The following is a 57,671-nucleotide window of genomic DNA, read 5'->3' on the forward strand; positions in this document are numbered from 1 at the left end:
CCGCCCGACGCATTCCAGGGCGGTTTTCACTGTAATTCGGGGTGGCTTGGCGTCGTTTTGCTCGGCTCGTCGCCGCTTGCCAAAGAAATGCCTTTCGCTTTGTTCCGCTGGATCTACTGCTGCTTTGTTTCTGCTGCTTCCGTAGCCGCTTCCGCCGCTTCTGCCGCTTCTGCCTTTTCCACTGCTTCCGCAGCTACTTCTGCCGCTTCCGCAGACATTTCCGCCTCCTTGGCACCTTCCGGCTGCACCGCTTCTGTTTCCGCGTCTTCCGCTTCTTCTTTCTCTACCAGCTTCAGATTCCAATCCAGCTTGCGCCACAAGCTTTCCTTATTCAAAATAAGGTTGCGGAGATGCTCCGTATGCTGCTTGGCCTTCTCCTCGCTGACGGTACCCAACCAGAACTGGCGGCCAGCCACGTAGCTGATGCCGTACTCCAGCCAGCCCGTATACGATTCCTGAGCCACGACCGCCACTTTCCGGATCAGCTCCCGCGACTCTTCTTTGGAAATATATCCGACAAAAGCTCCCGTCCGGCACAAGTCCACATACCTGCCGAAATCCCACGCCGCAATCCCGGACAGAGGCAGCTTGTGCATGTACGCTTTTACCAGCATGTACTGCATGTGCCTTTCCGTGTTTTTCGGAAGCGTCTCAAGAAATGCGTCCTGATCCGCAAAAGAGAGAGTGGACAGAAACGAGCGCATCTCGAAAAAAGAGGTGCGGTGCCCTTCTTCCTGCAGCCATTGCAGGTTGCTCATCAAATCCTCCGTGCTCTCGATTCTCCAGCCTCGCTTGAGAGACCGCCGACTAGCTTCCACATTCTCTTCTGTTTTCTCTATTTCGTAGTTGTTCGCGGCATCGTAGCCGTTCATCTCAAATAAAACCGCGCCCAGCGCTATGCCCCACAAGTCGGCTGGCTCCAGCGTCGTCTGCATGCTGCTCATCGGCTATTCCTCCCCCTGCCAATAATGTACGTCGGGAACCTCTTCAAGCTCCTGGTGCCGGATCGGGGAAGGCGATGGCCACAAGGCCAGGGACGATTGTTTCTTGCGGAGAAGACCGAAAAGGCCTTTCTTGCCCTGCTCGTTGATGATGCCCTCGCAGCGGCGCTTGTACTCTGTATTTTCAGGGACGGCCTCCCACGCTTTTTTGGCAAATGCCGCAGCTTCTTCCAGCCTGCCCAGATCAAAATAAACCATACTCAAGTAACTGCAGGTGTCGCTGTCGGCTTCGAGCCGGTAAGCATGCTCCAGATAGAGCGCCGCTGCCTGGTACCGCTCCAGGCGGTAATGAATGCAGCCGGCATAGAACAGAAATGTCGGCTCCCACTCCTCTTTGGGCACTAGATTGCGGAAGTGGTCCACGACCCCGACCGCCTCTTCCCACTCCGCGCGCTGAATCAAGATGCTTAGCAAGGAATTGACTGCCCATTCGCGATACGGCTCGCACAGCAAAAGCTGCTTGAGATAAGGAATCGCTCTTGTCTGCGCGTTTTCCTTCAGCAGGCTGTAAACGGCCATTTTGACCAGATCGTGATTTTCGGGGAACTGAGTGGCCCCGTTGCAGTACACTTCCCTGGCCTGTTCATCGTCTTCCATCGCCCGGTACACGTCGCCCAGCACCAGATGAGCGTCAGGGTCCGTTTCGTGATCTTCCTTGTAATACTGAATGGCTCCCAGCGCATTCTCGTAATCTCCCAATTTAAAATGGCAGATCGCGATAAAGTAAAAGGACAGCTCGTTGTCCCCCCAGCGGTCCGACTCGTGGAAGGCTTCGATGGCCTTGTCGTATTCGCCCAGGCGAAAATGGCTGTAAGCCTTGCGATGCCAAGCCCCGGAGAAGTTGTACTCGTGGTTGATCACGACCTGATGGTCGTCTCTTGATTCCTTGTACTGATTGAGCCAATAGTGGGCGAGGCCCCTGGTCGAATAGTAAATCCAGCGCGTGGGGTTCAACGCGATGGCCTGATCGGACAGCTCCACGCAGCGTTTGTATTCCTTCTGGCAGCGATACGCTTCCGCCAGCTGGTGAAGAACCTCGGGATGGTTTGGCTGCAGCTCCAAGGCAGCGGTCAGATCGCCAATGGCCGCGTCATAGTCGTTGTTCTCCACGTACGCGATGCCCCGCTCCAGGAGGAACGGAAATTCGCTTGCTCCTGCCCGCCGGGTAAGCTCCAGCGCTTTATCCAGGTGAGCGATTCCTTCCTCTTTTTGCTCCAGCCTGATCAGCGCCCGCCCCCAGAGAAGCTCCATGTCTCCCGTAAGCGGCAGGGCGCTCTGCAGGCTTTCGAGCGTTTGCGCGCACTCTTCGTACCTGTCCAGATCAAAATAAACGCCGGCCAGGCAAAACACGCGCTCGTGATCGTCCGGCGCCTCCTGCAGCTTCTCCTGCAATTGATCAGCGAGCTTGCCGTTTAGCGCAAGCAAGCGGACCTGTATGTCGATGTCGTATGGCGATTGAACGAGAATCTGCTTGAGCACCGATCTTGCCTCGTCCAGCTTTCCATCCGAGACAAGGCAGTGGGCAAGCCCTCTCAGAGCCAGCTCATGGTCAGGGAAAAGCGAGAGAACATGCTGATAGTCCGCAAGCGCCTCTTCGATCTTGCCAATCATCAGGAAGATATTCGCCCGATGAATGTAGGCGTCGATTTCCCCGGGATAAACCTCGATCAGCCGGCAAAAGGCGTGAAAAGCGTCTTCCAGATTGTTCGTCCGCCAATAGTACATGCCAATCATCCGCAACAGATCGGGGTCTTCCGTAAACATGTGGGAAGCGATCGCGAGGTACTTCTCCGCATCCTCCAGCTCGTTGTCCAGCAGCGCCCGAAACGCGTGCTCCCGGCAGTCGACAAAATCGTCGTACTCGTACTCGCTGTCCTCGTCTTTTCTCAAAAATTCGTAGCGCAGCTCCCACGGCTTGTTGATTTGATTGACGACAAAGCGCACGAAGTTTTCCGGAAACTCCTCGCAAAGCTCCCTCTCCTGATCGGTCCAGAAAAAGAAGTCGTTTAAAAGCCTCCAGATCTGGCGAGGCAAATGGTACTTTTCCATCAGGAAGGTCAGCATTTCCTTATTCGTCCGCTGCTTGACGTCGAGCTGCCAATACTCTTCCTTTTCCAGCAGAGCTCTCCATTTTTCCGGATCAATGCGGGAATGGAAATCGTCGTAGAGAGCAGCCACTTGAGTAATAAAATGCTGGACAAGCTCTTCGGGTGTCGTCGGCTCTTGTTTCGCCAAACGGCTTTGAGCTGCATGGCTATCTCCTGTTTGGCCAAGAAGCCCTGATTCACGGGCTTCCCTCTCATCGGGCTCGGGCTCCGCGACTGCAGCCGATACCGAATCGCCGGTCTCATCAAACGGATTCTCTGCTGCCTCAGAACTCGCCGCATCGCTTGATGCAGCCGTTTCCTTCAGAGCTTTCGCTTCACGGAGCGCATGCTCGTACGCCTCCCGGAGCCGCTGAAACCCTTCCGGATCGTCCTCCGGGTGATAGGATTTCAGCAGCTTGGCATAGGCTCGCTTGATTGCCGTCTGGTCGGACGTAGGTTCGATTTCCAACAGATTCCAGTAGTCCATATTAATAGTCCTGACACCTCTCAATCCGGTCCAGCACAGCTTTCAACAGCTCCGCTTCCTTCTTGATTTCCGCGTCATTCTGACGCTTGAGAACATTTTCGAAGCGCTGCAAGGCTTGGGCGATTTCGAAGCGCTTTTCCGCCAGCGACTCTTCGTACATCCGCTCGCCGCGAGCGAGAAGCAGCCTGTTTTCCATCCTGTCCCGGGGGTGGATTTTGATCGCTTCCAGCTCCTTCAGCCGCTTTTCTATTTCCTTGCGGGAAACGGCACCGGGGTTCTCTTCGATAATCATCCGCTTTTTCACACCCGTCTCGACGACCGTGACCTCAACCTCCAGAATACCGTTTATATCGTAGGTGTAGCGGACGTCGACAGCCTGCTCGCCGGCAGTGGCGGAAGGAATCGGGATTTCCAGCTGTCCGAGCTTGATGTTGTTTTTCGTCAGGCGGCTTTCCCCCTGGTAAATCTCCACCTTGATCACTTTTTGATTCTCGTGCACAGGGTAAAGCCGCTCTACCTTGCTGACCGGGATGATGCTGTTGCGCTCAATGATCGGATAAAAATGCCCCGACTCATAGCTTCCCGAGTCCGTCTCGACCGCGACCATCGTACCGAGCGTGTACGGGCAGACGTCAGTCAATACCACTTCGCGCAGCGCTTCATTGCGTTCCTTCATCGCAGCCTGAATCCCCACTCCAAGCGCTACGGCTTCGTCCGGATGGATATGGGAAGCAGGCAGACGCCCAAACAGTTTGCCGACAAACGAATAGATCAGCGGCATGCGCGTAGCGCCGCCGATCAGCACGATGGCGTCTAGCTCGCGCGGTGTAATCGAAGAATCCCGCAGGGCCCGCTCGATCGGCGCCCGAAGCTGGGCGAGAAGCGGCTTTGCAATGACTTCAAATTCATCGCGGCTGATCTGCAATTCGTAGGTCTTGGCGTCGATCATGCAGCTCATCGTGCCGTATTTTTCCGTACCAAGCTGCCGCTTGCACAGCTCCGCTTGCTTGCGCAAGGCGTTCATCGCTTTTTCGTTCACGTCGCTCGCCGTCAGCAGATGATGCTGGAGAAAATGCGAGCAAAGAAGCTCGGTAAAGTCTTCGCCACCGAGGTAGTTGTCGCCGGCGATCGCTTTTACCTCCATGACCTGGTCAAACAGTTCGAGGACGGAGACGTCAAAAGTCCCGCCCCCCAGGTCAAAGACAAGGAACTTGGTTTCCGGGTCCTGGAGATGCAGTCCGTAGGCGATCGCTGCCGCCGTCGGCTCATTGAGCAGCCGCTCCACTTTCAAGCCGGCCAATTCTCCTGCCCGCTGCGTGGCTTTTCGCTGCGCGTCATTAAAATAAGCCGGTACGCTGACCACTGCCTCTGTCACGGGCTCTCCCAGGAATGCCTCTGCATCTTCCTTTAGCGAACGAATGACAAATGCAGACAGTTCTTCCGGCGAAAATGTATACGATCCAAGCTGAAAGGTTTTGTTGCTGCCCATATACCGCTTGAAAGTCTCTACGGTCACGTGGGGATGCGTGATCAGACGTTCCTTCGCCACTTGTCCGACGAGGATCTCCCCATTTTCATCGACGCTCACAACAGATGGCGTCAAATTGCTCCCCAAGGCGTTGGGGATGATCACTGAGCCCCCCTCTGTCCAACAAGAAACCAGGCTGTTAGTCGTACCTAAATCAATGCCAATAATCGGCATAATACGATCACTTCCTACAAAAAATTCTTGAAAGTAATCATAGCATTTGCCAATATATTGAATCAACTTTCACTTTTGGAAAAATCATGAACCTTTTTACCTATGCTAAACAGATAATTCAATAAAGCAGGACTTTAAGATTACTTTCGATTTGTTGAGCAGACATCTGTTTTCCAGTCATCTTCCTTTCCGCGCATCTACTGTGTTCCCGGCAAAAAAGCGCAAGTCCGCATGCGATTCGGACCTGCGCTTCTTTCTTTACACCTGTCGGCGTTTTAGTGAAACGATTGCCAAAACTCCCCGTTCTCGTCGATGATGTCCCCGATCTGCGAAAATGGAACGCGGAACGTCGGGAAGCCCGCTGCGTAGGGAGCAATCTCATACGGAGCAAAATAAAGATAAAGGGCGTTTTCTTTTACGTAGAAAGGCTGGTCAGGGCTGATTCCCTTGTAGGAGTCAGGGAAAACGTACGAGTATTCGGGATTGTTTTTGATTTGATTTCCGACAATGTCGCTCAGGACCTTGACGTAATCGCTGCCTGGTTTAAACAGGTCTTTTAGCGCATAAATTCGCCCGCTGACCAAATCAATCGGGACATAAGTCATGGTCGGCATGCCGTGTGCAGCGCCAAACGGGTAATGGTAGCCGGTCAGCTCCAATTCCGCCAGCCGATTTTTGAAAAAGGCCACAGCGAAATCGCCAAAATAGTTGTAATCGAGCTGCGTATTCGGATCGATCGGTTTGATCTGGGACAGCTCCCGCAAGCGTTGGTTGACCGCCTCCTGCGCCTGTCGGTTCGCCATGCCCTTGATCTGGGGGTAGTAGACGAGGTAATCCTTGTTCGGGGCATACTTGTGCTCGACAACGCGGTATTGGCCAGACAGTGGAATGATCGTATTTTGACTCCAGATCAATTTCCCGCTGCGGTCATAATAGGATACGCGCTGGTCCACATTCGCCTTGACCAGCTCTCCCTGCAGCGTCAAGGTTCCGCTGCCCGGTACGACCGGCAAATTTCTCGCTGCCTGTCCCGCCCTGTCGATGAAAAAAGTGTTTTTGCCATCCGTCGCGGAAGCTACTCCCTCTCTGTAGCCGGACACTTGCTCGTAAATGAAGTCGGTCAAAATACGGCCATCCGTGTCCGCAATCGCATAGACCGAACCGATGTAGGGCTGAGCCTGATTGATGGCCCGGCCGACGGCGAGACGCCCTGCCCCGAGCGGCTCAATGTCGTTGTACTCCGGCTTGATCAAGTATGCGCCTGTCTTGTCGATCAGGCCGTACAGATTTTCGGAAAAATCCTTGGAAGCATTGACGACGGCTCTTCCCGCTTCAAACGGCATGGCCACCGAAAACTGCGGCTGGATCACCACGTCCCCGGATTCATTGATATACCCCTTTGGACCGCTCTCCGTCTCCGCGAATGCCAGCAGGCCGTCGCCCGGAGGTCCCACATAAGGGTGCAGGTATGAATGCAGCGCCTTCCCGCTCCGGTCGATCAGGGCAAATTCCCCTTCCTTGACTTGTACCAGCGCTTTTCCGTCCTGAAAGTCGGCTGCCGCCAAATACGTCGGCGGAATGATTTCCTCTCCCGAAAGATTCAGGTAGCCGTAATGCGACCTGCCTTGCGCATCGACCTTCGTGAAAACGGCCCGCCCCTCTTTAAATGTCCCGATATACGAGTAAGGCGTAGGGGTTAAAACCTTTCCTTTCTCATCGATGACCCGAAAGCCGCGGTCATCGATAACGGCCGCCCGTCCTTCGGAAAATGGCGCGATCGACTGGTAGACAGGCGTCACGACAAACATCCCCAGCTGGTTGATCAGCCCGCTCCGGTTGTTTGCCTGCACGACTGCCAATTCGTTTTTCTGAAAATCCTCCGCATAGTCAAAGCGCGGTGAAATGATGAAACGCCCGTTTCTGTCGATGTACCCCCACTTTACCCCTTCGGCCGTTTTCACGGATGCGGGGTACAAGGCAGCCGCCCTTGTTTGGAGCTCGCTGCGGATCAACCGGATGAGCGGTTGCCATATTGCGGCTGAAGACGGGCGAAGCTTCACAGCAGTGGCAAGCGAGTGAACCGCCCGGGCGGGCAGCCCGGCCTTTTGCTCGGCGCAAGCGAGCTGATACCAGAGGTTCGCATCCTCCGGCCGTTCTTTTGCCTTGTCCCGGAAGGTATCGGCGATCCGCTGAAAATAGCGAGAATAGCGCTCATTTGCTTGCTGCAAGCACTCCCCGTTCCATTTGTAAACATCTGCGGTGTACGCTTCTCCCGCCTCCCGCTGCCAGAGGATAATCTCGGAAATGCCGTCTACTCCCTCAGCCGCTTCCAGGTCGGCCGCTTCCATCATGTGGTAGGACAACGGAGGCATTATTCTGTTCACCAAGCCGCTGCCCGTCCATTCGTAGACAGCCAGCTCTGCCGGTGCGGAGGCATCTCTGGTCGTCAGCACAAACGGCCATTCATGCCTTACCTGAGGCAAAGCAGCCTCCCCAATAGCTTGCCAACCGATAATCACGTCACACTTTTCGCCGCTCGTGACCGGGACCGCGTGTAGATCGCAGATGACCGCCCTTCTGTTGGCAAGTGTCTGGACGGCATACCAGCCGTCTTCGCCCCTCTTCCATACCGTGAAGAAGGTTTCTCCTGCCCACCTGTACGCGGCAGCCAATTCTGCCTCTCCATCGCCGTCCAGATCGCGCAAGCAAAAAAATGGTGCGGGAGTCTCGTCCACAGCCGCCTTTCCTGCTGCGGCGAGGATTCTGGCTCCGCAAGGCAAGAGCTTTTGTACCGCAAGTTCCAGCTTTTTGTCCCACATTGAATGACTCTCCCATGTAAATGTTTTGAGATATCATATGTGGGCGAATACAGGTGGTGACCCGAATTGCTTTGACGGCGATCACACCGGGGCAGCTTCCGTTTCTGTCCCGGTCGCCATATACTCGACCAACGCCTGTTGCAGCGTGCCCTTCATAATGGCCTTGCTGTCAAACGAAACTCCATTTTTGATCATGACCTTTACGATTTCCGGGCGCATACCGGTGATGACAGCCTTGCATCCCATCATCGCAATTCCATCGAGCAGGTGCAGGAAGCGTTCTGTCACGGCGATTTCCATTTCGGCAACGCCGGAGAGGTCCAAAATCAAAACCTCCATTTTATTCAAACCGATTTGTGTTATGACTTTATCTTCTATTAAAGAAAAACGATGGCTGTCTATCGATCCTACCAACGGCAAAATGCACATGGCAGTTTTTAGCGGAATGAACTGGACAGATAAATGGTCGACGAGCTCCCTTTGCTTCTGAATAAACTGCTCCTTGAAATCGGAGTAGCTGATAAAAAAATAGTTGAGGAACCGATCGACCAGCTCATTGATTTGCTTTTCCAGCGAGTAAAAGTTTTCTCGGCTGTTCTCGATGTTATGCAGTCTGTCGTAATTGTAAAGAAAATCCCAAAGAACCCGGCGGATTGCTTGCACCCATTCGAGCTTGAACGCCAATGTCAGCGAATGCTTGGCCCAGACGATCCCTTCCTCTCGCGCAAAGGAGATCACATCATGCTCGCGGCCATCGACGATAAACAGGACCAGCTTATGCGCGTTCGCCAGCAAATTGACATTTCCCACCTGCTGAATTTCGTTAATTTTCTCTTTGACGTTGACAGCCTCGGCCAGCAAGCACTGTTCGAATTCGTTACGGTTTTGCAAAAAGAAGTCTCGCAGCTCCTGATCTGCTGTTGCGTTCAATTTCAAATCGATCACTCCACGAATCAACCTTTTCGATTCCTTGGGAATACTCAACGTGAATCGAGTCCCCTTGCCTTCGGTGCTATACACCTGAATCGTTCCTCCATGCTGATAAATGACCGAAAACACCTGTGTCAGACCCATTCCGGTTCCATCCACCTTTGTCGAAAAGAAAGGGGTACCGAGCATCGACAGCTTTTCCTGCGGAATGCCTGTCCCGGTATCCTCGATAGAGATGACCACCTTTTCCTCCTCCACCTTGTGCTCGATGATGATGACTCCCTTGTCGGGAATCGCTTCAAACGCGTTTTTCAGCAGGTTGAAAAACGCTTTTTTGAGCTGATTTTTCCGTCCATACACGCAGGCGTCCGTATTGTGAATATTCTTTCTTATCTCTACGCGATACATTTGGTCCTGAAAAAGATGTACCAGCGCCTCCAGCTCAACAGAGAGATTTACGGACTGAATCGGCTCCTCCTCCAGATCGGGCTTGGCTACGTGCAAAAGGTTTTCAAGCGTAGCCAAAGCATTTTGCAGTTCCGATTGGGCAATGTCTACGTATGTTTCGTTTGGCTCCTCCTTGAGAAGCTGTAAAAAACCCTTTACGGCTGTCAGTGGGTTCTTTACCTCATGTGCAATGCCTGCGGCGATTTGCCCTACTGAGGCGAGTTGACTGATGTGCACATCATTTTTCACACGATGCGTATCCATGAAGTTCACTTCTTGCTCCTTTCCCCAGCTGTGTAAGAGAACTGTTTGCTCCCTTTCTTTCGTTGGATATTTTTTCATGGGTAGTACTCTTCTTTCTTTTAAAGCTACGTAATCTCCTTTAAAATTGTTGAATTTATCTTTTACAGAATGATTCAGACCCTACAGTGGTTACACTCTTCTGCACGGAAAAAAGACCGGAGAAAATTCCCGGTCGTGATTTCCCCAAAAGAGCCTTCTTTTGAGTCTCTTTTGGACAGGCTTATTCAATTGCAACGTATATGCGAACCACCGCATCTTGCGGGTCAAAATCACGGGCGTCGTACAATTCAAAATCCCCGGTAAAGATGCGCCGCTCCAAAGAGGTGGAGGACCATTCCCAGATGCGCTTCCACGCTTCGGTCACGACCGTACCGACCGGTCCTCTCTCCGAGGTAAAGACGGCGTATTTCCCCGCCGGCACCAAAATGACCTCCATCCCCTCTTCCGCTTGTTCGCCAGCTTCCGTCTCATGGCCGATCAGCACAGTATATTCGCCATTCGCTCCGTTTTCGTACTCTGTGTACAGCGTGTAGGTAAGGTGGGGGTTCTTGACCGCTTTCGCCCGGCCGGATACATCCGTGGCGAAAAATCGCTCCCACAAGCCGGGAATTTTTCCCTCTCCGCTCACTTCCCGCTCATTCGTCGTACGGGCGGCGATCCCCTTCATGTACAAAGCTTCCTGAAACACAATTGTCGGTTCCAATCCCAATTGCTCCTTTCAATGTATCTCTTTGCAAGTCTCATTGTACGCGGAGAAAGTTGACAACTGGGTGTCATGTTTGACCAGCCATCATTTATTTTCAGCTGAATGTGAATGAAGTGCGACTGACTCACTTCGTCTCTTCGCCTTTTTTTCCTTGATAACAAATGCATGTCACAAGATGGTCGTTTACCATTCCGACCGCCTGCATGAACGCGTAGCAAATCGTCGTGCCCACGAACTTAAAGCCGCGCCGCTTCAGATCCTTGCTCAGCCTGTCGCTTGCCTCGGTGGAGGCCGGCACCTCGCTCAGTTCTTTGAAATGGTTTTGGATCGGTTTCCCGTCTACGAATGACCAGATGTACGCGCTGAATGAGCCGAATTCCTCGACAACCCGGAAGTACGCCCTGGCGTTTGTGATGACAGCGTTGATCTTCAGCTTGTTTCGGACGATGCCTTCGTTGTTCAGCAGCTCGTCAATCTTCCGCTCGTCATACGCGATGATTTTTTCAGGCTCAAAATTGTCAAAAGCCTGCCGGTAATTCTCCCTCTTTTTGAGGATCGTGTACCAGCTCAGCCCTGCTTGCGCGCCTTCCAGGTTCAAATATTCGAAGAGCAGACGGTCGTCATAAACCGGAACGCCCCACTCCTTGTCGTGGTATTCGAGGTAAAGCGGATCTTGCGTGACCCACCCGCATCTGTTCATATGCCTGGCCTCCTGCTCGCAACGAACCGAACTAGTGTTCGCCGCCCTTTTCTTCCATCATATAACACTGCCGTTTGTTTCGCAATCTCTCCGTTTTGCGCTTTCTATTATTTGCGTTATACTGGTGTAAGCCAAAAAGATCCCCGCGTTGTTGACCAGCCCGTTTAGCGGGAATCTATTTGGCCCAGGAGAAAAAGCTTGCAACCTCCTCGTATATCGTCACGTCCAAAGAGTATGCGTCGAGGACATTTGCATTGATATAGAAACGGACTTCAGAATATTCATGAATATTAATTTTGTGTATATAGATACGCTGCTCGATACCAGACTTCAACCAATCCGTCTGCCATCGGATGGAATTGCCAGTCCGTATTCTAATATAATTCAAAGAATAGTCGACTATCATGAAAATTGATTCTTTTTCACTTTTTGCTTAAGTGAAAATGATGACGTGTCATGAAAAAAACGATTGGAGAATACTTGCTTATGACCACCGACTCGAAGATCCTGAAAGCCTTGTTTTTGATTCAACTGCTTTCGTCTTTCCTGGTCGTCGCCGGTCATTTTACCGCTTCCGTACTGGACTTTACCGACCCGCTCTGGGTCCTAGCCTTAAACCAGATCAGCCGTTACGGCACGGTGCTTTTAGCCATCGTGAGCGGGTACATGACCGCCTATACGCTTGAAAAGAAAAATCCGACCTTTTTGCAGTTCTTTTCGGGCAAATTCACCTACATTTACGTTCCGTTCCTCGTGTGCGGCGTCCTGTATCACTACTTGCTGACTGACGTATGGCCTCGCACTTCCGCAGATTTTTTGAATATCCTTTTGGGGAAGACTGGCGGCCATCTCTATTTTGTGTTCATGATTTGCCAGTACTATCTGTTTGCGTACCTGTTCCGCAATCTGATTACCAAAAAAAATATCCTTTATCTCATTTGGGTATTCATGGCCATTCAGTACGTGTACATTAATTACCTCCACCAGGGATGGCTTGGATTGACGACCCGCCACCTGTTCCCGACGTGGATCTTCACGTTTTATGTCGGCCATCTGGTGTACGGGTACCGGGAGACTATCTTTGCTTACCTGCAGAGAAAGCAGTCGTACCTGATTCTGTTTACGAGCATCTCCGTCATCAGTGCCGTCTTTTTCGTGTTGTCCAGCAAGATGTATGTAGCGGTTCATCTGTCGTTTGTCCTTGCTACGCTGATTACATTCCTGGTCATGGTCGTCTTCTTTTTGGAGTTCGTCGAGAAAGTACAGCTCAAGTTTCGCAAAGGACTTACCTACTTTATCTACCTGTTTCACTCCGCCTTCCTCATCCTCTACAAGGAGTGGCTGAAATACTTTTTCGGAGACGATGTCTCGTGGCTGTTCAACAATACGTGGTATTCGCTGATCTATTTGCTGGTCGTCTACGCGAGCACGGGACTTGCATCCATCCTGCTGGTGCAGATCACGAAAGGCATTGAGACCCTCATCAAAACGAGGTGGCGGGTCATTCGGGAGAGATACGAATAGGAGGAGAGCGAAAAAGGCATCCAAGGTGATTGGGTGCCTTTTTATTTCGCGGTGGTATCTCGCTGCCAGAAAGGCGATTGGCTATCCGGGTGCATGTCGGGGTGAAATTGAAAGATTTTCAGATTGATGGATCTCCCGCCGGTCACCTCGACCCCTTCCCCTTGGAGCAGAAGCATTTGCATGGTGCGGGATTCCTCTTCCTGCAAGCTGATCTGACCTTCCGCGTTTATGACGCGATGCCAGGGAAGGCGATGCTTTTTGCTCATGGAGTGGAGGATTCTGACGACCTGTCTTGCCCCCCTCGGGCTTCCGGCTAACGCAGCGATTTGCCCATAGGTCATCACTTTTCCCGGAGGAATATTGCGAATGATTTCAACCGCTCTTTCCGTAAAAGGCCTCATGCTTTTCCCCTCTTTCGCAGCGTCGTCTTGCGAACCGTTCCTTATGAGCGGCTGCGTCGCAGAAGAGCGGCCACTCTAGCGGTTACTCGGGTGAAGTTTCTCTTCTGTACTCTGATCTTGTGGCAAACTGAACGTATCCGGCCTTCCGAAAGGCATTGGCCATCGGCTGGTTATGTACGTCTGTATCCGCCCGAATCAGAGTGGCTCCCGCCTTCAGCAGGATGTCCGTTCCCCGGCCAAGGAGTTGATGAATATATCCGCGTCCCCTGTGCTCCGGCATTACACCGATGTAGCCGATAGTAGCAAAGGTAGGGCTTTTCGCAGGCATCACCAGTCCGATACATTCATCGTCCCGTGTATAAGCAAGCTGCCACCAATGAGGATCATACACCATCTGTTGCAGGTCCTGAAACATGTCCATCGCTTGTCCCCGGGCCCCCAGACGTTCGCTGTCATGTAAAATTCGGCGGTCCAAAGCTCCTTCAGATACCCGCATGACAGCTTCGACAAAGACCTCATTCCCCACTTCGGCAAGCGAGCGAAAATGCAAATCTTGCGGCGTCGGAATGTCCGCATGCCCCGGCTTCCACTCAAACCGATAGGTCTCCCTCTCCAATTGGAACCCCATCTGTTCCAGCAATTCCCTGCGCTCTGCCGGAAACGTCTGCCACTGGGGGGCCGAAGGAGGCGTATCCAGTACATGCCCTACCTCCTTGACTCCCATGCCTCGCAGGGTTTCCAGCGCTGTTTGCAGCAGTTTTTTTCCGAGAGAATGGGAATCCGTACTGTCCCAGGGTATATCGAGCAATACCAAATCAAGCGGCTTGTCCAGCTTCGGGAGCGTCCAAAATGCTACACGTCCCCGCAATCGGTTCGCTTCCTCAGCTACAAAGCACCATTCCGTACGAATCGAACCGGCCGCGATCATCTGTTCTACGTAGCGCTTGACCTCTTGCACACGAGCCGGGTCACTACTGCCTACTCTTGCGAAATCGTCAATCTCTTCCGGTCTGATCGGGCGAACCGTTGCCACCGTCATCCGCTTCCCTCATTTCTCGTGATATCGAATCGGGTTTTGAATCTCCCCTTGTTTTGTAACATCCAAAATCTTATTTGCAAGTTACAAACCAAGCATATCACAACCCTTTTCAGCTCGCCATCACATTTTCCAGGTCATTCCCTCTCCTCCGGATCAACGCCGAACAGATGCTGCCCTTCCTTTTACTCTACCGGTGTTTCATTCCTCCCTCTTGCCCCTTATGTCGGTCTCCGGTCATGCAGCCACTCCTTGCCTTCCACCTTGCCTACGGATGCCATCAAAACGGAAAGATGCTCCCGGCCGTCAATCCCCAGATATTCATTCATCTCCTTGTCAAACCAGTGCCCGATCGTGGCGACTCCCAATCCCAGACCATTTGCCGCAATATGCAGATTCTGGGCAACATGACCGGCGTCCCACCAAATGTATCGGTACGCCCGCTCCTTGTACTTGTGCCGGGTGCGCTCAACCACTGCCGTCCATACGAAGTTTACGGCCGCACGGCGTGTCATCTCTTGATTCTCGGTCAGGGCGTAGGCCGTCTCCGAGACGTCCTCCAGCTTTAATCCTTCCAGGCACCACTTTTCCACGTCCAGATGATACAGCCCTTTTTCCAGCCCCTCGACGTTGTTCACCAGCAAATACGTCTCGATCGGGTACAGCGCTCCCGCAGACGGTGTGGCGCGTATCTGGTAATCGCCCATGTCAGCGGTTATGCCCTGTGTGCCCCACAGCAAAATATTCAATTCATTGAGTGTCAGCGGTTCACTCAAGAAATTCCGTCTGGACCGCCGATTTTGCAGCAGCTCCCACAGATCGGGGGACGGCGGAAGCTCTCTTGGTCCCAAAGGTATGCGCACAACCGCATTGTCGTACCGCATGTACGTAGGCGGTCTTTTGGAAAAGTCGTACTTGGCGGCCCAGCCTTTCTCCAGGTCGCCCATCGCATATGAGGTCGCCTGTAAAAATTCGTTGCATATTCTCTGCCATTCCGGATGCATGGTCTCTCCTCCTCTTGTGCTTGCATGAGTATCTCGCTACAATCGAGTATACGAACAGCAATATCATTAGTAAAACAATGTTTATTAATACAACTCATTAGATTTCACTTATGATTAGGAGGATCTGCATGACACTCGCCCAATTGCAAGTGTTCATCGCCGTGGCCGAAGCCAAAAATTTCACCAAAGCGGCAGACTCTTTGGGCTTTACCCAGTCGGCTGTCTCTCAGATGATTCAAAGTCTGGAAAAGGAACTGGGGGTTCCCTTGTTTCACCGCAGCCGCAAAGGCGTCGCCACGACCAACATCGGCGAGAGAATGCTGCAGCATGCGCGGGAAATGCTGCGGATCAACTCCCGCATGGTGCAAGAGGCAAAGGCGGCGCAAGGAATCGAGACGGGGACGCTGCGCATCGGTTCCATCCACAGCGTGTCCAATAAAATTCTCCCCGGCTTGATCGGCTCGTTCCGGAAGCTGTTTCCCCAAGTCGAGATCGTCCTGTTTGAGGGCGAGTACGAAGAGGTAAACAGCTGGATTGCCAGCTCTGTCGTAGATGTCGGCTTCACCACCGTGCCGGGAAAGGAGATGGAGTCCTATACGCTTGCCACCGACAGAATGGTCGTGGTTGTCCCCGATGACCACCCATTGCGCACCGAGCCGTTTCTTACCTTCTCCCACATCAAAGACAAATGCTTTATCATGCCAAAGGACGACTGCATTAAAAAGCTGCTTCACGCCAACGGTCTTGCTTCAACCATTACCTTCGAAGTAAGGGACGTGACGACGATTCTGGCCATGGTCCAGGAATGGGTCGGGGTCACGATCGTTCCCGAGCTGTATTTGCCGGAAACGCTGCCGAAGGTCGTGCCGGTTCCCTTGTCTCCCACGATTACGCGGGAACTCGTCATCAGTGCGCGAAGCTTCGATTCGGTCTCTCCGATGACAGCGGAGTTTATTTTGCACACCCAGCATTACATTAGGCAACGAATCGCCGTGTGATAAAAAAAAGATCTTGCTCCCGGTGTCAAGGAAGCAAGATCTTTTTCCGTATTAGATTTCGACTCCGTCGAATTCGATATCGTGATTGGAGCCATCACCGGTGAACTCGTATTCAGTGTCATCGTCGTAGCTGTCGATAATTTCGCCGTCAATATCCGCGTCTTCAAATTCTTCCCATATATCGTTGCAGATATCTTTTACCAATTTTCTCAAATCGCTCTTGGTCAAATCGTCAAATTCATCCTGGTATTTGTCGAGGTCGATCTCGATCTCCACAGAGATATCATCCTCATCGCCGCTCAGCGTGATGTTCCAGTCAATGTCTTCGTAATCGCCGTAGTCGTAATTCAGGTCATTCTCCAGATCGTCCATGCGATCATCGACATCGTCTTTTTTGCTGCTCTTTTTATCTTTGAGGTCGCTGATATCATCCTGCAGATCGGCTATTTTCGCTTCCAGATCTTTGATTTTGGCGTCCTTCGTGGCGACTTCCGCCTGCAGTGCGGCCACGCGCGTATCCGCACGGTCTTTGACATCAATCGTATAAGTCGTTCCGTTCCAAACGACGTCCTTGTTAAAGACGTTGGCCATCATCCGCACAGGGATGTAGGCGCTCCCGTTTACGATAAACGGCTCGATGGTTGTCGGCACCGTTACACCGTTATACATGACTTTGATATTATTGTAGCTGGCTTGCACATTCTTTTTCCCGACGGCAGCATCCGTACTGACCGGCAGGAAAGTCGCGCCTGCGAGCACTACAGACGATATAATCGGCACCCATTTTTTCTTCCACATACTTACCTCTCCCATCTTGCGTATATTTTTCCATGTATTCCCAATATTCAGTTGATTTTTCGTTTTACAAATGCCTGTCGTTACCCCGTTGATGTTCTTGCCGGTATGTACAGTATCTCCGCAGTGCTTCCAGCACGTCATGCCCTCATCGTTCACTGGCCGGAACATCATCTATTACTGTACATGTGAACGGTGAAAAAACGGTGAAATTCTGCGGTCTCTTCCAGCTTTTTTTCATTCATTTTTCACGAAAATGCTGTAACATGATCGCATAATAGGTAAAATTCTTCTGCGTGTGAAAAAGGGGTGGAAAGCCGTGCACATACTGGTGGCAGAGGATGATCTGATGCTGGGTCAGCTGATTGCCCATCTCTTGAAGAAAAAAGGAGGGTATCAGGTCGAGTGGCTGACAACAGGTGACGATGTCTACGAGTACGCTTTGAATTCGCACTACGACGTCCTGATCCTGGACTGGATGCTGCCGGGGGAGGAAGGCGTGAGCATCTGCAGCCGATTGCGGAAGCAAGGCTATTCGGGGGCCATTATCATGCTCACCGCCAAGGATGCGCTTGAGGACAAGATTAACGGATTGGACGCCGGAGCAGACGATTATTTGATTAAGCCTTTCGAAATTGATGAGCTGCTCGCCAGAATTCGTGCTGTCAGCCGGCGAAACTTCGCCCCGATCCAGGAACAGCTGGTCGAGCTGCAAAATATTCGCGTGAATCTGACAAAACGCACCGTTTTCGACGGAGAAACAGAGGTTTACCTGACACCGCGGGAGTTTCAATTGCTGGACTTGCTGATTCGCAACAAAGGACAGGTATTATCCAGGGAACTGATCTATGAACGGATTTGGGGGTATGAGGCCGATGTCTCCCTGAAGACGATCGATGCCACTGTCAAGCTGCTTCGAAAAAAGCTAAACTGGAATAGCGAAAAGGACTATATTCAAAGTATTCGCGGGGTGGGATACAAGCTTGATATCTGACTGGTTTTCACGCACTCGTCTTCCTTGGAGAAAGGATGTATTTGTCCATACACAGACCAAGCTGGCTTTTCAATACAGTGTAGTCATCATGATTTTTCTCGCTCTCTTCATTACCATTGTGTATTTTATGGTCCACTTTGCGATTTTTTTTGAACAGGAACGGCAGCTGAACACCATCACCGAGCAGCAGGCCCAGATCATCAAGGAGTCGCTGCCGGGCGAAAAGCTGGACCAGCAGGATCTCGATGATCTGAGCACCATTCGCGAAAGCGGCAGGCAATTTTTTTACTATTACATAAAGCCGGATGGAAAGCTCCTGATCGGGGATGAATGGAACCGCCGTCTCCAGCCGCAACTGCTGAAGCTGGTACAAGGCTGGACTCCCGGCATACGGGAAGTCCGCTATGAGACCATGACGGTCTCCCCTCCTCCCTACAACAAACGAGGGGCCAATGCTTCGCCTCCGAACAAAGTGAAGGTAAAGAACAAAGAGGGGGACCGCGAGATCAACCTGATGATTACCGGCCAGCGAATCTATCACGGCAATGAATTGGCCGGGACGCTCTATACGGGACGCGAAATATCGTACACCTACGAGCTTATTAAAAGACTCCTTACGATTTTGATCGTATTGGGCGTTCTGTTTCTCGGGGGTGCCGTCCTGCTCAGTTACTTCATGTCCAAACGGGCCATGATCCCGATCCAGCAATCGTTTCAACGGCAAAAGGAGTTTGTCGCGGATGCCTCCCATGAACTGCGGACACCGCTCAGCATTCTGAACTCCTCCCTGGATGTGTTTGAAATGGAAGACGGCGAGCAGCTCTCCGACTTTTCGAAGAATGTTCTGGTCAACATGAAGGACGAAGTAAAGCGGATGGCCAAAATGGTCAGCGACCTGTTGACCCTGGCCCGTTCGGAAACAGATCGGCCCGATATTACGATCGAGCGGTTTGATCTGGTGCCGTCCATCGAGCAGTTGATCAGCTCTACGAGCACGCTGGCGCAGTCGAAAAACATCAGCCTTCATCACCACATGCCCTCCATCCTGATCGTCTACGGCGACCACGAAAGAATCAAGCAGCTCCTCTACATCCTCGTGGACAACGCGATCAAATACACGCCGCCCGGGGGAGAGATTCACCTCACCGTGTCTCTTGAAACACGGGAAAAGCAGACGTTGATTCTCATCAAGGTGCAAGACACGGGTGTGGGCATCGCGCCGGAGCATGCCGAGCGAATCTTCGACCGCTTTTACCGGGTCGAAAAAAACCGCTCCCGGAAAATGGGCGGAACAGGCCTCGGACTTGCCATCGCCAAGTGGATTGTGGAAAGCCATCATGGCAGCATTTATGTCTCCAGTGTTCCGGGTCGAGGAAGCACGTTTACCGTAGCGCTTCCGATTTTTTCAGGCAAAACCGCTAAGAGCGCAGCGAAATAACCTCGCTGCGCTCATTTTCAATTTGTACCCCTTTTCCTGAAAGCTCTTGTCTGCAAGCCAGGAGCCAAGCTGTTTCTTTACGAGCCCGGCCTGTTTCATTATGATGGTAATAACGTATTTATCTGTAAGGAGGGGCATCCCTACATGCACTCCAGAGAGACGATATCCGTACCGCAGTCATCTCCGCTTCTTCAAGACGCCCGAACATCCAGCCGGGATACAAGCGCTCACGCAGCTGCCAGCGTTACACCCCAGTCCCGGATACTTTCTCCCCAGCATGTACTGCAGCTTCAACGAACTGCGGGCAACCGCGCTGTGAGCAAGCTGCTTGGCACCGCGTCTCTCCAACGCAAAGCGGGTGTCATCCAGCGCTCTTCGAAAGACGCGACCATGCGTTTAGACGATGAAGCGGAAACGCCGTTATCCCCGTCGACCGATCATGAAGAGGAGCAAAAAGAAAAGCTGGTCGTCCACAAAAAAGGCAAAAACCTTGCCATCTCGATACCGGTTGACAATGCGGAGCAATTTAAAAAAATCGGCGCTGCGCTAGGGAAAAAGGCCAAGATCGAGTATCCGCTAGCGGGCAGACAAGCTGTTTCCCTAGTGGACGTCTTCAAGGAAAAAAATTTCTCTTTTTCCGAACACAATTTAGATGAGCCCTCTCTTGAACTTGGGCCAGGCGAGCACAAGCTCGAGTTTTGTTTTCTGGGAGAAATCGAAATAAAGAACGTAAAAAAAACGGTGAATCAAAAGGCACCGGTTGCGATCGTGATCACATCGCCGGAAGTCCCCCGGCAAGAGAAGCAGCCCGAATCGGCAGTCGAAACAAACGGCCCGGAAAAGATGAAGAGCAACGCTCGTAAAAAAGCAGTTGCCGCTTCGATCACTTCTGCTATGGACAGGATCGGCTACTCTGTTTTCATTGGCGGGGCGGCGGCCGTCAATATCCGGTTCGGCGACCATCGCGAGATCAACGACCTCGATTTCAAAATCGCCAAAAAAGGGGACAGCGAAAGCGAGGAAATCAATCTGGACAAGCCTTTCAACGAAACGCCGCAGATTGTTGCGGAAATAAATGAACAGCTAAAAAAAGAAGGTGATATAAAGCTGACGAAGCCCTTCACTCCCCCTGTCGACGATACAAATCGGATCGATGGCCAAATCGATGGCGTCGATGTCAGCTTCATCCGGGTGCGCAGCACCAGCTATCGCGAACGCGGGCAAAAGCTTGACAAAATCAGTGCCCTCCACGGATCCGACCTGATTCTGGACAAAGCGCTGGCGATCGCTGCCCGCGAAGAAAAGTGGAAATCGGACCTGTTTGATCTGATCCACGCGCTCGTGAACACGGAGGGCGGTTTGACTGAATTATTGACGAATTTGGAAAAGGAACGCGGCAAGTCGTACAAGAGTCGAAGCAAGAAAAAGGAACAGGTCAGTACGGCTACAGCATCAAGCGAGACGGACGAGCCGGAAGTTTTTGAAAAGCTCACGATGGACTTTTTTGCCAAGCTAAAGAAGTATGGCTCACACGCAGCGGAATTCCAAAAATATATCGCGCCGTATTTCCCGGCAGAAACAGAAAGAGACACATCAGGCTCCAGCAGAAAGAGACAGCCGAAAGCAGCCGTCTCCGAAAAAACCGAAGAATATATGGACATGTTCAAACAGCTCATAGAAGTGGCGAAATCCTCGCTCATCGTCCAGGCCGGTAATATGACGGGCGACATGTTTGGCATAAGCGCCGCCCTCATCTTGAATCCGGAGGCCCACGTGCTGATCATCCGCGAGGAAAATGATCAGAAAAACCGCGACCGGACCGACATGATCAAATCGTTTTACCTGGAAACCGTACAGGACCCATCCCGCATCCATACTCTCTCACCTGTCAAAAACGCGTCAGAAGCCTACACAAAATTCACGGGCCGCAATCCCAAGTTCTTTCAGGAGAAGCTCGTGCCAGCCGAACAGGCAACGTCAGACTCCCCTCTTCCCTTGCATTTGCAATTTACGTTTAAGCAGATAACTGTGGGAGACGCAACCGGAATGGTTTCGGGCAATTTCGGAAATCATGCGCGGTCCACCATTTCCGATCGGTTTGGCGTTACGAGCCCTGTTCAGACCCTGGATGCGTTGAAGGCTGAAGAGGAACGTTTCCTCGCTTTGAAAAAACAGGTGGATCAAGAGTTTAACAGAGAAACGAATGAGGACTGGTCAGTCGGGGCAGCGGCTTTGAAGATCCCCTATCAGAAAGAGGATCTGAAGAAAATCGGGGAGAATCTCGCCGCCAGAAAACAGCCCATAAAAAATATGATGCAGCATTTATCAAGTCAGACAGAAAATTTGGAAGAAGCAATAGCGGCGAAGCTGAAGAAGTTGGAAACCTGGCTGACACAGTCTGTTTCCAACATGTTTAACCTGATTCACCAGTTGGACTCCCTGCGGGGTCAGCAAAGCAAATACGAACATGTGCAAACATTTCTCGATCACAAAGGAATCTCTGCCACAGGAAACAACATTGTGCTCTGGTCCCGATTCAGCGGCAAAAAGGGCGGCCCCCACGCCCAGCACGACACCAGCTTCACGGGCATGCGCCAGATGGCCGAGCTGGCAAAGTCGATTGGCTCTGCGGTCATCATCACCGGGGACAAGCCTCTGAAGGACGGAAAGATCGATGAACTTATCTCGGAGACCGGGGCATACGACCTGACCGAGTTTTGGAATGATCCCCTGTGGCAGAAGCTTTTCCCTGACGGCAAACGCTCAGACCAGTTCCTCCTCTTTCACTATTTGCACGAGAACGGCAGCCTGAAGCATCTGGGCTTTCGCAGCGGCAATCTGGAAGCCTACGCATTGCTGGGACATACCGTCCGTTATATGGAAGAGGAAGGAAACCAGCAAGCTGGCCGGATGGCAAAATGGGAAAGACTCGGCTATCGGCGCATCACAGTAGACAAGGTTCCCTCCTTCACAGGGCAATGGGTGGTGGAACATACGGAAGATGAACGTCCGGAGCCCAAGCCTTTCTGGATCGAAAACAAAAGTATGGCAAAGCCGGAAATCGATAGACAACGCGGTTTTTCAACTCAAACATTGGAAAACATATTGAATTACTTTGCCGGATTGGAACCAGTCGAAAAAGAAACGAAAGAGGGGACAACTCGGGTGGCGGATGCCAGTGAGGCTGAAAGCGTGACAGCGGCCGAGAAAAATCCGCCTCCCAAAGCGTGGATGACGGAATTGCGGAGGAGATACGATGAGGATGCCAAATGGCGGGAAAGGCTGGATAAAACAGCTGAATTACATGGAGCCGAAAGCGGCGAATACCAGGTTCTTTATATGAAATACATGCAACAGAAAACACTCTCTTTGGCCAATCTCGATGACAGCATGAAAAAATATCTCAGGGAAGAAGACGTCGACGCGCATACCGAAGCCTGGTTGAAAGAACTGATCGAGCAAGCGAAAAAAGAGGCGGCCGTCGTCAAATAGACCGGTTTTGAACGAGCATCTGTGCCCCCTCCTCTTTTTTTCGCTAGCGGAACTGCGTCAAATCGACAACTCTGCCGCACAGCCGATTCAGCAGGTTTTTCTCGTGGCTTACCACGAGCACTCCCATTTCATGCTCGCGGGCATAGTCGAGCACGACCCGCCAGATTTGCGCCTGTGTGATCGCGTCGAGCATCGCCGTCATTTCATCGGCGATCAAAAAACGGGTTTGCGGCCGGAGCGCCCGCGCTACGCAAAAGCGCTGCAGCTCTCCCCCGGACAGCTCGTTTGGCCAGCGGCCCTGCCACTCCTCCTGAATGCCGAGAGCCGTCAGCAGCGCATCGTCTGTCCCTCCGGACTCCGCCAGCGTTTTGCGCATCCTCCAGCGGGGGTTGACCGCTTTCTCGGGGTGCTGGAAAACAAGCTGAACTGGATGGTACCCGGCAGCCGGCAGCGCCGATCCATCCAGAGTGACGCTGCCTTCATGCGGACGCTCGTAGCCTGCCAGGATGCGTCCGAGCGTGGTTTTGCCGCACCCGCTCGGTCCGATCACGCCGACGACTTCTCCCGCTCGGACCGCGATGCTGACTCCCCGCAGCACCCATTGACCTGTGCCGTAGCGAAATCCGACCTCGCTCGCTTCAAGAAGCATGGATACATCTCACCGTCCCCTCGCGAACAGTCCGCATCTCAGGCCTTCCGGCTTCGCACTCTGGCGTGGCCAGCGGGCAGCGCGGCTGAAACAGACATCCACCGGGGAGCGCATGGGGAAGCGGCTGCACTCCCGGAATGGGCGCAAAGTCGTTTTGCGGAAGCGATCTCCACAGCGCCTTTGTATACGGATGGCGGAGCGCTTCGCCAGCTCCGGCAAAGTCCTGCGCAGGCGCGATCTCGACAGTCGTTCCGGCGTAAAAAACAGCAATCCGGTCGGCGATTTTGAGTGCCGTTTCGATGTCGTGGGTAATCAGCATCACGCCGCGTCCCCGATCGGCCAGCTCCCGGAAGCAGCCGAGCGTCTCCCGGACAGCCGCATCGTCAAGCCCGGGCGTCGGCTCATCCGCTATGACCAGCCGGGCGCCGCTGACCAGAGCGGTGGCTACCAGCACACGCCGGGCCATTCCTCCTGACAATTGAAACGGGAACAGTCGCTCCACTTCCGGCCCCAGATTATACCGGGCAAACACCTCGCGCTGGATTTGAGCGGCAGCTGCACGGGCATTCGCAGCTCCGCCCTCCAGAGCACCGCCCCTTATCGAGGTGCGAACCTGCTTGCCCACCTGCATCAACGGATCAAGATAGTTGACGGATTGCGGAATGAGCGCGATCTCCCGTCCCCTGATCGCTTCCTGGCGTTCGGGAGTGAGCTTCTGGCCGGCAAAGCGGATCGAGCCTGAAACGGCGGCATTGCCTGGCAGTATTCCGAGTATGGCATGAGCCAGCAAGCTTTTGCCCGATCCGCTGGAGCCGATCACGGCCACGATTTCACCGGGATAAACGGACACGCTCAAATCGGCAATCACCTGTACGCTTCTCTGGCGAAGGCCGCTCGTATACTGCATGAACGAAATAGACAAATCCTGTACCTCAAGAAGCGGGCCCGGCTTCGTCTGCATATCCATATGCGGCTTCGTCTGCATATCCATATGCGTCCTCCTCCTTCTCCTAGGTAAACGGTTAAGCCTCTGTTACTGACGAGCACTGCGCGGGTCTGTCAGCAGCCGGAGATTTTCGCCCAGCGTATCAAAAGCCCGCACGATGACAAGCAGGGATATTCCCGGAAAAAATGCCAGCCACCACATTCCCGAGGTCAGGTAGCGCATCGATTCCGACAGAATGATGCCGATGGCCGGCTGGTGCGGCGACAGTCCAAAGCCGAGAAAGCTGATCGCCGCCTCGTGCAAAATGGCATGGGGAAAAAGCAGCACAAAACCGATGAAAAGCTGCGGAGCCAAATGGGGAAGGATGTGGCGGCTCGCTATCCACCAGCGCGATTTGCCCAAGCGGCGGGAGACCTGGACATACTCGGCCGACCGGAGCTGCATGACCTCCGCCCGTATGATCCGCGCCAGGCTTGGCCAATGCGTAAGGGCTATGCCTACAACTACCCCTTTCATTCCGCCGCCCAGCGTAAACGAGATCAGGATCAGAGCCACCAGATGCGGGACGCCAAGGAATAAATCAATCAGCCAGCTGATTGCGGCGTCGGCAGCCTTTCCCATAGTGGCCGCCAGCATGCCCATTGCAAGTGCGATAGCGGTGCTTGCCGCGGCGGCGATAATCCCTACGCCGATGCTTACAGTCAGCCCCTTCAACGTTCTCCCCAGCATATCCCGGCCAAGGTGATCCGTCCCAAATGGGTGTTCAAGCGACGGCGACGCATTCCGTGCGTCCAAATTGGTTACAACGCGCTCATCTCCCAGGGTCAGTCCGCTGACGACTGCACCAGCCAGCAGCAAGGCGGCAAGCAACATGATTAAGATCGTTTTCTGTCTGCGGTTCATGCCGATTCCCCCTTCCTGATCCTCGGATCAACCACGCGGTAGATGATGTCCGCCGCGAGATTTCCGACAAAAACGAAGTGGGCGCTGCAGATCACAATGCCGAGCAGCAGCGGTACGTCGCTGCGCAATCCGGCCTGAACCGCAGCCTGTCCAAGACCCGGGTATGAAAAAATTTGTTCGGCGAGCACCGTGCCTCCGATCAGCTCGCTGATGGAAGCGAATTGAATCGTCACCGCGGGCAAGGCGACATTGCGCAAGCCATGGCGCCAAAAGAGCCGCAGTCCTTTTTCTCCCCTCGCCCTGGCGAACAAGATGTAATCGCTGGCCAGCACGTCTGCGAGCTTCTGCCTCGTATGCAGCGCAACATTGGCCACGCCGAGAATGCTCAGGGTCAACGCCGGCAGGATGAGATGATACAGGCGGTTTGCGATCGTGACATCCTCGGCAAGCTTGCCCGCCGGCACTCCCAAGCCCACCGGAAACCAGCCGAGCCACACGGCGAATACCATCACGAGCAGCAGCCCCAGCCAAAACGCGGGTGTCGAAGCCAACGTAAGGCAATACCATTTGATCAGCCGATCGATCCAGGTGCCCTGCTTCATTCCGGCTACAGCTCCGAGGGCAAAGCCCAATGCTCCCGACAGCAGCCAGGCCGTGCTCATCAAGGCCAGCGAAGCCGTAAACCGCTCTCCGATCACCTCGGCTACCGGGCGGCGAAAAATCATCGACGTTCCGAAATCTCCATGCATAACGGCTGAACTCCAATGGAAAAACCTCTCAAGCGGCGGCTTGTTTACCCCCCAGTACTCTGCAATCATCTCCCGTTGTTCGCTGCTGACCCGCGTCATGTCGGCACCGACGTACGCCTGTACCGGATCCAGCGGCGAGCAGCTGGCCAGCCAGAATGAGAGCACGCACAGGGCGATCAGCAGCGAAGCCATTCGCAGCAGTTTTTTAAGAATAAACGTTACCAGGCTCATATGCCGCCACCCAAACTCCCCTTTTCTTTGCCTTTATTCCTTCCAGGACCATTCCACGATATTGTCGGTAATCGGCCATCCGTGACCGTGCGGCTGAATTTTCGGCGTCCCGATATCAAGCCCGTCGCGTACCAGATACAGGTGCTGCCGGTTGACCAGCCAGGCCCAGGGAGCGTCTCCTTTGGCGCCGAATCCGGTTTTTCCGTCCCACTGCGCCTTTTTCCAATAGCCGAGCGCCTCTTCCTCTGTCGTCGCTTTCAGTGCCTTTTCCATGTATTCATCAACCGCCGGATTCGCGTAGAAGCCCGTGTTGTACCAGCCAATGCCTGCTGTTTTGCTGCTGTACAGATTGTACATTTCCAGCGGATCGTAGCTGCCCCAGCCGAACAGGACTGCTTGGGAATGCATGCTCCGGGCGATGTCGTCCCAACTGCCGCCTTCCACCTTGATGTTGATCCCGAGCGGCTTGATCATATCGGCCACCGCGATAGCCAGCGATTGGCGCGACTGGTCGTCGGCCTGATAGATGAGCGTAAACTCCGCCTTCAGGGAGCCTTTCTCGAGAATGCCGTCGCCATCGGTATCCTGCCAGCCTGCCTCGGCCAGAATGTTCTTGGCCTGATCGAGATCGGCATCCTCAATCACTGTCTCCGGGTTCCACCACGGCATCCCGTCCGCTACGGAATAGGCAGGAGTGCCAAAGCCCTCAAAAATGCCTTCCACCAGCTTTTTGCGGTCAATGGCGATATTGATCGCTTTCCGGATCGCGATATCTGCGGTCACGTCATTGCCGATGGGCGCTCCCTCCTTGGTTGCTCCGCCTGCCTTTACGACAGGGAACAGAATCCCGCGATTGTCCACGCTGTTTACCGTGACCAGGTGCATGCCCGGCACCTCTTGCCTGGCGACGTTCGGCAGGACGAAGGCCATATCCACTTCGCCCGCTTTGGCAGCGGCAAACGCGGCATCCTCCTTCAGGAAGAGAAACGTCAGTTTTGTAAAGACGGACTTCGGTCCGTAATATTCCGGGTTGGCTTCGACGATCAGCTGCTGGCCCGCATCCCATTGCACAAGCTTATACGGCCCCGAGCCGATCGGTTTTTTGGCGTAGTCCTCGCCATGGGCGCGTTTCGGAACAATCCCGGTAGCCACGAGAATATTTACAAAGGTAGACTGGGGGTGGTTCAGCGTAAATTTGACCGTAAACGGATCGACGGCCTCTACGCTTTTCAAAATGCCAAGGTCAACCACCGACCCGCTTTTGGAGGCTGTTTCGTAGGTGTACACGACGTCGGCTGCCGTCAGCGGCTGGCCGTCAGAGAATTTTACATCATCGCGCAGCTTTACCGTCCAGACCAGACCGTCATCGCTTACCTCATAGCCTGTTGCCAGGTCGTTTACGATCTTCAAATCCTTGTCTCGCTTCAGGATCGTGCTCTGGAACAGCGGCGACCCGTACCGCCCCCAGCCGGTCGTCGGGTCAAAGCCGTCCTCCGGCTCATAGCCGATGGCCAGGATCAGCTCGTCCTGTTTTTTTCCTGCTTCAGCACCGGTCCCCGGATTTTTGTCGGGTGTGCAACCCGCTGCAAGCAGAAGAGCGATCGCTAATATCCAGACACTTGGCCCTGTATACCATTTTGTAAGCATCTTTTTTTCTCTCTCCTATCCAACTCATCATTTTATACACAATCATCCGAATCTTACCAAACCACAGGCATATACGTTCGTCCCAACTATATTACATGTGCTCCGAGCAGCATAGCGAAAAAATGTATCCTCCGTCTGGTTCGGCATTCAGAAAATACACACAGAAATAATCAAGCCACCCTTTCAGGCGGCTGATTTTCGTATGTATGGTTGTGGAACGGCTCCCCGAGTACTGATTTCCTAATAGATCAGCTGACCGAATCTCTATCTGTATTATATAGAAAGAGGGAGAGTCTTGAAAGGTTTGCTAATCAATCGGATAGGTACTACCGGAAATTATCCTCCTTCCACGAATAATTTTTCGCATGGACCATGATAAATTTATGTGCTTGTCTTGAGGAAGCCAACCATATCTAATCGAAACATGAAACATACATATAAGAATAGATTGTGCAGTTTTTTTGTTTCTCCCAAAATGAGTGGAAGAAGGTGCCGAGCAATGACAGAACTACCCCCCTTCCCTATTCCCTTTCAGTCTATAAAGCACATGAAAGAGAACGAATACGACATTTTAATTGTTGGTACCGGAGCTGGAGGCGCAGCGGTTCTCTGGAGATTATGCGCGGCCTGGCAAGACAGCAAAAAACGCATTGCCATCATTGATGCCGGTGACCTCTTGCTCCACACACATGTCTATAACATACCGGAATTAAAGGAACGATGGGATCATTGCTATGCCCAAAACGTCCATCCGATCGGTAAGCAGTTGCCCCAGTTTTCCGGTGCGGAGCAAGTTTTCGCATTGGGCGGCAGAACTATATTTTGGGGAGCTGCTATTCCCAGAATTCACGCATCTGAATGGGTAGAGTGGCCATTTCCCTCTCAGGAGCTAGATGCATATTACGAAATTGCCGAAGGATTGATGCACAACCGGGAGACCTCCTCGGCATCCTCATCACCATTGCTCGAGCAGCTTTATGAAAACGGGTTTCATCAAGCATGCACGATTCCAAGTGCGGTTTCAAACGGGCAAACCTTCAGCTCCTTATGCTTCTTACGAAAAGCTTGGGAAAAACATCCGTTTGACCTGTCTGTAAAAACACGAGCGCTTCAGTTGGTTATGGAAAATGGAAAGCCAGTAGGCTTGACGGTAAGAGATCATCAGAAAAACAGGCATGTAGTAAGAGCAAAAACAATAGTCTTGGCCGCTGGACCCTTGGAAACTCCGCGTCTCTTGCTCCATTCCGGAATATATGGAAACACCATCGGACACTACCTAACAAGCCATTCATATATAAGGGCGACAGGAATTCATATGGAGGAAAATACTTCAGAGCAGCTTTCCGCTTTCTTGCCCCAAACGGACAAAAAGTCATATCAATTCCAAATATACAAAGGCAACGGCTCGGTACTTGTCGTCGGTTTCGGAAAGGTAGAATCCTCTTTCGACAATAAGCTTAGTTTGAACAAGCAAAGTGTGGATGAGTACGGGGTACCGAACATTCATATCGACTTTTCGTATTCCCGCAATGATACGGAACTGATTCGCCAGATGAATATGGAAGTACCAAAAATATTCGACGCCTTAGGAGCAAATATCAACCACATTCAAATACAGCCCCCCGGAAGCGACTACCATGAAAACGGCACATGCCGCATGGGGAATAATCCCCTGCAATCAGCCACGAACACCTTTGGACAAATCCATGGAATTCCTGGACTTTACGCGGCAGACAATAGCATACTTCCCTCGATCGGCGCGGCAAACCCCACTTTGACTACGGTTGCATTAGCCATCCGAATAGCGGATCGTCTCGCGAATCAATAGAAGCAAGAAAGGATGAAAAAAAGAATGGATAATCCGATAGAAACCGGCGTGAATGGGCAAGGGGTGTCGATTATCACTTGTACGAACAAGCCGTTGATGATCGATAACGTATTTGCAAATTACAGAAGTCAGGCCTGGCCTGTCAAAGAGTTGATCATCATATTAAACAAAGATGAAATGAATCCGGATGAATGGAAGAGGAGAGCAAACGGTGATCCGAACGTATTCATTTTTCAACTCCCCGAACAGTTATCCTTGGGCGAATGCTGCAATTTTGCCGTAGATCAAACGAAATATGACTATATTGCCACCTTTGACGATGACGATTACTATGCCCCCCTCTATCTGCATGATATGATGCCCGTATTTCACCAAACCGCTGCCGATATTGTCGGCAAGAAAACACATTATCTCTATCTAGAAAACCTGAAAGATCTTTACCTGCGATTTCCTGGACAAGAAAACAGGTACGTGGATTGGGTATGCGGCGGGAAGAAAATCGTCAAAAGACATGTGTTCAATCATGTAAGATATCAGCACATTTCTACTAGTGAGGACATCTACTTTTGTCTGGAGTGCTTGAAACATGGGTTTACCATTTATTCGACCGATCGATTCAATCTGATTTACAAGAGATGTGCCGACACCATGTCGCATACATGGAAAATAACAGACGAGGACGTAGTCAAAAACGACTGTGAATTTATTGCCCACACCGAGGATTATAAAAGCTTTTCAAAGCGGCCGGTTTAACCCTTGCCTCCCGTGAGACAAAGGAAGAAGCACGCCTTCTCCGTCATCCTCCGCTGCCTCTGATCGCGACTTCAGACAAAAACACCTTCCAAAACCATTATTCGAACGGTTCAGGGAGGTGTTTGGCTGTTTGTGAAGAATTTTGTCAATCTTTTCCGGATAGCGTCTTCTTCTTCATCTGCTTTACTTGTTCTGCGGTAAGATCCTTTTTGCTTTCGATGATCGCCTTCTCCCAATCGCCGTACATCGGATTGGGCAGAACGATAAATTTGGTTCCAAACAAATCTTTTGCCTTGTGAACAGCTTCTTCTCTTGCTTTTACGCTTACCGGTGCAAACAGATCGGAAAAGTCCTCCAGATTGTCTCCCATGAGCAGGACGATCTTGTGATCCTTGGCAACCTCTTGTCTCCTGCTTTCCTTGCTCGATGCCATTCCCTGCTCTCTGATGAAAAGATGGCTGTATTCCGCCTGCGGAAATCCTAAATGGGCCAGGCTCTTCACCGTAGCTTCCTTGATGTCCGGGAGTCTGTTGGTCACGTAATAGACGTCTCCGCCCTTTTCCACCACGTAATTTAAGAATTCCACCGCCCCGGGCAAAGGAGTAGCCACATTCGATTGAACCCACTTCCTCCAGGCCTCTCCTGACGCTTCCGCCCCTAAAATAATATCAACCGTGTACCCCGAAGTGTCGATTATTGTATCATCAATATCTACAATGACAGCCAGTTTTTCTTTCGTTTCGTTTTCAGCAAGTGCTTTATCGAACATCATTTTGGCCAGGTTAAAGGTTTGGTAAGAAAGTGCTCTTCCTTCAGCCGACTTCAGCCATAATGTGCCCGCTACTTTTTGCTCGACCAGAGGGTTCTTCGAAACGACACTAGCCCCTGCCGATTGTTTGGGCGATTCAGCGGCCGTTACGGCTGTCGGCATCAGCAGGCAGACCGACGTGATGACACCTACAAGCAATTTGGCTGTTTTTCCTTTTAACATGGTAACCACCCTTCTTTATTTGTTGGTCAGGAGGCTCAGGATATTCCACGCTGCCGCTCGGGGATTTCCGCAGCTTTTGTGTCAGAAAACGACCACCTCCTCGCATTAGTTTTTCCATGCTCATTGTCAAAAACCTCCTGAATTTATTTTAAAATTTAGAATAATCAAAATATATGAATCCATAAAAAAGCAGCAGAACGGCACCCTTCTCCGTCTACTGCTCTTTATTCAACAGACCGTTCCTTTTTGCAACTACAAGCTGCCGGGAAGCCTGGCACCGGTCCGCCTCCCGCGCTCGACTTGGCTATGACGACTCTCCATTCCTTGCCTCCGTTTTTTGTGTGGAAAAGGGAATAAGAGATTTGCGATATGCCGGGCTCCCCGATGCATTCGATCCAGGCGTCATCCCGTCCCGTCGACCGAATCACCGCACCGGTTAGTTGGGCTGTTGTTTTCCGGTTCATCACCGTCTGCCATGTCTTGCCGCCGTCAGTCGTTCTCCAGTGTGCGCTGAATCCTTCCTTGTTTGAGACGAAGTGGAGAAAGCCTTTGTGAGGGAGCTTGCCCACAACCGCCCAGTCGCTCCCGCCAGCAGTTGATAGGAGTAGAAGCGGTTCATTTGGTTCATTTGGTTCATTTGGTTCATTCGGTTCGTTCGCTTCGTCCGGCTCCCGGGTCACTGTCGCCCAAGCGCTCTGATGGTTGAGAGCGAACAGCTGGTGTACCGTTCCTATTACTTTGTACGGCTCACTCCAGCTTTTCCCGCCATCTACCGTTTTCGCAATCCAACCTTCCCCACCCGACCCAGCCCGTCTGAACATCTGCGAGCCGAATGGCGGTTACCTTCTTCATTCCTCCCTTTTCCGCTTCAGCCGAACTTCCCGGTTCCTTCGTGGGCGCTGCTGACGGTTCGCTGCTGTTCATGGGAGATGATTCTTTCGACGTGCCCCGATTGTTGTCTGCATCCTGAGCTTCGCCTGCGTCATGGGCTCTGTCGGTGTCCGGCGCTGCGTTTGACTGTAAAGGAAAACTTTCAGAAGACTTGCCTGTCTCCGTATTTTGACAGCCAACTAGAAATCCCAGTAGCAAGACCAGAACCAAAGACAATGAGACTGCGCTTGCATTCCTCATAATCCCAGACCACTCCATCCCTCAGAGTTGAACTCAGCATTTTGCTTTCCTTCTCTTTAGACGGATGATTGTACGTAACATTTCATTTATAGAAAAACGTCATTTACAGCGAAACGAAAGTACTGACAAACCGTCTTTATCGCTGAAGGAGTGATAATATGAGCAAGATCATTGAGGGATTGGCGATCACTACCATTTTTTATTTTGCGACTCTTTGGAGTGCATTTACCCTCTTTCATTTCATTTATCGAATTCCCTTTGACCACGAATGGGATTTATCCGGAAACTTCGTCGGCATGTTCATGATAACGATTCCTTACATATTGTACGGACTGGTTATGCGCGTACGGCAGGACCGCCCTGTACGACAGGCTTTTATCGTAAGCCTGATCACGGTTGTTTGCGAGCGGGTTTCGATTTACGCTTTGGGCGTATTCTTCTCTTCCAACGGTTACGGAAGTCCGGTCCCGCTCCAATTTATTCGCGGAGAAGCGGCTCCGTATTTTACGCCTCTCTATATTTTTGCGGGCGGGATCGTCAGCGTGTCCCTGTGCGTCATCACCACGGGGATCCGGCGAAGAAAGCCGCTGCCGTCCTCATGAAAGGCGAGTTGCGCTCATCTCAGCCCCATACCCTGACAACTCTGGGGTAAAAATGGGGTAGAGTATTATTTGAACATTCGGAATTAGTTAGTTTTATTTCCACTTTTATGAAATCTATGGTAGAATCACCTTTGTGTTTCCGGACATTTCCAAAAAACTCGTTAAAGGTGGAAAAACTCGTTATGAAAAAAGTTCTTTCAACAGCCGCACTACTCGCCATGTTGACTGTCTCTGCTTGTTCAAACCAGTCGACAGACGCGAAGCCGACAGCACAAAATGAAGCAACGACAGCAAGCCAGCAAGCTTCCGGCACGAATGGCACAGACTCCGCAAAAACAGACGCTCCAACCGAAAATGCAAGCAATCAGACGGCAAGCGACAAGCTTGAAGCCAAAAAAGTACTGTCTGACAAAGTAGAAATCCTGATCCCAAAGGGTTTTGACATTATGTCGGAAGAAATGGCAAAAGTGAAATACCCTGGGGAAAACCGGCCAACCTTGATCTACACCGATGCGGACGGTTCCGTCAATCTCGCCTTTAATCATACCCCCACACCGGTTCAAGACAGCCAAATCAAGGAACTGAAGGATCAAATGAAGCAAGTGTTTGAGCAGGGGTACCCGGATGCGACATGGTATAAAGACGAAGTGACACAGATCAACGGCAAAAATGTCGGGGTATTCGAACTGTTAACGCCTGCTGCGGATACGAAGGTGTACAATCTCATTTTCTTTACAGAGCTGGACGGAAAATTGCTAATGATGACCTTCAACTGTACCGACAAGCTAATGGATGAGTGGAAGCCGCTCGCTCAACAAATTTTGCAGTCATACAAAGTCAATTAAGGCCCGGTTTGCGACTGCTGGCAGGAAACCGCTGCAAAAAGACCGCTTATATGGTTTTTAAGCTCCCTATGGAAAAATTGCCCTCCCTCACCAGAGCGGAGGGCTTTGCTCTGTTTGAAGCCTCCGGTCCATGAAGCAAAAAAGAAAGCCCCGCTTGTGGCAGGGCTTTCTCGACAAACATGAAACTGCCGCATGGAAATTCGACTCACTGTCTGGCGCCGGAAAGAAAGCTCTTGCAGCCCTTTTCCCGGACTTCTCCTTCGGCAACCTACCGAATCACGGCTTTCCCGCTGATGGCATCAATGTAGATGTACTTATCGGCGTACTCCTTGCCGCTCATCGGGACGTAGACCAGCTTCGGCTTGGCGAGTTCTTCATCTCGCACGCCCTTGATTGTATAAGCCAATTGAAGCGGCATGTATGCCAGGTATTCCCGGACAGCCTGCTCTACGGGAACTGCTTTGCTCTTGTCGGGAAGAGCGACTGCTTCCGCCGACTCCGTTCTGTTCAGAAACCCGTTCGCTTTGCCCGTGGAAGGATCGACAGTTACGATGTAGGCCTCATCGGGGTACTGCTGAAGTACGGGGACTCCGTCATGGCTCTTGATGAATTCAAACTGCCAGTCTCCGGATGTTACCGGCGAGGCCTCTCCCGGTTTGATGATCTGGCTCACCTGAACCTCTGCGACTCCCGGATCGACGTATTTTTCCAGTACGCGGATCGCTTCCTTGAACGCAGCCTGCTCCGAAACGGAAATATTCGTATCCTTGCGGGGGATCGAGACATCCACGACCTGCCCTGTTGCGGCGTCCACGGCGACCTCCAGCCTTTTTCCTTCTTTCGTCTCCCAGTGGAAGACTTTCTCTTTGCCTTCGCCCTCGCGCTTCTCTTGCTCCCGCTCGCTATACGACAGCCCTTTGAGATCGACTCCCCATTCCTCTGTCAGCATGGCCGTAGCAGCTTCCTTCGTTTTGATGGCGACCGCTTGCTTCGGCGGTGTGAGCGAGATCGGTTCGTTGGCTGCCAAGCCGTCGTACTCCATCCCGTTGTTTCCTGTTCCGTACTGGATTTTTCCCGTTTCCGCATCAATATACCAATAAATCGATCGGGATTGACCCATTTGATAAAAGGCGACCGCCGGGGTGTAATCGAGCAACGGCCCCAAGTTCTTCCGCTTTGGCTCAGGGGCCCGCTCAAACAGCCGTTCGATGTAGCGCAGCTTCATGTTTGCGGCTACTTCTTTTTCCGCTTCTTCCTTGGAAACCGCTGTTGACGGATCCGGCAATGCGGCAAGGTCGTACGATGCCGCGTTCTTGGCAAAATCCGTGACGTGTCCCGTCTTGTCGACGACAACGTACAGGTCGTCCCCGAGCACGGGCAATCCGTTGTGATAGCGTTGATATCGAGGGATGTCGGAGGACTCTTTTTCCCGGTAGTTTTTCCAGTCTTCTCCCAACACGCTCTGCAGGAATTGACTTGCCTTTTCGCTTGCCAGTGCCTTCGGAGCACGCTCCCATCCCTCGCCTCGGGGAGCATCAACGCGGTAGTGCCAGACCGCATCGCCACTCCCCTTTGTGCTGATCAATACAGTGCTCCCCTGCTCATCCGCATTCGCAAGCATCAGAAAGGAACCGTCCTTCCGTTTGTCTTTGTTTACCAAAACGGCCTCTGGCTTGAACTCTGGGAGCGCTTTTGCTAGTTTGTCGAGGGTTGCCTGCTCCTCGCTGTTCAACTGTCCGTACGCGACGACCCGGCCTGCGCCATCCACCCAGAGCGTGATGTCGCCAAACGGCACCGCCTTGCCGTCTTTCAATTGTTTATAGGTGACATACGTGCCGTTTACGTCCAGCTCCAAAAACCCGTTTTGCGGCCGGTAAATCTCGCCTGCCGCCACCTGTTCGTACTGCTTGCGCTGCTCGCCGAGGAGCGCGTCCAGAAACGCATTCGCTTTCTCCTTGGCTGCTTGCTCCGGGAGAGCTTGCTTGCCGGCATCGCTTGTAAACCATTTGAACATCTCCAATTGCTCCGTGCCCGTGCTGACGGCCACTTGGACGTACTCGTTGTCGCTCTTTCTCAACTCGGCCATGATCACGCCGGATGCGACATCTTTTACCGTCAACTGATAGCCGCCCAGCTCGGGAATCGCTTTTTGCAGCGGCTGCAACGCCTTTTGAACGAGCGCCTTCGCTTTTTGCCCCGACAGCTCGGCTGCCGCTTGCTGCAAATCATTCGGAAGCAGCGATGAAATCGGCTTCCAAACGGCAAATGCCAAAGCAATGCTGGCCGCTACCGCTCCTGCCGTGTACAGTCTTCTATATCCTTTGAGCCTTCTTTTGGCAAGCTGATCGTTGATCCTCTTTTCCAATTCAGGGGTAAATCGTACATCCTGTGCCGACTTGCGGCTGACATTTTGAACCGCCTCGCGAAATTCCTTATCTACGTCCATTCCAGCCCCTCCTTTTCCAACAGCGCCTTGAACTGCTTCCGTGCCCGGGACAGTTTGGTCCGCACCACTTCTTCCGACACATTCAACACCTGCGCGATTTCCTTAATCCGCAAATCTTCGTAATAATGAAGCACGATGACCTGCCTGTATTGAGGCGACATCGCCATGACCATCTCCGCCACCTGCTCCTTGGTCCATTTTCCGATCACCGCATCCTCTACATGCTCGTCGTCTTCGCGGTCCGGCACGTCAGCTTTTTTAAAGGTGGAGAAGATGTGCTTGAAGGACCATGAGCGAAGATACTTGTTCGATTCGTTGATAGCGATGCGGTACAGCCAGGTTTTCAGATTGCTTTCCGCGCGAAATGTCCGCAAGCCGCGAAACGCCTTGAGAAATACCTCCTGCGTGATATCTTCGGCCATGCTTCGGTCCTTTACGATGAGGTACACGAGCTGGATGATCTTCTCCCCGTACTCTCTCATCAACTGTTCCAGGACAGCCTCATTTGTCATCCGCAGCGACTGATCTGCTTGTTTTGTTTCGGGATACACGTCAGTTTGTCTCCTTCATTTCATCTCGTCCCTTTCTTTGCCGCTAGTTCGCCAGGCCGTTTTCCGGCGTCACGAGGAAGCTCCAGAAGGTTCCTTTTTTGTTGATCTGCGCGACAACGGTCGGTTTGCCCTGTTTTGTAAAGGTGTACGTATCGTGCTGGACAGCCATGTTGTAGCCGGTCAAATCTATCTCAAAGTGCTTTTTCACCGCCGAGCTGGCAGCGGCGATCGCTTTCTCTTTCGTGTAGAAAGGTTTCGCAAACACTTTGGGGATGTCGCTTTCAAAGACGAAATTGTCGCCGGAGATTTGTTCAAGCATTTTGATGGATACCGGTTTTCCCGTTTTGGCTCCGATGCCCACTACGTATTTTCCGTTTTTATCAGAAAGCCCCCACAGTTTATCAATGTGCTCCTGCGGATTCTTGTAAAGCGTCGCGGAAGGCGCCAATGGAACCGCTTGGCCCCCGGACAGCCCTTTCAGCGTTTTTTGAGCGGCTTGAACGACTGAAGCGGGAACCTGTGCCGTTTCATATTCCGCGTTGGCGTACAGAAGCTTGCCTGTGCCGGGCTCAAGCGCCACATTGACGCCTTCTCCGTTAAACGACCAGATGTTTTCTTTTTCCCACTTGATCCGCTCGACCTGCCGAATGTTGAACGAACGCTTGGCATCCATTTCTTTCAGCGTGCTCATCACGGTCGCTTTCAAAGCGGCATTGACTTCGTCGAACTTGAAGTGTACCCGCATCGAAACAATTTCTCCATTGTTCTTGGCAATCAGGACTTCTCCTCTGCCGTCTTTGGCAGAGAGCACCCAGCAATCTTTATTTTGGCCGCTGACTTCCTCCAGCACAATGGGTTTGCCTTCTGCCAATTGTTGCATGGCTTGGGCTGCCGCGTCGACGACCTTTTTGTCCAACTCCTCGATGGTGATCATTTTAGGAGCTTCGGCCGGCACTGGGGCGTTATTGGCTGCGTGCACGATCGAATAGATGCCGGGCAGCGGCGATGCTGCCGCAGACACCAACAGCGCCAGCATGCTTATGGACAAGAGTGTTTGTTTTTTCATCATGAAAATCATCCTTTCTGCTTTCGAATCACTCATTTGATCCAGCAGCGCCAATTTCGTGACACCCAAAAACGAAAAATCCCCTTAGAAAATTTTGGAGACTTCGTCAGGAGATCCCCCTCCCATAAATCAGGGAGCTTCCCCTCTCGTTTCAGGGAGCTCCCTTACAGAAAAAACCATCGACTTGCCCTACAATTGCAAGTGAGCCCTCCTGAAATACACCCCCCGGGTTAAAGGGTTCACCTACACAAGTCACATGATGGAGTTGACCGTTATGATCGTCAATTGGCTTCGAAACAATGCGTACGCCTCTGTGCTCCTGTTGCTCGCGCGCCTATACATCGGATGGCAATGGCTGACCTCCGGCTGGGGCAAGCTGACCAGCGCTGAAGGCTTTCAAACCGCCAAATTTTTGCAAAACGCCATTGCCAACCCCGTCACCAGCCACAATGCAGCGGTTTATCCGAACTACACCGCATTTTTGGAGAGCTTCGCCCTGCCTAACGCCGAACTGTTCAACCTGCTGATCCCGCTGGGGGAGTTTCTCGTCGGGCTCGGTTTGATCCTCGGCTGCCTGACCACGGCCGCCGGATTCTTTGGAGTCGTGATGAACTTCGCGTTCCTGCTGGCCGGAACCGTCTCTACCAACCCGTGGATGATCCTGTTTGGCATCTTCCTGTTGGTCGGCGGCCGCAATGCCGGCGCGATCGGTCTCGACCGCTATCTGTTCCCGTTTTATGACCGCCTGTTTCACAAGAATCCGCCCAAACCGATCCTTCTTACAAACCGGAAGATCATTTAACCGGAGCTCTTGTGTTGGATGCGTGAAAAGGCCCTGACCCTCCATGCGGCAGATTGCTGGAGGGCCAGGGCCTTTTCAAGGAAGTTATTTCTGTTTCTCTAAATGGCAACAGCTATGGAGGTCAATCCAATTACAACGGCCAAAGGCAGAGCCCTTGCACTATGTACTTCACCTATATAATCATGAAACTGATACACTGCAAGCAAAGATAAGCTTGAAACAACCAGAATGCATAACAAAAGCCATCTAATAAGTTGATTGATCATGCGAATCTCCTATTTTCTATCGACAGAGTAATGGTAGATCGCCGGAACTCCTACAGTGCTAGAGTATTCTTTTGTCCAAAGCTTCCCGTCCCAATTTGATCTGTGTTCCTGAACAATCCGCACCGCATGAGTGTGTCTACCATTTTTGTAATAAAAATCTCGGCTACTGTAACCAGCGTCTGGCCCCGACAGTTTTACTCTTACTGTTACCTTTTTCGTTCCGGATGAACTTAACTCAAAAGCGTCATTAACGGAAGATTTGGCTGCACTTGGAATATTTGTACCATATGAAGCTGTAAAAGTTGAAGAAACCTCTTTAGATTCTTCATATTCCATACCTCGTGCAATACTAATGATAAAATAAGGATTTGAAAGGTAAGACCAGCTTTGGGTTATTCCCTGATCGTACACATACCATACATCGTATTCTCTATAGTCCTGTGGTTTAGATTTACCCGAATTTTGTACAGGTTCATAGTATCCTAGTAAAACCTCATGCTTCCCGTCTTATCTTTTCGTTAAAGGCTCATTGTATTCTATAAAGTTGTACCCTTCCAAGCTTTTCCCTGTTAGAAATTCAATATCCTTAATTGGAACTGAAGAATTTTTTGCCTCAACCGTCTTAGGAGAAGCAACTCCTGTAAACAGTATTGCCCCGATTAAAAATAACGAAGACAGAGAAGAAATTAATTTTTCATCACTTAACCTCCAATTTTTTATTTTCCACAATATGTATAATATTTCAATTTTATGTAATTGTAAACAAAATCCAATTCCTTTGATGAACGAGTCACTATATCTATAGGAAATGCACCCTACAGAGTCACAGTCAACCGCAAAGTTTTCATTGTGTCTCTGTAAGGTGCATCTTACTCTTTTGTCTTTAACTTTTAATCTCTTGAGGAATTTAAATCATTTCCATTGTTGGTTATTTTTTTCTTATGTCATCTTTACAAACGTATACCCCTGCTTCTGCAGCTCTTCGATGATTCTCGGCAATGCCTCAGCCGTGTGGATATCGTCCAGCATGTGAAGCAGGATCACGCTGCCATTTTTCGTCTGCTTCAAAACGGCTTTCACGATATCATCGGCGCTGTTTTTCGGATCGTGATCGGAAGGTATGACCGAAAACATGGCGATCGTAGAATAACCAGTAGCGGCGATGGCCTTCAGCGATTTTTCGTTTTGCGCTCCAAATGGCGGCCGGAACAGCATCGCAGGCTTTTGCTGAATCGCTTCAGTAATGATCTGGTGAGCCTTGACGACTTCTTCCTGCAGCTGCTCCGGCGTAATTTCGGTGCCAGTCGGGTGAGAGTACGTATGATTAGCCACATCGTGCCCCGCTTCTGCCATCGCCCTCGCCAAATTGGGATTCTTGACCGTTCCGTCTGCCCGCAGGAAGAAGGTCGCTTTCACCTGATGCTTGTCCAGTATGTCGAGAATCTTTGTGACGTTCGCATCGCTCCCCCAGTCATCGAACGTAAGCGCAACCTTCTTTTCGTCTGTAGCCAGCTCTTTCACGAGCTTGTACGACGCGTTACCGTAATCGGGATTGATTTTTGCCGCGTCGTGCCCCTCTATGTCTTTGAGCGGCTTTCTCTCGCCGCCGTCCTTGATCAGCTTGTCCAGCGTGACGAACTCATACCCCGCATCTGCCGCAGCCTTTGCGAGCAGCGGAATGGACACGGCCAGATGCTTGTTCTCCTCAATATCCAAGGCAATGATGCCTCCGCGGTTGATGTACTTTCTTACGTAATGGTACTTTTGCTCATCGGTTTCCTTCTCCCAATTGTGCAGAAACAGGCTGTACCCGATCACCGCTTCCTCTCCGTTATGTGCGGCCGCCAGGCGGACGTCATCCGTGTATGTGCCCAAACTCGTCCTGACATAACGAGGGACTGCGCCCGTCTTCTGCTGGATCAAATCCTTGCTCGCTTTTATCTCCCGGTCCATTTGTTCGTAGGTCAGCTTTGTCAAATCCAGCGCCCGTACCGCATTGTTCTCGATCTCATGCCCTCTGGCGATAATCTCCTTTGCCAGTGCGGGCTGCTTGGCTACTTTGTCTCCCGGCAAAAAGAAGGTTGCCTTGATCTTGTAGGTATCGAGATCGTCGAGCAGCCGCTTCATCTTCTGTTCGTCCCCCATGCCGTTGAAGGTGAGGGCCAGCTCCCGTTTCGTGGTGTACACCATCGAGATCGCCTTGCTCTTTTCGCCTGCATAGCGAACGGTTTGCGGTGCCGGTTTGTTCTGGGGCTGCGGGCTTGCGGCAGCATTCGCCCGGCTTTCCACAGGGCCCCAGCTTGTCAGCAAGACGAGGGCTGTCGCTGTCATTATCGTTCTCCGGAAGATTCTTTTGGTTGCTTGGTTATTACAGATGGTCATGTATTCTACTCCTTTCTTGAGACGTGAAAATAAAAGATACTTTCACGGAGTTGCGTCACGTTTACGCAATCGGTACGGGTCATGCGGCTTGGGAAACAGAAAGCCGTATCTGCACCGTTTATCTTAACAAGGGAAACTGAAACGATTCTGAACAAGTGGAGAGAGAAGCGAATCGTTTCCTAGTCAATCGAGTCTGTTTGGATGGACTAAGAGTTGGGCAAGCGGACAAAGAAACTGCCATCCGCGATTCCCAACGGATGGCTTTGACTATCTCTTCTATTATTCTATTTCTATGTCTTGTCATCCTGCGCAAGAGAAATAACCCGCTTTCGCTTTACTTCTTCCATTCTCCCGTCAGCGCGTCAATCTTCCCGCCCTGATCCATGTTCTCTGGCGTGTACACCAGGACAGGCGTCGATTGCGTCTTGCCGTTTGCCAGCGGGTATACGTATTGCAGGATGAACGGTCTATGCTTGACGTATTCGGCCGCAGCCGCATCCGGCGAGACAACCTTGCTGGCGTTGGCAAACGTCTCCGTGCCGTCTGTCGTGTTCAAGCTGAGGCCCGTGATCTCGCCTGTCGCCGCGTTTACGGTGACTCGATAGGCCTGGCTTGGCACCGGTATGCCCTGGTACGAGCGATAGAAGACTACCTCCGCGTCTTCATACGGGTTGATCCGTTGATTCTTTTTCTCCACGTGCAGCCCGGTTACTTCCGTATCCAGGTAGGGCTCCAGAAAAGCCAGCGCCTTTTCCTGGATTTCCTGATCCGACAGCTTCTTTTCTTTCGGCTCCCTGCTCATCTCTGTCGCTTTGAAGCCCACGACCCGTCCGGCAATCGCATTCACCCGAAAGTACTTCTTCTGCCCCTGTTTGCTCTCGTATTCGGTTTCACCGGCATTCATCATCTCCGGCGGAACAGAGCTCGGCTGGAATGTGGCTCCGGCAGCATCGATGCCGAACTGGCCCAACGCCTTTGCCGCGTCCTCCGGCGTTTTCGCCATCACTTTTTTGCCCCCTGGCTTCACAGGAATGACCGGCGAGGGCTTCCTTTGCCCGCTCATGGCCGTTTCGACGACTTCGCCCGTTTTGGCGTTCAGGTACAAGTCGTAGCCGGGAAAGTACATTAAATCATACGTCTTTTGCTCCACTCCGCTTCTTCCGCGGGGCATATACATCAGCGTCATGTGTCCGGCCATCGCCTTCTCCGCTTCCTCTTTCGCCATCGCCTCCGCCGGGTTTGCAAATGCGTCCGCAGCCATGTTCAGGGCGGCATTCGGACTTCTGCCGTTCATGTATCCGACGTTCCCGGAACCGTTGACACCCACGACGAATCCGTCCTCTGCCACCCGGATGTTGTTTACATACCGATTATAGGCCACATGTGTGACGGTTTGATCCACAGTTGCCTTGTCCAACCGATACTGTTCAAAGGTGCTGCCGAGCATGTCGCGCAAAAACGCCTCCGCTTTTTGTTTGGCCTCGTCCGCGGACGGTGCCGGCCCCTTCTCCGGTGCGGACGGATTTTCATAGGTGAGCGAAACTAGCACGCCGCTGCTGCGATTGATTTCGACGTCGGCGTACAGAGTGGCTTCTCCGGCCTCTATATGGCGAAAAATGATTCGGTACATACCGCTGTTTTCCTCATCGGTTGCCACTTCCTTGTCCGCTGACTGCAACATTGGGTATTGACTGTACAGTTTTTTCAGTGTGACACTCGCAGGACCGGTCACGACTGTATCCGGTGCTGCAGGATTGAAAATGGAAGGGATAATCATTTGGTTCTTCAAAATGATTATGGCCAGCAGCAGGGCCGCAGCCGCGGAAAGCCCCCAGCGGGAAACGGACAAGACAATCCGGCGGCTGCTTCGTTTTTTCACCCGTTCAGACAGCCGGTTTTGCATTTCCGCCAAATAGCCCGGTCGCGGTTCCGCGTCATAGCTGCTTTTGATTTTACGGAATAAGTCCTTGTCATCTTGAAAGTCCACGTTCCCACTCTCCTTCCCTGAAGCCTTGCAGATGACCCTTCAATTCTTTGACAGCCCGATGATAATCGACTCGCACTTTGGCTTCGCTGCATCCCAATATTTCAGCCGTCTCCTTGATGCTCAACTCCTTCAAGCCGCGGAAGATCACGACATTGCGAAACTTGGGCTTCAGCTTCAGCATCGCTTCCCTGAGCTGCTCCCGCTCCTCTTTCGCCTGTATCTCTGTCTCCGGATATCCGATCCTGGACGTAATGTCCTGCACTTTTTCCAGACCAAACCACGAACGGATTTTTTGCTTGCGCGCATGATCAATTGCGACATGCTTGGCTATGCCGAGTATCCACGTTTTCATGCTGGAGCGTTCCTCGTAACGCTTCAATGCTTCCATGGCTCTGATAAAAACTTCCTGGGTCAAATCCTCAGCGCAGGTCTGATTGCCGGTAAAGTAGACCAAAAATCGATACACATCCCGGTAGTAATTCTCGCAGATCAACCTGCATCTTTGATCAAATTCATCTTCTTTTTGCAAAAAGGTTACCTCCTGGCCGTGCAGTTGGCTACAACTTTCTTGATAGCAAGCCATCCGCCGAAACAGAAGGATGGCTCAATGAGAAAACGTAATTTCTGGCGGGTATCTATGCCAAGTCGTCCCGCTTTTAGTTCTTCCACGCTCCCGTAAGCGCGTCAATCTTCCCGCCCTGATCCATGTTCTCTGGCGTGTACACCAGGACAGGCGTCGATTGCGTCTTGCCGTTTGCCTGCGGGTATACGTATTGCAGGATGAACGGTCTATGCTTGACGTATTCGGCCGCAGCCGCATCCGGCGAGACAACCTTGCTGGCGTTGGCAAACGTCTCCGTGCCGTCTGTCGTGTTCAAGCTGAGGCCCGTGATCTCGCCTGTCGCCGCGTTTACGGTGACTCGATAGGCCTGGCTTGGCACCGGTATGCCCTGGTACGAGCGATAGAAGACTACCTCCGCGTCTTCATACGGGTTGATCCGTTGATTCTTTTTCTCCACGTGCAGCCCGGTTACTTCCGTATCCAGGTAAGGCTCCAGAAAAGCCAGCGCCTTTTTCTGGATTTCCTGATCCGACAGCTTTTTTTCTTTCGGCTCCCTGCTTATCTCTGTCGCTTTGACGCCCACGACCCGTCCGGCAATCGCATTCACCCGAAAGTACTTCTTCTGCCCCTGTTTGCTCTCGTATTCGGTTTCACCGGCATTCATCATCTCCGGCGGAACAGAGCTCGGCTGGAATGTGGCTCCGGCAGCATCGATGCCGAACTGGCCCAACGCCTTTGCCGCGTCCTCCGGCGTTTTCACCAGCACTTTTTTGCCCCCTGGCTTGACGGGGATGACCGGCGAGGGCTTCCTTTGCCCGCTCATGGCCGTTTCGACGACTTCGCCCGTTTTGGCGTTCAGGTACAAGTCGTAGCCGGGAAAGTACATTAAATCATACGTCTTTTGCTCCACTCCGCTTCTTCCGCGAGGCATATACATCAGCGTCATGTGTCCGGCCATCGCCTTCTCCGCTTCCTCTTTCGCCATCGCCTCCGCCGGGTTTGCAAATGCGTCCGCAGCCATGTTCAGGGCGGCATTCGGACTTCTGCCGTTCATGTAGCTGACCTTCCCGGAGCCGTTGACACCCACGACGAATCCGTCCTCTGCCACCCGGATGTTGTTTACATACCGATTATAGGCCACATGTGTCACGGTTTGATCCACAGTTGCCTTGTCCAACCGATACTGTTCAAAGGAGCTGCCGAGCATGTCGCGCAAAAACGCCTCCGCTTTTTGTTTGGCCGCGTCCGCGGACGGTGCCGGCCCCTTCTCCGGTGCGGACGGATTTTCATAGGTGAGCGAAAGCAGCACGCCGCTGCTGCGATTGATTTCGACGTCGCAGTACAGGGTGGCTTTCTTGTTTTCCAGCTTGCGGAAAATAATCCGGTGCGTATCCCGGTCTCCAGAAATGACCTCTTTCGTGGCCGAAGCGAGTGCCGGGAATTGTTTGTACAGCTTGTTCAGCGTTTGCTGCGCCGCCTTGCCAAGCTGCGCTTCTGCTGCAGATACAGCGGCTGGACTGGCAGGAGCAGCTTGTGCCTCTCCCATCGCCCAAAGCGGAGCAGTCGACAGAAGGCTTGCGACGCACAGGGTCATAATTTTTTTCTTCGAACCGTTTGCATTAGGTTTCATGGTTTCTCCTCCAATTTTCTCGCTTTGTTTTGTCGATTGCTTTAGTCGTATGAGAAAGACAAATGTTACAAAAAACGATGCTTTTTTGGAAAAATGGCGGCGAAGCTGGGGGTTAAGCGGGGAAATCGCAAGCGAGCGACGGACGAAAAAGCCCGGAAAAGCTTTAAGCGGTTTCCAGGCGAAAGGGCATGCCTACCTATCAAAAAGAAGAAGGCAGTCCGAGCAAGAGACTTTCCTCTCACTTTGACCGCCTTCTTTTGCGGATCAGTCCGCAACCGCAACTGCTTTGATCGGTGAAATCCGTGGGTTCTGCACGGAATACCTCTATTTTTCCACTCTCACAATGTCTTTCTGTGCTTCCCGCCATTTCGACAGCGTATCAAAATGAGGAACGAGTGAACGGTACACGTCAGCAAACAGCGCGTACAGCTCCCGATACGCTTCTGTATGCTTTTCGTTGGGGATGTAGGTGTCCGTAATCCTGACGAGCGAGCGCGTCTCATCCAAAGAAGAGGCAGCCCCGGTCGCCAGCATGGCCAGCATGACAGCCCCGAGACACGCGCTTTCCCGCGAAGCCGGTACGAGAACAGGAACGCCGAATACATCCGCCGTCATCTGCAGCCAGACCGGGGAACGGACAAAGCCGCCCGTTGCCAGGAGACTTTTTGCCGATTGTTCTGTCGGCATCAGCGACTGATAGACGCTGAACGCGCTGAAAATAACTCCCTCCAGCACGGCTCGAATAAAATGCTGGCGCCGGTGATTCAGCCCTGCCCCGAAAAACACGCCCCGGGCCTGCGCGTTCCAGTGCGGCGCACGTTCCCCGGTCAGATACGGGAGAAACAGCAAGCCCTCGGAGCCTGGCTGTATCCGTGCCGCTTCGCGCGTGATGATGTCGTAGACGTTCTCGCCCGTTTTGGCCGCCAGTGCCAGCTCATCCCCGGCAAACTGGTCCTTGAACCATTTGAGCGCGATGCCGCCGTTGTTGATCGGGCCGCCGACTACCCAATAGCCTTCCGTCAGCGTATAGCAAAAGGAACGCATCCGTTCATCAGTCAATGGTTCTTGCCGCACGGTTCGGACGGCTCCGCTCGTTCCGATCGTGATCGCCGCCGACTCCCCCGTGATGGCGCCTACCCCGAGATTCGCCAGGACGCCGTCGCTGGCCCCGATGACGATTGGCGTTTGCGGGGGAATTCCGAGCTCGGCAGCTCTCTTTCTTTCCGTGATCTCCAGGATGTGTGTCGTCGGAACCGGCCGGGAAAGCTGGTCGGGCCGGATGCCTGCGTATTCCAGCGCTTCCCGGTCCCACTCCAGCCCACTGAGGTTGAACAATCCGGTGGTGGAAGCAATCGAGTAGTCGACCGCATACGTTTTGCATAGCTGATACAAGACGTATTCCTTGATGGAAATGACCTTGTGGGCACCTTTCAGCAATTGCGGCCTCATCCTCGACATCCAGCGCAGCTTGGTCAGCGGCGACATGGGATGGATCGGAGTCCCTGTTTTCCGGTACAGCTCAAGACCTGCGCCGCTTTCCAATAGCTCCGTCGCTTCCGCGGCGCTCCGGTTGTCTGCCCAAATGATGCACGGCGTCAGCGGCTGATGCGCTTCATCCACCAAAATCACGCTGTGCATCGCGCTGCTGAAGCCGATTGCAGCCAAATGCCCTGTCTGCACCGCCTCTGCTCGCATCAGCTGCCGGGCAACCATCCATACGGCCCGGGAGATTTCGTCCGGGTCCTGCTCCGCGTAGCCGGGCTGCGGCTGGTGGATGGGATACTCCACCATGCTCTCCGCCAGAATGTCGCCGGACAAATTGCTGAGTACCCCTTTGGTGCTTGTTGTCCCGATATCTAAACCCATGTAGATGGTTTGTTGTCCCATTGACGTACCCTCTCAATCAGAAAATCATATGGGGTGAGGCAAACATCAATCAATACCGCTTTTGGGCAATCAGCTTCCGAACCTTTGCCAGATTGTCGTAGGTTTCTTCTTCCCGCAGCATGGAGACGCCGATAAACAGCGTATCCAGGATGCTGATCTGCGCCAGTCTGCAAGACATCGACTCGGGGCGCAAAAGCGTCTCCCGCGACGACGTATACAGGACGATGTCAGAGATTTTGGTCAACGGCGATTTGGTATAGTCCGTAATGCAAATCGTGGTCACGCCCGCTTCTTTGGCAGCCTGAACCGCATCGATGATGTCCTTGCTGCTTCCGGAATGCGAGATGCCCACCACGACGCTCCCGGGCTTCAGCAGCCCGGCGGATACGATCTGCAGGTGGGAGTCCGTCAAGGCGATGCACGTCAGGCCTGTCCGCACAAATTTGTGATACGCGTCCATGGCAATGGGCCCCGATCCGCCGCAGCCGTAGAATTCGACCCGGTCGGCTTTGGCGATTGCGTTCACCGCTTGCTCCAGCGAGTCTGGGTCTAGTACCTGCAGCGTATCGCTTAACGTCTCGGCGTTTACCGTAAACACTTTCTTGGCGATCGTCGCCATGTTGTCCGAAATCTCGATCTCTTCATGAATCGCCTGCAGTGGCGTCACCAGGTCGGCAGCCAATGAAATCTTCAGCGCCTGGTACCCTTCGTAACCAAGGCGCCTGCAAAACCGAAAAATAGACGCATCCGCACAATTGGCCATCTCGGCAAACTGCGTAATCGAGAGGTGAATGATATCTTTCGGGTGATTCAGTATATAGTTGGCAATATTTAATTCCGTAGCCGTCAAATTGTCGTACATGTAGCGAATGCGAGCCAAGCAGCCCTGGTCCTCTTTCCAGGGGAAATTCGGTTTGTTCATTGGGAAACCTCCTCAAAAACACGCGAGCGAACTATTACCATGATTTTACCAAATTCCGCTCTTGCGCATAGCAACTTCTTCGGAACCTTTTGCCCCCTCCCCGAAGGCTAGTCGGCTTTTTCGACAGCGTGGCCGCCGAACTGGTTTCGCAAAGCGGCGACGACCTTTCCGTGGAATACATCCTCATCCAGCGAGCGGTAGCGCATCAGCAGGGACATGGCAATGACAGGCACGGATATTTTCAAATCCAGAGCGGTTTCTACTGTCCACTGTCCTTCTCCCGATGCGTGCATCACGCCTTTGATCGTGGAAAGCCGCGGGTCTTCCGAAAACGCCTGCTCCAACAGCTCCATCAGCCAGGAGCGAATCACGGAACCACTGTTGAACAACCGCGCCACCTTCTCGTAGTCATAGGAATACGGCCCTTTGTCGAGAATTTCGAAGCCCTCTCCGATCGCCTGCATCATTCCGTATTCGATGCCGTTATGCACCATTTTCAGGAAATGGCCCGAACCGGCAGGGCCTGTGTACAAGTAGCCATGCTCCAGCGAAATATCCCGCAGCAACGGCTCTACTACGGCGTACACGCCCTCTTCTCCTCCGACCATCAGGCATGCGCCATTGCGCGCTCCCTCGGTTCCTCCGCTCGTTCCGATATCCAGGTAATGAACGCCGGATTGCTTCACTCGCTCATATCTTCTGATCGAATCCTTGTAAAACGAGTTTCCGCCGTCAATCAAAATGTCTCCCGGAGACAGGTGCGGCAGAATGGCCTCGATTACCTGATCCACCAGCTCTCCCGCCGGCACCATCATCCAGATGATTCTCGGGGAGACAGACAGACGCTCGGCAAGCTCCTGGTAAGAACCGCAGGTCATTCCTCCGGCCTGTTCAAACTTTTGCAGAGAATACTGGTCAATATCGCATCCAATTACCTGATGCCCTTTTGCGATCATGCTACATCCTAAATTCAGCCCCATTTTGCCTAGACCAACGAGACCAATATTCATAATTCCACCACCATGCAAGAAATTAAAACGCTTGTGTTCGACGAAAGCCTACTGCGCTTTTGGATCAAGCGCATCGCGCAATCCGTCGCCAAACAGGTTGAATCCGATCACGCTCGCCATAATGGCAAAGCCGGGAATCATCACGACCCACGGTGCCGTCGTGATATAATCGCGGGAGTCTGCCAGCATTTTTCCCCACTCCGCTTCCGGAGGCTGCGCGCCTAGTCCGAGGAAGCCCAGCGCGGCCGCTTCCAAAATGGCGGAAGCAACGCCAAGCGTTCCCTGCACGATCAAGGGAGTCCAGCTGTTGGGCAGCACATGACGAAACAGAATACGGACTTGCGACATGCCCTGGGCGCGGGCCGCCATGATGTACTCCTCTTGCTTGATGCCCAGCACCTTTGCCCTCACCAGACGGCCGTACATCGGCACGTTGACGATCGCAATCGCCAAAAGCGCGTTGAACAGTCCCGGCCCGAGGATCGCGACGATCGCGATGGCCAGCAATATGCCGGGAAACGCCAGCATGACGTCAAAGATGCGGGAAATCAGCGTATCGATCCATTTGCCGTAAAACCCGGCGATCAATCCGAGCAGCGTGCCTACCACCAGGGAGCCCAGGACAGAGAAAATGCCGATCGTCATCGAGATGCGGGCTCCGTACAAGATCCTCGAAAACATGTCCCGGCCGGAGTCGTCCGTTCCAAACCAGTGCTCTGCGGACGGAGGCTGCAGCGTATTGGCGAGGTTTTGCTCGATGGGATCATGCGGCGCGAGCAAAGGTGCAAACACCCCCGTGAGGATGAACAGCACGACCAGTGCGCCGCCGATGACTGCCGCTTTTTGCTTGCGCAGCCTCCTTATGCCTTCACTCCATGGTGTTCGTCTCCGTACCTTGCCGGCGGACACTTCTTCTGCCGGCATCGTTGCCAAACCCGACTGCATCAGGGAACACCTCGCTATTTGTATTGAATTCTTGGGTCAAGATAGCTGTACAACAAGTCGACGATCAGATTCACGACAATGAAGATGACAGCAAGCACCAGAATGCCGGACTGGATGACAGCGTAATCGCGGTATCCGATGGCATTGTAGATGTACTGGCCAACCCCCGGCCATCCGAAGATCGTCTCGGTCAACACGGCTCCTCCCAGAAGCCGCCCTACCTCCAGACCGATGATCGTCATCACGGGAGCGAAGGCATTTTTCAAACCGTGCTTGTAGACGACGAAGAATTCGTGCAGGCCCTTTGCCCGCGCGGTGCGGACATAGTCGTGCTTCAGCACCTCCAGCATGCTGGACCGGGTCATCCGGGCGATGTACGCCATCGGGATCGTTCCCAGCGCCATCGCCGGAAGGATCAGGTGGCGAACGGAAGACCAGAACTGTTCGTAATTCCCCGCCAAGAGCGTGTCGATGAGATAAAAATGGGTTATTGTTTCGACAGTCACCCGCGGGTCGTTGCGCCCGAGGACCGGCAGCCATTCCAGCTGCAGCCCGAACAGCCATTGCTCCATCAAGCCGAGCCAAAAGATCGGCATGGACACCCCGACCAACGCCAGCAGCATCGGGATGTAGTCAATCCAGGTGTTCCGCTTCCACGCCGATACAATCCCCACGTTGACGCCGACGATCACGGCAAAGATCATGGCAAACAGCGTCAGCTCCGCGGTAGCGGCCAAATGCGGGAGCAGCTCCTCACTGATCGCCTTTCCGGTCACCAGCGATGTTCCCAGATCTCCCTGCAAAATGTTCAGCAGGTAGTTGCCGTACTGCTGGTACAACGGTAAATCAAGCCCGAGCTCATGGCGCAGCTTCTGGATCGACTCCGCGTCTGCCCGCTCGCCCAGGATGACCTGCGCAGGATCGCCCGGGATCAGGTTGATGATCGCGAAAACGATAATGGATACGCCGAAGAGTACCGGGATTAGTTGAAAGATTCGTCTGGCTGTGTACCTTATCACTGGTTTACACCCCATTGCTTCAAAATCTGTCCACAGCCTTTGCGGCCTGAACGGTATCTGTAACCTCCGCCTTAGTACAAATGACAGGCAACCAGCTGCCCTTCCTGCGCTTCTCTGAATGCCGGACGGGTCGTCCTGCACACATCCATCGCGTGCGGGCACCGGGGATGAAAGGCGCATCCGACAGGCGGATTTACCGGACTTGGAACATCGCCCTGGAGAATGATCCGCTCCCGCTGAAGACCCGGATCGGGAATCGGCACGGCTGCCAGCAGCGCTTGGGTGTATGGGTGAAGCGGGTTTTCGTACAGCTTGTCGCATTCCCCCTGCTCGACGATCCGGCCCAGGTACATGACCCCCACCCGGTTGCAGATGTGGCGGACCACGCTCAAATCATGGGCGATAAACAAATAGGTGAGCTGAAATTGTTTCTGCAAGTCCTGCATCAGGTTGATCACCTGGGACTGGATGCTCACATCCAGCGCGGAAACCGGCTCGTCCGCCACGACGAGCTTGGGCCTGAGCGCAAGCGCCCGGGCGATCCCGATCCGCTGTCTCTGGCCGCCGCTGAATTCATGCGCGTACCGGTCAGCGTGATACCGGTGCAATCCGACTACCTCCAGCAGCTCGCGGACTCGCTGCTGCCGCTCCGCTTTGCTTTTCACCCCGTGAACCAGCAGCGGCTCCTCCAGGATTTGGCCGATCGTCATCCGGGGGTTCAGCGAAGCGAAGGGGTCCTGGAAAATGATCTGCAAGTCTCTGCGCTTTGCCTGCATTTGCTTTTCGCTAAGCGCGGCCAGATTTTCCCCCTGAAACAGCACCTCGCCATCCGTCGGCTCGGTCAGGCGCAGGATCGATCTGCCCGTCGTCGACTTGCCGCAGCCGCTTTCGCCGACAAGTCCAAACGTTTCGCCCTCATAAATCGTGAAACTGACATCGTCTACCGCCTTGACAAAATGCTGCTGGCGACCAAGCAGCGATTTGCTTCCGACCGGGTAGTACGTTTTCAGTCCGTTTACTTCCAGCAACGCTTTTTTCATGGTCACTCTCCCCTCGCTTCCGGGTTCACCAGGTGAGAAGGTTGTTCTTCCGCAAACAGCCAGCATCGTACTTGGTGCGGTTTAGTGCCGCCCACCTGCTGAAGCACCGGCTCCTCCCCGAGACAGATTTCAGAGGCATGCTCGCAGCGCGGCGCGAATTTGCAGCCTTTGGGCATTTCCGCCGGGATGGGCACGTTGCCCTTGATAGAGTCGAGCCTGTCCTTTCGCTCGTGCAGCGTCGGCATCGACCGCAGCAGCCCCTGCGTGTAGGGGTGCTTCGGTTCGGAGAACAGCGTGTGAACATCCGCTTCCTCCACGACCTTGCCGGCGTACATGACGACTACCCGGTGGCACATTTCCGCCACCACGCCAAGGTCATGGGTAATCAGCATGATGGCCGTTCCCGACTCCCTGGAGATACGCTTCATCAAATCGAGGATTTGCGCCTGAATGGTCACGTCCAGCGCGGTCGTCGGCTCGTCGGCGATCAGCACCTTGGGATTGCATGCCATCGCCATCGCGATCATGACGCGCTGGCGCATGCCCCCCGACAGCTGGTGCGGGTATTCGTCGACCACTTGCTCTGCCCTCGGCAGGCCTACCTGCTTCAGCAGCTGGATGGCCCGCTCCTTGGCCTCTTTCTTTTTCAGCCCCATATGCAGCTGAATAGTCTCGCACATTTGCTCGCCGATGCGGAAAACCGGGTTCAGACTGGTCATCGGCTCCTGGAAAATCATCGCGATCTGATTGCCGCGAATTGCGCGCATCTCTTTTGCCGAGAGCTTGAGCAGGTCTCTGTTTTCAAACAGGATTTCCCCGCCGACCACCTTGCCGGGAGGGGTGGGAACAAGCCCCATGATCGACAGCGATGTGACGCTTTTTCCACAACCGGACTCTCCGACGACACCGAGAATTTCCCCTTCGTCCAGCGTGAGATCTACATGGTCAACGGATTTGACAACCAGGTCGTCAGTGAAAAAATAGGTTTGCAAACCACGCACAGATAGTAGTGGAGCCATCGTTTTATCCCTTTCTGTCCAAGCTATTTGAGGAGTGAGAGTGCAACGTTTGTAAATGCCTTTACGCCGATGACAAGCGAGTCCTCGTCAATCGTAAAGCGGGGGTGGTGGTGTGGATGAACAATTCCTTTTGACACGTTGCCCGCTCCGACCCAGAAATACGTGCCGGGGGCCTTCGTCAGGAAAGAAGAAAAGTCTTCTCCGCCCATCGTAGGAATCAGCGGCTGAATCTTATCCTCGCCGAATACATCTACCAGAGTTGCTTTCACTTTTGCGGTCAGCTCATTGTCGTTAATGACCGGAGCGTTTCCGTACGTGTAATGGAACTCGTACGACGCTCCATGAGCCTCGGTGACGCCTTTAATGACACGTTCCATCAAAGCGGGAATCGTCTTGCGCACCTCGGGATTGTACAAGCGGACCGTTCCGCCCAGGTGGACAGCGCCGGGGATGACGTTGTTGGCCGTTCCCCCTGCCACCTTGGTCACAGAGAGGACCAGCGGCTCGATCGGGTCCGTATTGCGCGAGACGACGTACTGCAGATTCGTTACGACCTGCGCGGCCACAGCCAGACTGTCAACCGTGTCATGCGGCTGCGCCGCGTGCCCGCCCTTGCCCAAAACCGTAATTTCAAACGTATCGGAAGCCGCATGGGAAGGACCCGCGCTGACAGCTACATACCCCACCTCCAGCGGAGAGTGCAGGTGAAGGCCGATCACCATATCCACGCCGTCCATCACGCCCGCCTCGACCATTTGCTCCGCTCCGCCGGGGAACTGCTCTTCGGCGTGCTGGAACAAAAAGCGGATTTCCCCTTTTACCTGTTCGCGCATGCCGCCCAGAATCTTTGCTGTCGCGAGCAAGATCGCCGTGTGTCCGTCATGTCCGCAGGCGTGCATGACGCCTGGATTCCTCGAAACAAACGGAAAATCATTTTCCTCCGGAATCGGCAACGCGTCGATGTCGGCCCGAATCGCCAGCGTTTTTCCCGGCCCGCTGCCGATCAGCCGGGCCATTACGCTCGTCGGGGTCGGCCGCGACAGCTCGAGTCCCTCGAACGTTTGCAGCGTTTCGTATATATAACGGGAGGTGTTCACTTCCTCAAACGAAAGCTCCGGATTTTCGTGAAGGAAACGCCTCCATTGAATGACTTGTTCCTTGATTTGCTCAGCCATGGTTTCCAGATGATCGCGTGTGGTACTCATTGGGCACCGTCTCCTCCTCGCGCTGCGTCATTGTTTCCCCGTAAGGTGACCGCACCTGCACGCGTTGCGGCGATTCGCAAGGCATGCAGGTGCAGTTTTCTATTTGCTCTCACGTTTTTTGCAAAGCCGTGCAGGCTTTCTCTAGTTGGTCAGATCTACATCCGTAAACTGCGGACCGTAGGTAACCTGCGGAATGTAGTTGGCTACCCTCGCATTGGCCGCCCGCACCGGAGTCGAGTGCACCAGCGGGTTGATCGGCGCGTCTTGATAGATGATTTCCTGCGCTTTCTTGTACATGTCCGCACGTTTTTCCTGATCCGGCTCCTGGAGCGCTTCATCCAGCAGCTTGTCCACTTCCGGATTTTTATACATGGAGATATTGTTCGTCGGCAGGCTGTCCGTGGAACGGTGATGCGTGTACATCATCGTCGTCGGGTCCCAGGTGGCGGAGGACCAGCCCAAGAGAGCCATCGGCGCTTCGCCGTCCTGAACCTTGTCCAGATACGTCGCCCATTCAAACGAAACGATTTTGGCGTCGACGCCGATTTGCTTCATGCTCGCCTGCAGGGCCGTCGCGATTTTTTCCGGCTGCGGCATATACGGACGGGCGACAGGCATAGCCCACAGTTCGGTTTTAAAGCCGTTTGGATAACCCGCTTCGGCCAGCAGCTGTTTTGCTTTCTCGATGTCAACCGGATAGGTTTTCAATTCCTTGTTGAAGCCCCAGCTCCCCGAAGGAAGAATCGTCACGGCCGGCTCCGCCTGCCCGTAGTAGAAGGCGTCAATCAACGCTTGCTTGTCGATCGTCATGCTGATCGCCTGACGAACGCGCGGGTCGTCAAACGGTTTTTGCTTCGTATTGAAAGACAGATAGCCGACGTTGTTGCTCTGGCTGGTGTACGTTTTCAGATTGGGCTGCTTCTCCAGAGAGCTGACATCGGAAGGATTGACCCCTTCCATCAGATCGATTTGCCCGGACTTCAACGCGTTCAAGCGAGCCGAGTTGTCTTTGATGACCTGGAAGATCAGCTGGTCTACTTTCGGATAGCCCTGAACGCGGTAGTCCGGGTTTTTCTTGAGAACGACCTTGTCGTTCGGAGTCCAGCTGACAAATTGAAAGGCCCCGGTTCCGATCAACTGGTCTTTAAACTGACCATTGCTCTTTTTCATGCTCTCCGGCGAGACGATGCTGTACTGCGGTTCTGTCAGCATCGCGACAAACGGGGCAAACGGGTGTTTCAGCTTGACCCGCACCGTATGGTCATCCACCTTCTCGACGCCTTCGATCACGCTGGATTCATCGCCTTTGAACCCGCCCATATCCGTTTTGAAGATCGAGAACGCTCCCTGATGGTACGGATGGTTTGGATCCCACCAGCGTTCGAAGTTGTACACGACCGCGTCCGCGTTGAACGGAGTACCGTCGTGGAACTTCACATTTTCCTCCAGCTTGAAGGTCACCGACAGCTTGTCGGGCGAAATCTCCCAGCTCTTGGCCAGCAGAGGAGACAGATCGGAAGTCCCTTTTTTGTATGTAACCAGGGTTTCCACGACCTCTTCTGTCACGCGATTCGATTCGTCTTCCGTGGATTGCGCCGGGTCCAGGGTAACTGTGTCCCCTCCGCGTCCCACTACAAGAATTTTTTCACCGCCGGACTGCTGCGACGGCTTGTCTGTCTGGTTGGAACCGGACGAGCATCCTGTAAGCGCTAACAGTGCAGCCAATAAAACAACAGACGTCTTGATGGCAAGCTTCTTCATGACAATTCCCCCTTTTTTTCTCCTGAAGTCGGTACCGAGTATCCTCCAAGTTGTTACTCCTGATGAAAGCTGCAAGCCTGAGTCAAACCACTCTTTCTTTTGTCAGCTCCCCCTCGCTGTGAGATTTTGCGAAAGTCGAAAAATAGCAAATCTTATTAATTTGTCGAATTAACTTTAAGATGGATTATAGTAAATTTTTTTACATTTGAAAATAGTATAAAGAAAATTTTTTTACAAACGAAAGCATCGATTTCGTCGGAAAGGCATTTTTACGCCCTTTCGTTATTCGCTAAGGCCAGTCAAAAGAGAAAAAGCCGCCTGCGTTCAGGCGACTTTTCTCCTGTATAGCCAGCACAGTTGGAACTGCGGCTGTTCGCACCAGCATCTGTGAAAAAAATTTTCTTTCCCTGTATTTTCGGCAGCTTTACTTCCCCGAGGCAAAGCCTCCTCTGCCATGCAGTTTGCCATGCAGTTTTTCGTTAACGGGCAAATTGTATGAATTTACTGACTTTTTACGATGTTAATTTCCCTTATATTTATACATTGTGGTGAATGACATCCGCATTTATCCACCTTATCCTTTTAGCAATAGCCAAGACAAATTTGGATACATTTCCAATAATACCAAGGGAGGAAAAGCATGAAAAAATGGTTTTCAGCCTTATCCGCCGCGGCTTTGCTCTTTAGTCTTGTAACGGGGTGCAGCAAGAATTCGTCAGAGAACGCTCAGCCTGCTGCCGAAACGTCCTCCACGGAACCGATGGTGCTGCATTGGAGCATCGCCGGGGAGCCGCCGACGATGGACCCGGGCATCGCGACAGACGCTTCTTCCATGGATATGATTAATCTTGCCTTTGAAGGCTTAACCGCTGTGAATCGGCAGGGGCAACTGATCAACGCAGTTGCCGAGAGCTTTACCAACACCCCCGACTATACCCGGTTTCGCTTTACCCTCCGCAAGGATGCCAAGTGGAGCAACGGCGATCCCGTTACCGCCCACGATTTTGAATACGCCATCAAGCGGAATCTCGA

At 52.8% G+C, this 57,671-nt stretch carries 47 protein-coding genes (1 of these 47 running past the window's edge); 11 read left to right on the plus strand and 36 right to left on the minus strand.

Going from position 1 to position 57,671, the window contains the following annotated elements; all coding sequences use genetic code 11:
* Positions 1–113 precede the first annotated feature (113 nt).
* The 7 genes from Q3F21_RS19230 to Q3F21_RS19260 all read right to left on the minus strand — a co-directional run bounded on the left by Q3F21_RS19230 (position 114) and on the right by Q3F21_RS19260 (position 11,182).
* A complete protein-coding gene (locus tag Q3F21_RS19230) occupies positions 114–944 on the minus strand; it encodes a DUF1266 domain-containing protein (protein WP_340256686.1) in 831 nt (276 codons plus the stop codon).
* A 3-nt stretch (positions 945–947) separates the two neighbouring features.
* Complete coding sequence (locus Q3F21_RS19235; protein ID WP_340256688.1) at positions 948–3,575, minus strand: tetratricopeptide repeat protein; 2,628 nt, start codon at positions 3,573–3,575, stop codon at positions 948–950.
* A 1-nt stretch (position 3,576) separates the two neighbouring features.
* Positions 3,577–5,277: a molecular chaperone HscC gene (locus tag Q3F21_RS19240; RefSeq protein ID WP_340256690.1), complete on the minus strand. Its 1,701-nt coding sequence runs from the start codon at positions 5,275–5,277 to the stop codon at positions 3,577–3,579.
* A gap of 275 nt (positions 5,278–5,552) precedes the next feature.
* Entirely contained in the window at positions 5,553–8,096 is a 2,544-nt protein-coding gene (locus tag Q3F21_RS19245) for a WG repeat-containing protein (RefSeq protein WP_340256692.1), read from the minus strand.
* Positions 8,097–8,177: 81 nt separating this feature from the next.
* The gene (locus Q3F21_RS19250; RefSeq protein WP_340256695.1) at positions 8,178–9,737 is read right to left on the minus strand and encodes an ATP-binding protein; all 1,560 of its coding nucleotides are present in this window, start codon (positions 9,735–9,737) and stop codon (positions 8,178–8,180) included.
* Between the two features lie 259 nt (positions 9,738–9,996).
* Positions 9,997–10,479, minus strand: coding sequence for a GyrI-like domain-containing protein (locus Q3F21_RS19255; RefSeq protein WP_340256698.1), 483 nt, complete (start codon positions 10,477–10,479; stop codon positions 9,997–9,999).
* 127 nt (positions 10,480–10,606) lie between these two features.
* On the minus strand, positions 10,607–11,182 hold the full coding sequence (locus tag Q3F21_RS19260) for a DNA-3-methyladenine glycosylase I (protein WP_340256702.1): 576 nt from the start codon (positions 11,180–11,182) through the stop codon (positions 10,607–10,609).
* A gap of 486 nt (positions 11,183–11,668) precedes the next feature.
* On the opposite strand from Q3F21_RS19260, the gene Q3F21_RS19265 reads away from it, so the two are divergent.
* Positions 11,669–12,706 carry an acyltransferase family protein gene (locus tag Q3F21_RS19265; protein WP_340256823.1) on the plus strand — a complete coding sequence of 346 codons (1,038 nt, stop codon included), beginning with the start codon at positions 11,669–11,671 and terminating at the stop codon, positions 12,704–12,706.
* Between the two features lie 41 nt (positions 12,707–12,747).
* On the opposite strand, the gene Q3F21_RS19270 is transcribed toward Q3F21_RS19265, so the two are convergent.
* The 3 genes from Q3F21_RS19270 to Q3F21_RS19280 all read right to left on the minus strand — a co-directional run bounded on the left by Q3F21_RS19270 (position 12,748) and on the right by Q3F21_RS19280 (position 15,147).
* Positions 12,748–13,107, minus strand: coding sequence for an MGMT family protein (locus Q3F21_RS19270; protein ID WP_340256705.1), 360 nt, complete (start codon positions 13,105–13,107; stop codon positions 12,748–12,750).
* An 82-nt stretch (positions 13,108–13,189) separates the two neighbouring features.
* A complete protein-coding gene (locus Q3F21_RS19275; protein WP_340256707.1) occupies positions 13,190–14,146 on the minus strand; it encodes a GNAT family N-acetyltransferase in 957 nt (318 codons plus the stop codon).
* Between the two features lie 218 nt (positions 14,147–14,364).
* Complete coding sequence (locus Q3F21_RS19280) at positions 14,365–15,147, minus strand: SagB family peptide dehydrogenase (protein ID WP_340256709.1); 783 nt, start codon at positions 15,145–15,147, stop codon at positions 14,365–14,367.
* A gap of 128 nt (positions 15,148–15,275) precedes the next feature.
* Between Q3F21_RS19280 and Q3F21_RS19285 the strand changes: the two genes are divergently transcribed.
* Positions 15,276–16,145 carry a LysR family transcriptional regulator gene (locus Q3F21_RS19285; protein WP_340256712.1) on the plus strand — a complete coding sequence of 290 codons (870 nt, stop codon included), beginning with the start codon at positions 15,276–15,278 and terminating at the stop codon, positions 16,143–16,145.
* A 51-nt stretch (positions 16,146–16,196) separates the two neighbouring features.
* Here the strand turns inward: Q3F21_RS19285 and Q3F21_RS19290 are convergent, their stop codons facing one another.
* On the minus strand, positions 16,197–16,943 hold the full coding sequence (locus Q3F21_RS19290; protein WP_340256715.1) for a stalk domain-containing protein: 747 nt from the start codon (positions 16,941–16,943) through the stop codon (positions 16,197–16,199).
* Positions 16,944–17,259: 316 nt separating this feature from the next.
* On the opposite strand from Q3F21_RS19290, the gene Q3F21_RS19295 reads away from it, so the two are divergent.
* The 3 genes from Q3F21_RS19295 (at position 17,260) to Q3F21_RS19305 (ending at position 22,864) form a co-directional block, all read left to right on the plus strand.
* Positions 17,260–17,934: a response regulator transcription factor gene (locus tag Q3F21_RS19295; protein ID WP_340256717.1), complete on the plus strand. Its 675-nt coding sequence runs from the start codon at positions 17,260–17,262 to the stop codon at positions 17,932–17,934.
* Positions 17,924–19,372, plus strand: coding sequence for a sensor histidine kinase (locus Q3F21_RS19300; RefSeq protein WP_340256719.1), 1,449 nt, complete (start codon positions 17,924–17,926; stop codon positions 19,370–19,372). Before Q3F21_RS19295 ends, Q3F21_RS19300 begins: the two co-directional genes overlap by 11 nt.
* A gap of 144 nt (positions 19,373–19,516) precedes the next feature.
* Positions 19,517–22,864, plus strand: coding sequence for a hypothetical protein (locus Q3F21_RS19305; RefSeq protein WP_340256722.1), 3,348 nt, complete (start codon positions 19,517–19,519; stop codon positions 22,862–22,864).
* A gap of 43 nt (positions 22,865–22,907) precedes the next feature.
* On the opposite strand, the gene Q3F21_RS19310 is transcribed toward Q3F21_RS19305, so the two are convergent.
* From Q3F21_RS19310 to Q3F21_RS19330, 5 genes are read right to left on the minus strand one after another with little or no spacing between them, the layout of a single operon-like run.
* Entirely contained in the window at positions 22,908–23,513 is a 606-nt protein-coding gene (locus tag Q3F21_RS19310; protein WP_340256725.1) for an ABC transporter ATP-binding protein, read from the minus strand.
* A complete protein-coding gene (locus Q3F21_RS19315; protein ID WP_340256728.1) occupies positions 23,503–24,504 on the minus strand; it encodes an oligopeptide/dipeptide ABC transporter ATP-binding protein in 1,002 nt (333 codons plus the stop codon). Before Q3F21_RS19315 ends, Q3F21_RS19310 begins: the two co-directional genes overlap by 11 nt.
* Positions 24,505–24,546: 42 nt before the next feature.
* Positions 24,547–25,362, minus strand: coding sequence for an ABC transporter permease (locus Q3F21_RS19320; RefSeq protein ID WP_340256731.1), 816 nt, complete (start codon positions 25,360–25,362; stop codon positions 24,547–24,549).
* Positions 25,359–26,342 carry an ABC transporter permease gene (locus Q3F21_RS19325; RefSeq protein WP_340256734.1) on the minus strand — a complete coding sequence of 328 codons (984 nt, stop codon included), beginning with the start codon at positions 26,340–26,342 and terminating at the stop codon, positions 25,359–25,361. The genes Q3F21_RS19320 and Q3F21_RS19325 overlap by 4 nt, the downstream gene beginning before the upstream one ends.
* Positions 26,343–26,375: 33 nt before the next feature.
* The gene (locus Q3F21_RS19330; RefSeq protein WP_340256737.1) at positions 26,376–27,989 is read right to left on the minus strand and encodes an ABC transporter substrate-binding protein; all 1,614 of its coding nucleotides are present in this window, start codon (positions 27,987–27,989) and stop codon (positions 26,376–26,378) included.
* Positions 27,990–28,488: 499 nt separating this feature from the next.
* On the opposite strand from Q3F21_RS19330, the gene Q3F21_RS19335 reads away from it, so the two are divergent.
* Together Q3F21_RS19335 and Q3F21_RS19340 are read left to right on the plus strand one after the other, a co-directional pair.
* Positions 28,489–29,817: a GMC oxidoreductase gene (locus Q3F21_RS19335; protein WP_340256740.1), complete on the plus strand. Its 1,329-nt coding sequence runs from the start codon at positions 28,489–28,491 to the stop codon at positions 29,815–29,817.
* Positions 29,818–29,829: 12 nt separating this feature from the next.
* The gene (locus Q3F21_RS19340) at positions 29,830–30,570 is read left to right on the plus strand and encodes a glycosyltransferase (protein ID WP_340256742.1); all 741 of its coding nucleotides are present in this window, start codon (positions 29,830–29,832) and stop codon (positions 30,568–30,570) included.
* A 145-nt stretch (positions 30,571–30,715) separates the two neighbouring features.
* On the opposite strand, the gene Q3F21_RS19345 is transcribed toward Q3F21_RS19340, so the two are convergent.
* Both Q3F21_RS19345 and Q3F21_RS19350 read right to left on the minus strand, forming a co-directional pair.
* Positions 30,716–31,561: a 5'-nucleotidase, lipoprotein e(P4) family gene (locus tag Q3F21_RS19345; RefSeq protein WP_340256744.1), complete on the minus strand. Its 846-nt coding sequence runs from the start codon at positions 31,559–31,561 to the stop codon at positions 30,716–30,718.
* Positions 31,562–31,785: 224 nt separating this feature from the next.
* A complete protein-coding gene (locus Q3F21_RS19350; protein WP_340256746.1) occupies positions 31,786–32,382 on the minus strand; it encodes a hypothetical protein in 597 nt (198 codons plus the stop codon).
* Positions 32,383–32,850: 468 nt separating this feature from the next.
* Between Q3F21_RS19350 and Q3F21_RS19355 the strand changes: the two genes are divergently transcribed.
* Entirely contained in the window at positions 32,851–33,294 is a 444-nt protein-coding gene (locus Q3F21_RS19355) for a hypothetical protein (RefSeq protein ID WP_340256748.1), read from the plus strand.
* A 182-nt stretch (positions 33,295–33,476) separates the two neighbouring features.
* Positions 33,477–34,139 carry a hypothetical protein gene (locus Q3F21_RS19360; protein WP_340256750.1) on the plus strand — a complete coding sequence of 221 codons (663 nt, stop codon included), beginning with the start codon at positions 33,477–33,479 and terminating at the stop codon, positions 34,137–34,139.
* A gap of 268 nt (positions 34,140–34,407) precedes the next feature.
* Here Q3F21_RS19360 and Q3F21_RS19365 read toward each other — a convergent pair whose 3' ends face one another.
* From Q3F21_RS19365 to Q3F21_RS19375, 3 genes are read right to left on the minus strand one after another with little or no spacing between them, the layout of a single operon-like run.
* The gene (locus Q3F21_RS19365) at positions 34,408–36,585 is read right to left on the minus strand and encodes a YcdB/YcdC domain-containing protein (protein ID WP_340256752.1); all 2,178 of its coding nucleotides are present in this window, start codon (positions 36,583–36,585) and stop codon (positions 34,408–34,410) included.
* Positions 36,576–37,136, minus strand: coding sequence for a sigma-70 family RNA polymerase sigma factor (locus tag Q3F21_RS19370; RefSeq protein WP_340256754.1), 561 nt, complete (start codon positions 37,134–37,136; stop codon positions 36,576–36,578). The genes Q3F21_RS19365 and Q3F21_RS19370 overlap by 10 nt, the downstream gene beginning before the upstream one ends.
* 43 nt (positions 37,137–37,179) lie before the next feature.
* The gene (locus Q3F21_RS19375) at positions 37,180–38,202 is read right to left on the minus strand and encodes a hypothetical protein (RefSeq protein ID WP_340256757.1); all 1,023 of its coding nucleotides are present in this window, start codon (positions 38,200–38,202) and stop codon (positions 37,180–37,182) included.
* 274 nt (positions 38,203–38,476) lie between these two features.
* Between Q3F21_RS19375 and Q3F21_RS19380 the strand changes: the two genes are divergently transcribed.
* The gene (locus Q3F21_RS19380; RefSeq protein WP_340256759.1) at positions 38,477–39,004 is read left to right on the plus strand and encodes a DoxX family protein; all 528 of its coding nucleotides are present in this window, start codon (positions 38,477–38,479) and stop codon (positions 39,002–39,004) included.
* A gap of 98 nt (positions 39,005–39,102) precedes the next feature.
* Here Q3F21_RS19380 and Q3F21_RS19385 read toward each other — a convergent pair whose 3' ends face one another.
* From Q3F21_RS19385 to Q3F21_RS19455, 15 genes are all read right to left on the minus strand, one after another.
* Positions 39,103–39,270: a hypothetical protein gene (locus Q3F21_RS19385; protein WP_340256761.1), complete on the minus strand. Its 168-nt coding sequence runs from the start codon at positions 39,268–39,270 to the stop codon at positions 39,103–39,105.
* 9 nt (positions 39,271–39,279) lie between these two features.
* The gene (locus Q3F21_RS19390; RefSeq protein WP_340256763.1) at positions 39,280–39,681 is read right to left on the minus strand and encodes a hypothetical protein; all 402 of its coding nucleotides are present in this window, start codon (positions 39,679–39,681) and stop codon (positions 39,280–39,282) included.
* A gap of 528 nt (positions 39,682–40,209) precedes the next feature.
* Positions 40,210–41,601 (minus strand): polysaccharide deacetylase family protein, encoded by a 1,392-nt coding sequence (locus Q3F21_RS19395; protein WP_340256766.1) that lies wholly within the window; start codon positions 41,599–41,601, stop codon positions 40,210–40,212.
* A 385-nt stretch (positions 41,602–41,986) separates the two neighbouring features.
* Positions 41,987–43,639 carry a YcdB/YcdC domain-containing protein gene (locus Q3F21_RS19400; protein WP_340256768.1) on the minus strand — a complete coding sequence of 551 codons (1,653 nt, stop codon included), beginning with the start codon at positions 43,637–43,639 and terminating at the stop codon, positions 41,987–41,989.
* Entirely contained in the window at positions 43,623–44,168 is a 546-nt protein-coding gene (locus Q3F21_RS19405) for an RNA polymerase sigma factor (RefSeq protein ID WP_340256771.1), read from the minus strand. The genes Q3F21_RS19400 and Q3F21_RS19405 overlap by 17 nt, the downstream gene beginning before the upstream one ends.
* A gap of 127 nt (positions 44,169–44,295) precedes the next feature.
* The gene (locus Q3F21_RS19410; protein ID WP_340256773.1) at positions 44,296–45,831 is read right to left on the minus strand and encodes a YcdB/YcdC domain-containing protein; all 1,536 of its coding nucleotides are present in this window, start codon (positions 45,829–45,831) and stop codon (positions 44,296–44,298) included.
* A 324-nt stretch (positions 45,832–46,155) separates the two neighbouring features.
* Positions 46,156–47,718, minus strand: a complete 1,563-nt coding sequence (locus Q3F21_RS19415) for a gluconokinase (RefSeq protein ID WP_340256775.1) — start codon at positions 47,716–47,718, stop codon at positions 46,156–46,158.
* Positions 47,719–47,767: 49 nt separating this feature from the next.
* The gene (locus Q3F21_RS19420) at positions 47,768–48,640 is read right to left on the minus strand and encodes a MurR/RpiR family transcriptional regulator (RefSeq protein WP_340256778.1); all 873 of its coding nucleotides are present in this window, start codon (positions 48,638–48,640) and stop codon (positions 47,768–47,770) included.
* A 107-nt stretch (positions 48,641–48,747) separates the two neighbouring features.
* A complete protein-coding gene (gene gnd / locus Q3F21_RS19425) occupies positions 48,748–49,650 on the minus strand; it encodes a phosphogluconate dehydrogenase (NAD(+)-dependent, decarboxylating) (RefSeq protein ID WP_340256781.1) in 903 nt (300 codons plus the stop codon).
* Positions 49,651–49,698: 48 nt separating this feature from the next.
* Entirely contained in the window at positions 49,699–50,574 is an 876-nt protein-coding gene (gene nikC, locus Q3F21_RS19430) for a nickel transporter permease (protein WP_425341281.1), read from the minus strand.
* Between the two features lie 35 nt (positions 50,575–50,609).
* Positions 50,610–51,614, minus strand: a complete 1,005-nt coding sequence (locus tag Q3F21_RS19435; RefSeq protein ID WP_003390102.1) for an ABC transporter permease — start codon at positions 51,612–51,614, stop codon at positions 50,610–50,612.
* A 71-nt stretch (positions 51,615–51,685) separates the two neighbouring features.
* On the minus strand, positions 51,686–52,654 hold the full coding sequence (locus Q3F21_RS19440) for a dipeptide ABC transporter ATP-binding protein (RefSeq protein WP_340256786.1): 969 nt from the start codon (positions 52,652–52,654) through the stop codon (positions 51,686–51,688).
* Positions 52,655–52,656: 2 nt separating this feature from the next.
* Positions 52,657–53,673: an oligopeptide/dipeptide ABC transporter ATP-binding protein gene (locus Q3F21_RS19445; protein WP_340256788.1), complete on the minus strand. Its 1,017-nt coding sequence runs from the start codon at positions 53,671–53,673 to the stop codon at positions 52,657–52,659.
* A 23-nt stretch (positions 53,674–53,696) separates the two neighbouring features.
* Positions 53,697–54,878 (minus strand): amidohydrolase, encoded by a 1,182-nt coding sequence (locus tag Q3F21_RS19450; protein ID WP_340256791.1) that lies wholly within the window; start codon positions 54,876–54,878, stop codon positions 53,697–53,699.
* A gap of 141 nt (positions 54,879–55,019) precedes the next feature.
* Positions 55,020–56,639: an ABC transporter substrate-binding protein gene (locus Q3F21_RS19455; RefSeq protein ID WP_340256794.1), complete on the minus strand. Its 1,620-nt coding sequence runs from the start codon at positions 56,637–56,639 to the stop codon at positions 55,020–55,022.
* A 640-nt stretch (positions 56,640–57,279) separates the two neighbouring features.
* Here Q3F21_RS19455 and Q3F21_RS19460 point away from each other — a divergent pair.
* A protein-coding gene (locus tag Q3F21_RS19460) for a peptide ABC transporter substrate-binding protein (RefSeq protein ID WP_340256797.1) crosses the window boundary here: on the plus strand, positions 57,280–57,671 show its 5' end (the start). Its footprint extends 1,228 nt past the window's final position; only the first 392 of its 1,620 coding nucleotides appear in the window; the start codon lies at positions 57,280–57,282; the stop codon falls past the right edge of the window.

Source organism: Brevibacillus borstelensis, from assembly GCF_037834415.1.
Taxonomy (GTDB): Bacteria; Bacillota; Bacilli; order Brevibacillales; family Brevibacillaceae; genus Brevibacillus; species Brevibacillus borstelensis_A.

Excerpts from the sequence above, each read along its gene's own strand:
- Q3F21_RS19230 (WP_340256686.1), bottom strand. The coding sequence starts at position 944 with ATGAGCAGCATGCAGACGACGCTGGAGCCAGCCGACTTGTGGGGCATA.
- Q3F21_RS19235 (WP_340256688.1), bottom strand. The coding sequence starts at position 3,575 with ATGGACTACTGGAATCTGTTGGAAATCGAACCTACGTCCGACCAGACG.
- Q3F21_RS19240 (WP_340256690.1), bottom strand. The coding sequence starts at position 5,277 with ATGCCGATTATTGGCATTGATTTAGGTACGACTAACAGCCTGGTTTCT.
- Q3F21_RS19245 (WP_340256692.1), bottom strand. The coding sequence starts at position 8,096 with ATGTGGGACAAAAAGCTGGAACTTGCGGTACAAAAGCTCTTGCCTTGC.
- Q3F21_RS19250 (WP_340256695.1), bottom strand. The coding sequence starts at position 9,737 with ATGGATACGCATCGTGTGAAAAATGATGTGCACATCAGTCAACTCGCC.
- Q3F21_RS19260 (WP_340256702.1), bottom strand. The coding sequence starts at position 11,182 with ATGAACAGATGCGGGTGGGTCACGCAAGATCCGCTTTACCTCGAATAC.
- Q3F21_RS19265 (WP_340256823.1), top strand. The coding sequence starts at position 11,669 with ATGACCACCGACTCGAAGATCCTGAAAGCCTTGTTTTTGATTCAACTG.
- Q3F21_RS19270 (WP_340256705.1), bottom strand. The coding sequence starts at position 13,107 with ATGAGGCCTTTTACGGAAAGAGCGGTTGAAATCATTCGCAATATTCCT.
- Q3F21_RS19275 (WP_340256707.1), bottom strand. The coding sequence starts at position 14,146 with ATGACGGTGGCAACGGTTCGCCCGATCAGACCGGAAGAGATTGACGAT.
- Q3F21_RS19280 (WP_340256709.1), bottom strand. The coding sequence starts at position 15,147 with ATGCATCCGGAATGGCAGAGAATATGCAACGAATTTTTACAGGCGACC.
- Q3F21_RS19285 (WP_340256712.1), top strand. The coding sequence starts at position 15,276 with ATGACACTCGCCCAATTGCAAGTGTTCATCGCCGTGGCCGAAGCCAAA.
- Q3F21_RS19290 (WP_340256715.1), bottom strand. The coding sequence starts at position 16,943 with ATGTGGAAGAAAAAATGGGTGCCGATTATATCGTCTGTAGTGCTCGCA.
- Q3F21_RS19305 (WP_340256722.1), top strand. The coding sequence starts at position 19,517 with ATGCACTCCAGAGAGACGATATCCGTACCGCAGTCATCTCCGCTTCTT.
- Q3F21_RS19310 (WP_340256725.1), bottom strand. The coding sequence starts at position 23,513 with ATGCTTCTTGAAGCGAGCGAGGTCGGATTTCGCTACGGCACAGGTCAA.
- Q3F21_RS19315 (WP_340256728.1), bottom strand. The coding sequence starts at position 24,504 with ATGGATATGCAGACGAAGCCGCATATGGATATGCAGACGAAGCCGGGC.
- Q3F21_RS19320 (WP_340256731.1), bottom strand. The coding sequence starts at position 25,362 with ATGAACCGCAGACAGAAAACGATCTTAATCATGTTGCTTGCCGCCTTG.
- Q3F21_RS19325 (WP_340256734.1), bottom strand. The coding sequence starts at position 26,342 with ATGAGCCTGGTAACGTTTATTCTTAAAAAACTGCTGCGAATGGCTTCG.
- Q3F21_RS19330 (WP_340256737.1), bottom strand. The coding sequence starts at position 27,989 with ATGCTTACAAAATGGTATACAGGGCCAAGTGTCTGGATATTAGCGATC.
- Q3F21_RS19335 (WP_340256740.1), top strand. The coding sequence starts at position 28,489 with ATGACAGAACTACCCCCCTTCCCTATTCCCTTTCAGTCTATAAAGCAC.
- Q3F21_RS19340 (WP_340256742.1), top strand. The coding sequence starts at position 29,830 with ATGAAAAAAAGAATGGATAATCCGATAGAAACCGGCGTGAATGGGCAA.
- Q3F21_RS19345 (WP_340256744.1), bottom strand. The coding sequence starts at position 31,561 with ATGTTAAAAGGAAAAACAGCCAAATTGCTTGTAGGTGTCATCACGTCG.
- Q3F21_RS19350 (WP_340256746.1), bottom strand. The coding sequence starts at position 32,382 with ATGTTCAGACGGGCTGGGTCGGGTGGGGAAGGTTGGATTGCGAAAACG.
- Q3F21_RS19355 (WP_340256748.1), top strand. The coding sequence starts at position 32,851 with ATGAGCAAGATCATTGAGGGATTGGCGATCACTACCATTTTTTATTTT.
- Q3F21_RS19360 (WP_340256750.1), top strand. The coding sequence starts at position 33,477 with ATGAAAAAAGTTCTTTCAACAGCCGCACTACTCGCCATGTTGACTGTC.
- Q3F21_RS19365 (WP_340256752.1), bottom strand. The coding sequence starts at position 36,585 with ATGGACGTAGATAAGGAATTTCGCGAGGCGGTTCAAAATGTCAGCCGC.
- Q3F21_RS19375 (WP_340256757.1), bottom strand. The coding sequence starts at position 38,202 with ATGAAAAAACAAACACTCTTGTCCATAAGCATGCTGGCGCTGTTGGTG.
- Q3F21_RS19380 (WP_340256759.1), top strand. The coding sequence starts at position 38,477 with ATGATCGTCAATTGGCTTCGAAACAATGCGTACGCCTCTGTGCTCCTG.
- Q3F21_RS19385 (WP_340256761.1), bottom strand. The coding sequence starts at position 39,270 with ATGATCAATCAACTTATTAGATGGCTTTTGTTATGCATTCTGGTTGTT.
- Q3F21_RS19395 (WP_340256766.1), bottom strand. The coding sequence starts at position 41,601 with ATGACAGCGACAGCCCTCGTCTTGCTGACAAGCTGGGGCCCTGTGGAA.
- Q3F21_RS19410 (WP_340256773.1), bottom strand. The coding sequence starts at position 45,831 with ATGAAACCTAATGCAAACGGTTCGAAGAAAAAAATTATGACCCTGTGC.
- Q3F21_RS19415 (WP_340256775.1), bottom strand. The coding sequence starts at position 47,718 with ATGGGACAACAAACCATCTACATGGGTTTAGATATCGGGACAACAAGC.
- Q3F21_RS19420 (WP_340256778.1), bottom strand. The coding sequence starts at position 48,640 with ATGAACAAACCGAATTTCCCCTGGAAAGAGGACCAGGGCTGCTTGGCT.
- gnd (WP_340256781.1), bottom strand. The coding sequence starts at position 49,650 with ATGAATATTGGTCTCGTTGGTCTAGGCAAAATGGGGCTGAATTTAGGA.
- nikC (WP_425341281.1), bottom strand. The coding sequence starts at position 50,574 with ATGCCGGCAGAAGAAGTGTCCGCCGGCAAGGTACGGAGACGAACACCA.
- Q3F21_RS19440 (WP_340256786.1), bottom strand. The coding sequence starts at position 52,654 with ATGAAAAAAGCGTTGCTGGAAGTAAACGGACTGAAAACGTACTACCCG.
- Q3F21_RS19445 (WP_340256788.1), bottom strand. The coding sequence starts at position 53,673 with ATGGCTCCACTACTATCTGTGCGTGGTTTGCAAACCTATTTTTTCACT.
- Q3F21_RS19450 (WP_340256791.1), bottom strand. The coding sequence starts at position 54,878 with ATGAGTACCACACGCGATCATCTGGAAACCATGGCTGAGCAAATCAAG.
- Q3F21_RS19455 (WP_340256794.1), bottom strand. The coding sequence starts at position 56,639 with ATGAAGAAGCTTGCCATCAAGACGTCTGTTGTTTTATTGGCTGCACTG.